Genomic DNA, 57,671 nt, shown 5'->3' on the forward strand with positions numbered 1-57,671 from the left:
AACGGCGCGTTCTTTTTCGTGCCGACGCGCGCCGGAGTTTACGAGAGCGGCAACGCGCTGACGCTCCAGGCGATTGGCCTGGGGTCGAGCGCCGGCGTGGCGCTGGCCATCATTCGCAAGCTGCGCGCTTTCGTCTGGATCGCCTACGGGCTTGGCGCAATCGCGGCGCTGACGTTCAAAGATCGCCGCGCCAAGACGTAAATGGCTTTCCAATCTAAAATCCAAAATCTAAAATCTAAAATCGGCTTATGGATAATCTGGTCATTTCAAATCTGCTCTACCGCAAGACGCGCACGGTGACGACGATGGCGGGTGTGGCGCTCGGCGTCGTGCTGGTGGTGCTGACGGTCGGCATCGCGCACGGCTTCCTCAACGAACAGGGCCGGCGCAATGCGGCGCTGACGGCAGAGATTCTCTTCGGCCCGCCGGGCACCGTCTTTGGCTTGAGCCTCAACCCGACGCTATCGATGAACGTGCAGATCGCTGATGAGCTGCGCGCCATCGAAGGCGTCTCAGACGCCGTGCCCATCGGCCAGAACCTGCAAGGGCGAATGATCGATGGCATCGATTTCGACCGCTTCGGGCACGTCTCGGATATTCGCGTCATCGAAGGCAGGCCCATCAGCGCCCCTGACGAAGTGATGATTGACCGCATTCAACAGCGGCAGAAGAAGGTCAAGCTCGGCGACCAGATGGAGCTGCTCGATGGCCGGTTCCGCGTCGTCGGCATCTACGAGCCGGAATCATTGGGCCGCATCAAGATTCCGCTGGCGACCATGCAGACCTATCTGAACCGCCCGAACCTCTGCTCGACGATTCTTGTGAAAGTCAGCGACCCGGCGCGTCAGGACGAAATCGCCGAGCGCATCAAAGCGCGCTTCCCCGACCACAGCATCACCATGACGCGCGACCTGCCGCTGATCTATTCGCAGGGCACGCCGGCGCTGCAAACCTTCTTGAAAGTCGTCATCGCGCTGTCGATCATCATCAGCTCGCTGGTCATCTTGCTGACGATGTACACGACGGTTGCCGAGCGCACGCGGCAGATCGGCGTCTTAAAGAGCCTGGGCGCGTCGCGCGCTTTCATCGCCGGCGAGATCGAAAAGGAAGCCCTGTTAATCAGCGCGCTCGGCGTGCTGGTCGGCTTCACGCTGTCGGCGCTCGGCAAGCTGATGATCACGCGGCTGACGACGATGAATGTCGAGCTTGAGCCGATGTGGCTGTTGTACGCGCTGGTCTTAGGGATGCTTGCCGGCCTGCTGGGTGCGCTCTACCCGGCGTTGCGCGCCGCCAATCAAGACCCGGTCAAGGCGCTGGCTTACGAGTAGCCGATAGCAGAGGGCGGGCCGCGTACGCTGATCGGAGGTGGTTTATGTACTGTCCAAATTGTAGTTTGCACAACTCGGACGATCTGAAATTCTGTACGCGCTGCGGCACCAACCTGGAGCTGGTCTCCGAGGCGCTAATGGGCAAGTTCGAGCCGGAGACAGGGATAGACGAACGTCTGGTCGAGCTTTTGAAAAACTATCATCGCGGTCGCCGCATGACGACTTTAGGGTTTATCTTAAGCGCCTTGATGATCTCGAAACTGACGCTGATGATGGTTATGGGTATGCCCGAAAAATTCATGCTGCTTGTTCCATTGTTGGGAATATTCCTGGCTTTCGGGATGGTGTGGTTCATCTGGGGCGCTACGAAGTGGAACAACTCTAGCAGCGAACTGAAGGCGCTGGGATACGACGACCCGCGCAACGCTTCGCCGAGGCGGAAGAGGCAGATCGACAGCTTGCCGGAAGGCTCGACCGTAATGACGGTAAAGCGGTACACCACCGATTCGTTGAATAAGGAAGTCTTGCCTCCCCCGCCGAGCGTGACGGAAAACACCACGAAATTTCTTGAGGACGAGAAACCGCCTGCGCCGTTGCCGCGCCAGGCTTCGCAGTAGAGAGGACAAAGGCAAGAGCTAGATGCCAAAACGAACCGACATCAAAAAGATTCTCATCCTGGGCTCAGGGCCGATTGTCATCGGTCAGGCCTGCGAGTTTGATTACAGCGGCACGCAAGCCTGCAAAGCGCTGCGCTCGGAAGGCTTCGAAGTCGTCTTGATCAACTCGAACCCGGCGACGATCATGACCGACCCGGAGTTGGCCGACCGCACCTACGTCGAGCCGCTCACTCCGGAAGCCGTGCGCAAGGTGATCGAGCGCGAGCGCCCCGACGCGCTGCTGCCGACCGTCGGCGGCCAGACGGCGCTCAATCTTGCCGTCACGCTTGCCGAAGACGGCACCCTCGACCACTTCAATGTCGAATTGATCGGCGCCAAGCTCGACGCCATCAAAGTCGCTGAAGACCGCTTGCTGTTCAAGCGCGCGATGGAAGAGATCGGCTTGAACATGCCGCGCTCCGGTTTCGCCAAGACGATGGAGGAAGCTCGCGGGCTGGTTCAGATGGTCGGCTTCCCCGCGATCATCCGCCCGTCGTTTACGCTCGGCGGCACCGGCGGCGGCATCGCTTACAATGCCGAAGAGTACGAAGAGATCGTCGCCCGCGCGCTCTCGGCGTCGCCGATTCATGAAACCATGATCGAACAATCGATCATCGGTTGGAAGGAGTACGAGCTTGAGGTGATGCGCGACATGGCCGACAACGTCGTCATCATCTGCTCGATTGAAAACTTCGATGCGATGGGCGTTCACACAGGCGATTCGATCACGGTCGCGCCGGCGCAGACCTTGAGCGACCGCGAGTATCAGGTCATGCGCGACGCGGCGATTCAGGTGATCCGCAAAGTCGGCGTCGAAACCGGCGGCTCGAACATTCAATTCGCCTTGAGCCCAACGAACGGCGACCTCATCGTTATTGAGATGAACCCGCGCGTCTCGCGGTCGTCGGCGCTGGCTTCAAAGGCGACAGGCTTCCCCATTGCCAAGATCGCCGCCAAGCTCGCCGTCGGCTACACGCTCGACGAAATCCCCAACGACATCACGCGCAAGACGCCGGCAAGCTTCGAGCCGACGATTGATTACTGCGTCGTGAAGATTCCCAAGTGGGCCTTCGAAAAGTTCCCGGCCTCTGACCCGACGCTCGGCACGCAGATGAAATCCGTCGGCGAAGCGATGGCTATTGGGCGCACCTTCAAGGAAGCCTTTCAGAAGGGACTGCGCTCGCTCGAAGTGCGCAGCTCGTTTCGCGTGCCGGAAAACATCGATGAGGTCGAGCTGCGCCGGCGGCTGGTGGTGCCGTCTGCGGAGCGCGTCTATTTTGTGATGCACGCGCTGGCGCACGGCTATATGGTCGAAGAGCTGCACGAGCTGACGAAGATTGATCGCTGGTTCCTCGACAACCTGCAACAGATCAGCGAGCGCGAAGCCGAGTTGCGGCAGAAGTCGCTTAAGCAAGTCACGCGCGACGAATGGCGCGAAGCCAAGCGCATGGGCTTTTCCGATCAGCGACTCGCGGCGCTCTTAAACGCCAGCGAAGACGATGTTCGCCGGGCGCGGCGCAGGATGAACGTGGCGCCGGTCTTCAAGCGCGTAGACACTTGCGGCGCGGAGTTCGAATCGTTCACGCCTTATCTCTACTCGACCTACGAAGACGAAGACGAAGCGGCGACGACCGACCGGCGGAAAGTCATGATCTTAGGCTCCGGGCCGAATCGCATCGGCCAGGGCATCGAATTTGATTACTGCTGCTGCCACGCGGCCTTCGCGCTCAAAGAAGAAGGCTATGAATCGATCATGGTCAACTGCAACCCGGAGACGGTTTCGACTGACTATGACACCGCTGACCGGCTGTACTTCGAGCCGATCACCTTTGAAGACGTGATGGAAGTCGTCGAGCGCGAGCGGCCCGTCGGCGTCATCGTGCAGTTCGGCGGGCAGACGCCTTTGAACCTGGCGATGCGCTTGTTCAAAGCCGGCGTGCCCATCGTCGGCACCTCGCCCGAAGCGATTGACCTTGCCGAAGACCGCAAGCGATTCGGCAAGCTGCTGGCCGACCTGGCGATCCCGCAGCCGCCCAACGGCACCGCCACGTCTCTGGAAGAGGCGCGCGAAGTCGCCGCGCGCATCGGCTACCCGGTGCTGGTGCGCCCCAGTTATGTGCTGGGCGGGCGGGCGATGCAGATCGTCTATGACGAGACCAGCCTCGACAACTATATGACGCACGCCGTTGAAGCTTCGCCCGAGCATCCCGTGTTGATCGATTCTTTCTTAGAGAGCGCCGGCGAGATTGACGTCGATGCGCTGGCCGACGGCGAGTCGGTGGTTATCGCCGGCATCCAACAGCACATCGAGGAGGCCGGCATCCATTCGGGCGATTCGTCGTGCGTGCTGCCGCCTTATGAAGTGAAGGCCGAGCACCTGGAAGCGATGCGCCGCTACACCAGAGAGCTGGCGCGGGCCTTAACGGTCGTCGGCTTGATGAACATTCAATTCGCCATCGCGAATGATACGGTCTATGTGCTGGAAGTGAACCCGCGCGCTTCGCGCACCGTGCCGTTCGTGTCGAAAGCCACGGGCGTGCCGCTGGCGAAGATCGCCGCCAAACTGATGATTGGCCGCAAGCTGGCGGAGTTTCATTTACCGGATGAGCTGGCGGTAGATCGCTTCTACATCAAGACGCCGGTCTTCCCGTTCGTGAAGTTTCCCGGCGTTGACCCGATACTCGGCCCCGAGATGCGCTCGACCGGCGAAGTGATGGGCGTGGCGGAAAATTTCGGCGGCGCGTTCTTGAAGGCGCAGCAGGGCGCGGGCCTGCGCCTGCCGCGTGAAGGCGCGGTCTTCGTCAGCGTCAACGATCAGGACAAGGGCGAAGTCATCGGGCTGGCGCGGCAGCTTCACGAGATGGGCTTCCGTCTGGTGGCGACGCGCGGCACGCAGCGCCGCCTGACGAGCGCCGGGCTGCCGTGTGATGTAGTTTACAAAGTCAACGAAGGCCGCCCGAACATTGCCGACCTGGTGAAAAGCAAGCAGATCAATCTGATCATCAACACGCCGCTCGGGCGCGTGTCGTTTTACGACGAGCGCGCCATTCGCCGCGCCGCCATGCAGTACGCCGTGCCCTGCATCACGACGCTGACGGGCGCAAAGGCAACGGTCGCTGCCATTCGCGCCCTGCGCGACGACGAGCTTCAGGTGCGCTCGCTTCAGGATTACCACGCGCAGGCCGCCACCAAGTAAGCCGGTTGAGCGAGCCGCATATCTCATTGTCTTAAGCTTCGCTCGTCGTGCTAGAAAGTCTCCTTATGCGCGCAGTCGTTCAACGAGTCACGTCAGCAAAAGTCGAGGTAGATGACCGGACGGTTGGCGAGATCGGCGCCGGCTTGCTGGTGCTGCTCGGCGTGGCGCGCGACGACGGCGAAGCCGACGCCGATTATCTGGCGGACAAGATCATCGGCTTGCGCATCTTTCGCGACGACGAAGGCAAGATGAATCGCTCGCTTACGGACACCAGCGGCGCGATGCTGGTCGTCTCACAATTCACGCTCTACGGCGACACGCGCAAAGGTCGCCGGCCTTCTTACATTGACGCCGCCGAGCCGGAACGCGCTAACGCGCTGTACGAATACTTCGTCAGCCGGGCGCGCGCCCAGGACATTAAAGTCGAAACCGGCGTCTTCCAGGCGATGATGCAAGTCAGCCTCGTCAACGACGGCCCGGTGACGATCCTGCTCGACAGCCGCAAGCTCTTTTGAGTGACAAGTGACAAGAAGGGACGAGTGAGGGGCGGGAACTTGCGCCCGGCACCTGTAAAGAAATAAGGCCGGAGTAGATGTTCTACTCCGGCCTTTCGTCACTATTCACTGGTCACGAGCTTACGCGCGGGCGTCACCCGGAACCGGCAGGATCGGGTTCAGCACCGACGGGCGCGGCTCGCTCTTCGGCTTGTCGGTGCGCGTCGGCGTCGGCTCGTCGTCGTCGAGCGGCAAGCCTGCCACCAGCCGGCGAATCTGCACCGAATCCAACGACTCACGTTCGAGCAGCGCTTCAGCCAGACGGATCATCGCCTCTTTGTTTTCGACAATGATCTGCCGCGCGCGGTTGTACTGCTCGGTGACGATGCGGTTGACCTCCTGGTCAATCTTGATCGCCGTGTCTTCGCTGTAATCCTGATGCTGAGCGATCTCGCGGCCCAGGAAGATCTGCTCTTCCTTCTTGCCATAGGTGATCGGCCCGAGCGTTGACATGCCGAACTCGCAAACCATCTTGCGCGACAGCTCGGTGGCGCGCTCGATGTCATTCGACGCGCCGGTCGTCATGTGATTCAAGAAGGTCTCTTCGGCGATGCGCCCGCCCATCAGGATGGCCACCTGGCCTTCGAGATAATCTTTGGTGTGCGAGTAACGGTCGGCTTCCGGCAACTGCATGGTCACGCCCAGAGCCATGCCGCGCGGGATGATCGAGACTTTGTGAATCGGGTCGGCGTTCGGCACCTTGATGCCGACCAGCGTGTGACCCGCTTCGTGATAAGCCGTGTTGCGCTTCTCTTCGTTCGACATGACGATGGAGCGGCGCTCGGTGCCCATCAGCACTTTGTCCTTCGCCCACTCGAAGTCGAGCATGGCGACTGTCTTGCGATTGTAGCGCGCCGCGTTGAGCGCCGCTTCGTTCACCAGGTTCGCCAGATCGGCGCCCGTAAAGCCCGGCGTGCCGCGCGCGATCACATTGATGTCGACGTCATCGCCGAGCGGAATCTTGCGCGTATGAACGGCGAGGATGCCTTCGCGGCCTTTGACGTCGGGGCGATTGACCACGACGCGGCGGTCGAAGCGGCCCGGTCTGAGCAGCGCCGGGTCGAGCACGTCCGGGCGGTTGGTCGAGGCCATCAGGATGACGCCGTCGTTCGATTCAAAGCCGTCCATCTCGACAAGCAACTGGTTGAGCGTCTGCTCGCGCTCGTCGTGGCCGCCGCCAAGGCCGGCCCCACGATGCCGCCCGACCGCGTCAATCTCATCAATGAAGATGATGCACGGCGCGTTCTTCTTGCCCTGCTCGAAGAGGTCGCGGACGCGCGAAGCGCCGACACCGACGAACATTTCAACGAAATCAGAGCCCGAAATCGAGAAGAACGGCACATTGGCTTCGCCGGCGACGGCGCGCGCCAGCAAGGTCTTGCCGGTGCCCGGAGGCCCCATCATCAGCACGCCCTTCGGGATGCGCCCGCCGAGCTTCTGGAACTTCTGCGGCTCTTTCAGAAATTCGATAATCTCTTGTAATTCTTCCTTGGCTTCGTCAACACCGGCGACATCTTTGAAAGTGACACGCTTCTGCTGGTTGCTGAGCAGCTTGGCGCGCGACTTGCCGAACGACAGCGCCTTGTTGCCGCCCGATTGCATCTGCCGCATCATGAAAATCCACAAGCCGATAAAGACCAGCAGCGGCGCGTAGCTCAACAGGCCGATGAGCCACTGGCTCGACGACGAGCTCTTGAAGGAAAAGTCCACGCCATTCTCGTTGAACTTCTTGGCAAGCTCGGCTTGAATGAACTCGTTGGTCAGATCGATATTGAACGTCTGGCCGTCGGTGAGTTCGCCGCGCACCCCGCGCCCTTCTTCGATGGTCGCTTTGCGGATCTGTTTGTCCTGCGCTTTCTGGAGCAGTTGCGGATAATTGAGCTGCGCATCCTTCGTCGTTGTTTTGCCATTAAAGACCTGATAAAGCAGGAATGCGCCACCAATAATCAGCACCCAAAAAATGATCTGTCTAACAGTTGAGTTCACCTGATACCTCCACGAAAACTGCGCCTTGCGCGCGTAATCCCATTCTAACTGACTCCATTTTGATGCGCAATAACCTGCCCCCGCAGCCTTTATTGTAGATTTCTTGCGAAATCTACAATTGCCGGCTCTCCGCTGTCAGTTCTCAGTAAGCAGGACGTGCGCCCGCCAGCGGGCGCTCTCCAACGGGCAACTAGTAACGGACAACCGGCAACGGCTTACTTCGTCACTGCCAAATACGGTAGCTGGCGGAATTGGTTCTGTAATCCCAGGCCGTAGCCGAAGACGAAGCCGCCGTCGCTTTCAAAAGCCGCAAAGTCGGGTCGAATGTCAACGCGCCGCTCGCCCGGCTTGTCGACCAGCATGCAGGTACGCAGTGATTTGATGCCGCGGTCGGCCAGATGTTTGGTCACATAATCGAGCGTCACGCCGGTGGCGACGACGCCGCCGACCAGCAGGATGTCGCGCCCGCGCGGGTCGAATTCGCTGGTGAACATCACTTCCGTCTGGCCGCCGTGACGATGGCGGCTGACTTTCATGAAGCAACAACTGAGCGGCAGGTCGAGGGCGCGAATTAGGTCGGCCAGGAAGACGAAGGCGTCGTCGAGCAGTCCGACGACTGTAAGCTCGCGCACCGCGACCTGATTGCGGATTTCGGCGGCAAGCTCTTGAATGCGGTTTTGAATCTCCTGCTCGCTACGGACGATTTGAAGGTTGTTATCCATCGGTGCTCCTGCAAAGGTTTAGAGGTTCCGAGGCGCGCACGATGGCAAGGGAGCGGGTGGCGTCGTGCGCCGCGAAGTCAACGGCTGGGGGCAGTCCCGGCGACCATACATAGCGTTGATCGGTCGTCATCACAACCGGCCATGTGGCCCTGCGGCTGACCGGGATTGTATGGGCAATCATCAGCTTTTTCAACTTAATTGTTTTTTGGTGCCCCGCCAGCCGGGCGCGCGCGCCTTGCGGGCGCGGGCAAACCACTAAGCTCGCGGGCAGCACTTCGTCATCGAGAATGGCCATCAACCAGTCGCGGCGGCGCTCGGTTTTCAAGCGCGCGGCCTGCTCGATGAGCCCCGGCATCTGACTGGCCGGCAAGCCGCGCTCGATGATGAGCCGCAGACCGCCGGCTTCAACCGCAGGCTGCGCGGCACTTAATTCAAAGGCATAGTTGTCGTCTGCCGCTTCGCTGGCGCGCTTAAAGACGAGCGCCTCGAATTCGCGCCAGACTTCCAGGCCGCAGGGGAGCTGAACGCGTTTGCCGCGCATCTTTTCATCAAGCAATGATTGAAGCGCGGCGACATGCTTTGCGGTGATCTCTTCGCCGACGACGCGCGCGCGACGCGCCGCTTCAAGCAACATTCGACGCCGCAGGCCGGCGGGCGGCGCGCTGAGCGCGGCGACGCGATAGGCGGCAATCGCCCTATCGCTCGATTCGTGGGAAGGCTCGACGCGCGCCGCATCAAGAAAACCTTGCGCCAGCTCATCAAGCGCCGCTTCATCGGCGGCGAGTTGCTCTGCCGCGCGCGCGATGGCTTCGACCGCCCGCGGGTTGATGGCTTGCACCGCCGGCAGCACGTCGCGGCGTACACGGTTGCGCGTGTACTCGCCGCCCAGGTTCGTCGCATCCAGCCGATAACTCAAGCCGCGCGCGTCGCAGTAGGCTTCTACTTCACTGCGCGTGATGCAGAGCAGCGGGCGGATGAGCGACACTGTCCCCGCGTCGCACGCTGGCACGGCGCTCATCGGGCGCATCGCCACAAGGCCGCGCGTGCCTGCGCCGCGCGCCAGGCGCATCAGGAAGGTTTCGGCTTGATCGCTCATAGTGTGGCCCGTGGCGATATGGTCGGCACCGGTCGCGCGCGCGACGCGCCGCAAGAAGTCGTAGCGAATCGCGCGCGCCGTTTCTTCGATGCCGCGCCGCGCACGCTCAGCCGCCGCGCGCACGTCAGCGCATTCTACTGTCACAGGCAAGCCGAGCCGCTCGGCCAGTCGCCGCACAAACTCGGCGTCTTCGTCTGAATCTCTGCCGCGCAGTTGATGATTGAGGTGGGCGATGTGAATAGACGCCTGCAAACGCGCGAGCATATCGAGCAGCGCGACGGAATCCGGCCCGCCCGATACCGCTACCACGACGCCGCGCGCGCCTTCAAGCAGCGCGTGTTGTTTGACGTAGCGCCGGACTTTGGCGAATGGTTCCATCGTTTCGCGCAACGGCCAGAAGCATCGCTCCTTCGGAAGTAAAAAGTAAAAAGGCAAAAGGTAAAAGTCGAAGGAACGCGTGATTCGCTCCGCCGCTCTTACCTTTTGCCTTTTTACTTTTTACTTTCCAACGTACTCCCAATGCCACGGCTCGTAGAAGTAGGGGCGGAAGCCGAAGCGTCCGGCATTCTTCACCAGCCAGCGATAGGCTTTGGTCTGCGTCTGAATGGCGCGGTTGTCGTCTTTGGTGCTGACCGGCTCGCCGCCGACATACAGATCAAGCGCGCGCCCGGTAAAGTGCGGGCTGTTGACCGCAAGCCCGGCGCGTCCGCTGTTGGGCGACTGCGCCCGCAACTGCGCTTGATATTCAGGCGTGCGCAGCGCCGAGACGACTTTGAAATATTTCTCGCTGTCGGCGAGCTGACCGTCGCCGGTCACCTGCAAGCCGAGCGAAGGGTCCGAGGCCGCCGCCGCAATCATCTGCTTGTACGCGGCGTAGGTGCGGCGCTCGGCCTGGCGCAAGGCTTCGGGCCGCGACGGGTCGTAGCACTCCGTCGTCGGGATCGTCACCACTTCTTCTGCCGTCGGGCGGCTGTGATCTTTCAGGCGATTCGCCTGCCAGTTGGAGACCATCTGCGACCAGGTGTTGTTATCAAGGATGCCGTTTGCCGACGCGCCGTGCTGCTGCTGCCAGCGCGATAACTGCGCCGCGAAATCACCGCTCGTCTGCGCGCTGTCGGCGCCGATCAGGCCGCCGACCAGCGGCGCGTAGAGCCGCCAGCCGCGCTGCGATTTGCCGCCGAAGGCCCACGTCAGGCTGTCCTGCAAATCGGCATTGCGCGAAGCCGCCGAGGCAAACAGCCCCGCCGCCGCCGAAGCGGTTTCTGCCGCCGGCTTTGCCGCCGCCGATAAGCGCTCGACGCCAACCGCCGAGGCCGGCGCGCTGCTTTCATTGTTTGCCGCTTGCGCTGTCTGGATGCGCGCCGATTGCCCGACCGCTTTCCACTGGAAGCCAAAAATCGCGGCCACGGTGGCCAGTACAATCGCTACCCCGATCACCAACCCCTTGCTTGATTTCATCCGTTGAATCCCCCTGAAGAAAGCTACTGATATAATCTTACAGGAGTCGGCATGGCGGGTTCAATACTCTTGTCCGGACGCAATAAAAACGAAACATTTCACGCTTTTGCGCGCCGCCGGTCAAATCTTGTGAAACTTGTCAAAACGATGTAAAAAGCAAGTGGCGCGCGCTCTGCGCCGGCCCTGGCTGCTGTATATTAAACCACGCGGAAGGGAACCGTTGAGATGGAGAGGCTGAAGACGTTCCTAAAAAAACGCGCTCTCTTAATGGGCACACTCGCGGTGGCCGTTCCGCTCGTCTTCATCGTTTATTGGCAATACCGCTCGCTGAGGTCGCTGGAAAAGACGCTGCCCATCTACCGCAAAGAGGTCATGCGCGATTACCTGCGCTCGGTCGTCAAAGAGGTTCACACCTTCTATTACGACAACGCCGTTGACGCCTTGAGCGTGCCGGCGGAAGCCATCACCAATCGCGCCGGCGGCGCGATTCAAGCCAAAGACGACGCCGCGCTGATCGCCGCTTTGCAGCCCGTCGCCGCGCACTTCTCACAAAAGAACATTCCCGGCGCGGGGCGCTTCTTCGTCGTCGTTGACACGACGCGCAACGGCGTCAATCAAGGGGCGGTGCTGTTCTACGACCCGGCGACGCGCCGCATGCAACCGGAGCCTGCGGCGGCAGAGCTACAGGCCATCAACGTCGCCTGCGCCGCTTACCTGATCTACATTCGCGGCGGCACACAGGTCATCTCCATGCCGATGGGCAGTGATCGCAATCCGTGGTATCCGCTGGTCGTCAAGCCTGTGGTGGATGCCGATGAAAGGATCATCGCCGTCAGCGGCATGGTGATCGATCAAAAATACTTCCTCGAAGAAGTGCTGCCGGCCGCCATTGAGCGACCGCTGCGCGAGACCTTCCCGACCGACTACCAGGACGTCATGGTCGCGATCAACGACGAGCAGGGCGATCCGATCTACGGCGCAGAGCGCATTGCGTCGGAAGACGAAGAAGCTTATATGCGCTTCTCTTTCATCTTCACGCGCTGGTTCCTGGCGACGCGCATGCGCGGCATGACCGAGGCGCAGTGGGCGCGGCGCAACTTCGTGATGAACCTGTCGCTCGGCGTGGCCATGACGCTGTTTCTGATCGGCGGCATCGCCCTGACCTTGCGCACGGCGGCGCGCGCCATGCGGCTGTCGCAGATGAAGTCGGATTTTGTCAGCAACGTCTCGCACGAGCTGCGCACGCCGCTGGCTTCGATCCGCGTCTTCGGCGAGTTCCTGAAACTGGGGCGCGTCAAAGACACCGCCAAGATGCGCGAGTATGGCGAGTACATCGAAACCGAGAGCCGGCGGCTGACGCAGTTGATCAACAACATTCTCGACTTCTCGCGCATCGAGTCAGGACAGAAGAGCTATCACTTCTATCCGACTGCGCTCGGCGAGCTGGTTGCCGATACGCTGAAAGTCTTCGAGGTGCGCTTGAAGCAGGACGAGTTCACGATTCACTTCGAGGCGGCGGCCAACCTGCCGCGCGTCGCCCTTGACGCCGACGCCATGACGCAGGCGCTCGTCAACCTGCTCGACAACGCGGTGAAGTATTCCGACGTGGCGCGCGACATTTATCTCAAGCTCGACCGTCAAGACGAGTGGGTGACACTCGCCGTCAGCGACAGTGGCGTCGGCATCCCCGAAGAAGATCAAGAGAAGGTCTTCGAGCGCTTCCACCGCGTCAGCACGGGGTTGGTGCATGACGTGAAGGGGAGCGGTCTGGGATTGGCCATCGTCAAGCACATCGTCGAGGCGCACGGCGGCAAGGTGACGCTCGACAGCCGCCCCGGTCGCGGCAGCACCTTTACCATCTACCTGCCGGCGCTGGCCGACGCCGGCATCGAACGCGACGCCAGCGCGCCGGGAGTGGCAACCGGCGGCCAATCACTGGCGCGCAGTTGAATGAGGAGAAGATTCCCGTGGCAATGGCAAAAGTCTTAGTGGTCGAAGACGACAACGCGATGGCGGTGGCGCTCAACGATGGCTTCCAATACGAAGGCCACGAGGTGACGCTGGCCAGAGACGGCGCGCAAGGCTTGGCGCTGGCCGCCGACGGTCAGTTCGACATCATGATCCTGGACGTGATGCTGCCGAAGTTGAGCGGCCTGGATGTCTGCCGCCAGTTGCGCAGCAAGGGCAATCGGATTCCTATCATCATGCTGACGGCGCGCGGTCAGGAGATCGATAAGGTGCTCGGATTGAAGATCGGCGCCGACGATTACGTCACCAAGCCGTTCAGCTTCATGGAACTGGCGGCGCGCGTCGAAGCGGTGCTGCGCCGCGCCGCCAGCAATAAAGAGTTGATTGACGTGCTGCGCTTCGGCGACGTTGTCGTGGACTTCAAGAAGAACATCGCGACGAAAAGCCAGGCGCCGCTTGAGCTGTCGCCGCGTGAGTTCCGCATCCTGAAATACTTTGCCGAGCATCCCGGCGAGGTCGTCACCCGCGATCAACTGCTCGATCACGTCTGGGGCTACGACAGCTTCCCGCTGACGCGCACCGTGGATACGCACATCGCCAAGCTGCGGCAGAAGATCGAAGTGAACCCCGGCGACCCACATCACATCGTCACCGTGCATCGCGCCGGCTATAAGTTCGTCGGCTGAAATTAACCGCTAAGATGCCAAGATAGGGACAGGGCGGTTCGGGTTCTCTGATAAGGACAGGGCGGTTCGGGTTCTCTCGCGTCATTGGTGGCTTGTTCCGATAAGCCGCCCGTTTGGCATTCGCTGCCACAGCCAGCCTTCGAGCCTTTGCCGCCGGTCGAAGAGGTCGAGCAGAGCAGCAACAACAGCAACAGTGAAGTGGGTTGGAGCGGCCCGGCTGCGTTGGCCGAGCGTAAGCGGAATGGCAGCCAGCGGGAGGGTACAGTGCATCCTTAGAATCCCTCCCACTGGTAGTCGAGAAACTCTTTGAACTTGCTCTGTGTTTCAGCAAGGATTCTACGGCGCAGGGATGTAAATGTGTTGACGCCGGTGTAAAAAGCTGTAAAAGCTGTCAGCGGATTGCAAAATCACGCTGATGGCAAGGCGGCCAGCTCCGAGGTGCAAAACGGGCAGCGCTTCGCCGCAAGCGGAATCTCGGTCGCGCACATCGGGCAAGGCTTCTTGGTCGCCGGCGGCTCCTCTTTGACGCCGCGAATGCGATTAACGGCGCGGATGAGCATGAAGATCACAAAGGCGATGATCAGAAAATTGATGATGTCGTTAATGAACTGGCCATAGGCGAAGACCGGAATGCCTTTCGCCTTGGCGTCGGCCAGCGACGCCGGCTCGCCTTTGGCGTGGTCGAGCACGACGAACATGCCGGCGAAATCGACCTTGCCTAGCAGCACGCCGATGGGCGGCATGATGATGCCTTCGACCAGCGAGGTGACGATCTTGCCGAAGGCCGCGCCGATGATGACGCCGATGGCCAGGTCAATGACGTTGCCGCGCGCGATGAACCGCTTGAATTCTTGCCACATCCTTCACGCTCCTTTGCGGAAAACGCCAGGAAAACTTGCCGTGGCTTTCCCTGATTGTTGATTTGCGAGCCGCTATCTTATGCGCGCGGCGCGCGGGCGGTCAAGGGAAGGAAAAAGGCAAAAGGCAAAAGGCAAAAATGGTGGACCTGGATTAATAGTTAGCCTCAAGCTATCTATTGACTCCTCTGCCGACCTTTTGCCTTTTGCCTTTTTCCTTTTTCCTTCCCGCCTGTGGCGGGCTTATCCGGCCATCGCCTGCGGCGTGCCGCCCAGGTGGCGCTCAATGCATTTAAGCAGGTTGGCGACCTCGAAGGGTTTGGTTAACAGCTCATCGGCGCCATAGCGGTCGCGCGCCTCGAAGCGGTAGTTCAGTTTCGTATAGACAGCGGTGAGCATGATGACTTTCGGTGCGGGCTTCATCTCTTTCAGCGCCTTGCAGACCAGAAAGCCGTGCATCTTCGGCATCAGGCCGTCGGTGATGACGAGATCGGGCTTGATCTCGGCGGCTTTCTCGACTGCCGCTTTGCCGTCTTCGACAAGGATGACGTCGTAGCCGGCGGAGGTAAGAATCTTGCCGAGCACGCGGCGCAGCGGCGGGTCATCGTCAGCGACCAGGATGCGGCCACGGGGCGGCGGCGCCGGCGCTTTTTGCGCCACCGCCAGGGCTTCGACTTCAGGCCGCATCACGGCGCGCTCCGTCAGTTCATTATTATCGATCAAGCGCAGGCAGAGGCGCTCCAGCCCGTCATCCTTGAGAAAGCGGTTGCAGACGACGGCATAGCTTTCCATGCCGCGCTCAGGGTAGCTGACGCGGACGAACTCGAACTCGGGAGGCGCGCCCTTCACGGCGATGCGCAGCCCGCCTTCGCTAACGTCTTCGGTGCGCCCGGCCTCTTGCCGCAGACATTGCAGGTCTTCGGTGAAATACTCGACCCAGATCATCTGACCGCCGGGCTTGCGCGGCGAGCGGCGGCGCTCGACACCGGTCCAGGGTTTAGTCTGAAAAGTCGCCCAGGGCTTATCGAGGTAGCCGACTGGCGGGTGCTCGCCGACGAATTCCAGAGCGGTAACGCGCATGCCGTCTTTGACCGGGTGAACGCGCCGCACCAGCGCATAGACGCGGTAATTCGGCTCCTTCAGGTCATGGCTGCGCAGCTGCTCCGGCAGCGGCAAAGTGACGTAAAGAATAGTGCCGTGGCGGACACGGTGACGCAGGCGCAAGGTAACCCCTGTGCAACTGGCGTCTACGGTTTCGACATCTTCGGTCCACTTGCCTGCCTTGCGGTGATAGCCGATGACGGTCGCGGTCACCGAAAGCGGGAAGCGCTGGCTGCGGCGGCGGTTCTCATCGGCGGCGGCAGTCGGATCGGCTTCGGCGCTCACATCTGCGAGCATCAAGCGCGCGGCTTCCGCTGCGCTACTGGTGTCCGACGGATTGGCCTTCTGCGGCTTGGCGGCAGGCAGCGCCGCCGCGTCAGTGGCCGGCGACCCGGGCGCTCTGACAATGACGAAGCGGTCGTATTCGACGCGCTTGTTGGGATTCGACAGCACCGAATAGGCATGCGCCAGGCGGCTGGTGGCCAGCTCGACGCGAGCGAGTGCTTCACCGGCGGCTTCGCCTCTGGCTTCCAGGGCGTTGCGCCACGGCTGCAATACGGCGGCGGCGCGTTGATAAGCGGCGATAATCTGCGCGTCGGAAGCCGAGCGCTCAAGACTCAAGGCTTCGTAATGCGAGGTCGAGCGTTCGACCTGCTGCAACAGATGTTCGAGCCCCGTCGATTCCGGGCTCGTGTGTTCGCCAGTGGATTGCTTCATCATTGCCTCACCTTCTGTTCGAAGCAGAAATGCTGGCTGGCTCATTCGGCTGACTTGCGCTTGAAGGCGATTTCGCGCCTGGTCAAGTCGAGCCGGTGATTGCTCCATGCGTTTGCGAAAAGACCTTTTGGATGGGGGCATCACTCAGTCTGTAATAAGATGCCAGGGACTTTACAGGTCTCCGGGGAAAGCATAAGTGCAAGCGCGGTGCCAGCGCCCCGGCAGCGCCCGCCGCCGGCAGGCTGCTTATTTGGTAGGTAGTTAGCTATTTACCGCCGTGATTCGGTCAACCCACTCCTTCAGTATGAATGAATACGTTGACGGCTTTCGGGCAAGATAACAGCAGGGGCTAGGGACTAGGGAACAGGAGGCAGTAAGCAGGAGGCAGGAGGCAGGAAGCAGTCCCAGAGCATACGCAACTGTTTTAAAGATCAGCAACCAGCAGCAACTAAGAACCGCTGCCTCCTGCTTCCTGCTTACTGCCTCCTGCCTCCTGTTCCCTGGCCCCTAGTCCCTAGCCCCTTTCCTGTGCTAGTTTTCTGCCGATGACGATTACCGAAGCCATCAAGCAGACGGTCGAAGGCCGCAGCCTGAGCAGTGAGCAGGCCGAAGCGGTGCTGGAACAGATCATGAGCGGCCAGTGTAGCGATGCGCAGATCGCCGCGCTGCTGACGGCACTGCGCATGAAAGGCGAGACCGTCGACGAGATTATCGGCTTTGCGCGCGTCATGCGCCGCCGCGCCGCGCCCGTCCGTCCGCAGAGCCTCGTCGGCTCGGAGATCGCCGGCACCGAGCGCGAAGCCTTGATTGATACTTGCGGCACGGGTGGCGATGTCAGCGGCAGCTTCAATGTCTCGACGGCGACCGCGCTGGTCGTCGCCGGCTGCGGCGTCCGCGTCGCCAAGCATGGCAACCGCTCGGTGTCGAGCCAGTGCGGCAGCGCTGATGTCGTCGAAGCGCTCGGCGTCCGCATCGAGCTTGCGCCACCGTTGATCGCCGCTTGCATTGACGAAGTCGGCATCGGCTTCCTGCACGCGCCGCTGCTGCACGAGGCGATGAAGCATGTCGGCCCGGCGCGCCGGCAGATGGGCATCCGCACGATCTTTAATATGCTGGGGCCGCTGACGAACCCTGCGGGCGCCGACACGCAGGTGATCGGCGTCTATGCCGCGCCGCTGACCGAGATGCTCGCCGCCGCCTTGCGGGCGCTGGGCAGCCGGCGCGCGCTGGTCGTTCACGGCAGCGACGGGCTGGATGAGATTAGCATCAGCGCTGAGAGTAAGGTGACCGAGCTAGCCGAGGGTGAGCTGCGCACCTACACGGTCATGCCCGAAGATTTCGGGCTGCGGCGGGCATCGCTTGAAGCAATCCGCGGCGGCGATGCGCGGCAAAACAGCGCCATCATCCTGGAAGTCTTGCGCGGCGAGCCCGGCCCGCGCCGCGACATTGTCTTGCTGAACGCGGCGGCGGCGCTGGTCGCAAGTCGCCGCGCCAGCGACTTCACGGAAGGCGTGCGCTTGGCCGCCGAAGCGATTGACAGCGGCAAGGCGATGATGAAGCTTGAACGGCTGATCGAATTCACCAACGCCCGGTGAAGACAGCCCACGCGCCGCTTAAATACAGGCTGCCCGCCGCGCCGTAGACCGGCGATAGGCCGGTTTCCTCAAATCAATCGAGTGGCTCCAACGTGCCATGCATCCGGCTCGCGGCGATTCCCGGTCAAGACGACAGGCCGACGCGGCGAACCAGATCATCAAAGCGCGGGTCGCCGTGCAGGCTGTCTAAGCGGTAATCGGCTTGCAGCCACCCTATCCATTCAGATTGATCGTCGTACGCCTTGTTCAACCAGGCGAACGCCTGATCCTTGTCACCCAACGTCGCATAGATGATGGCGCGGTCGTAAGGCGAGACGTATTGCCTTTGCGCTAGCCGGTCCATCTCGGCGAGCACACGCCGCGCCTCGTCCGGCTTGCCGACGAGCACATAATCGCGGCCCAGCGTCCCGAGTTGCTGCGGGTTGATGACCAGTTGCCGCAGCTTCTCGGCTTCACTGATCGCCGCGGCGTAGTCCCCTTCGGCGTCATAGGCTTCAGCCAGCAGCCCGCGCGCGAACGCATCGTTCGGGTCGAGCGCCACGGTCTTCCGCGCCTCTGTGAGCGCCCCATCAGGCTGCCGCGCCAGGGCATAACTGGCCGTGATGAAACTGCCGATGACCGGCGACAACGGGTCGAGGCGCTGAGCCTGATGCAAAATGGCCAGCCCTTTCGTCAAATCCTTCGCCATGAAATATTCGCCATACCAGAGCATCGCCGCCACCGAATTCGGGTTGAGCTGCAAGGCCCGCTGCAACTCGCTTTCGGCGTCAGGCTCCGACCGATGCAGCTTGACGTGACCGAGCGCGGCATGAGCTTCGGCCAGCGTGTCGTCTAGCGCGAGGGCTTTTTGCGCGGCGGCGCGCGCTTTGCCGAGCGCCTCGCGCGGCGGCAGCAGCCAGTCTGAAGCCGCCGTGTAGGCGTCGGCCAGCCCTGCGTAGGCGAGCGCATAAGTCGGGTCGAGGCGGATGGCATTGTTCAGATGCACAATTGCATTCTTGAACCCGTCGGGCGTGTATTGCAGGGTGTGGAAGCGGCCCTTGAGATATTCCTGATAGGCCGCGGCGTTGCCTGTGTAATTCTTCATCAGCCGCTGCCGCTCGTCGCCCGTCAACTGCAAGGCCAGCGCTTCGGTCACCTGATTGGAGATCGCGTCCTGAAGGGCGAAGAGGTCGGCGCATTTCTCGTCACACTGCATGGCCATCAGCGCCTGGCCGTCGCTGACGCGCAGCAAGCGCACGGTGACGCGCATGCGGTCACCCTGCCTTTGAATGCTGCCGTCTAGCACCAAATCGACCTTCAACAACTGCCCAGCTTCGACGGCGTCCTGCCCACTAAAGGCCAGCACCGAACTGGTCGGGCGGACGACCAACTGGCTGAGGTTGCTCAATCGCGTGATCATCACATCGGCAATGCCGACGCCGATGTAATCTTCGCCCGGCTTCGGGGTCAACGATCTGAACGGCAAGACGGCAAGCGATTTGATCGTCGGGAGCGCGGGCGTCGGCTCAACCGGCTGTGGCCGCGGCTTCAACCAGTAAATTACGCCGCCGACCAGCGCCACGACGCCCATCGCCAACGCGCCGAAGCGGATCAGGCGGCGCGGCTTGGTTCGAGGAATCCGGGTCAACTCGTCTTTCGCCGGCGTCACCGCTTCGGCATCAGCCTCGGTGGCCAACGGCATAGCTGCCGGGGATTGCACTTCGGCGACGAAGCGGTAGCCGCGCCCCGGAATCGTAACGATGTAGCGGTTATCGTTGGGGCGTTCGCCGAGGGCTTTGCGCAGCGCCGTCATGTGTACGGTCAGGTTGTTCTCTTCGACCACCGTGTCCGGCCACAGCAGAGTCATCAGCCGCTCTTTGTCCAGGGCTTCGCCGTGATGCTCCAACAAGACCTTTAACAGATCACAGGCTTTTGCCTTGAGCCGGATGGGCTCGCCATCGCGCGTCAGCGTCTGCTTCCTCGCATCAAAACAAAAAGGCCCAAACTCGTAGCAATCTTTGGTCATAGCCTTCGGTTAGCAACGATTAGCAACGATTAGTCGCGCGGTTAAGGACATTCGGCGCGCTTGCTTCTTACAATCTGCCGCGAGTCAGAGAGGCACGGATCGGAAGCCTCAATCTACCATCTGATGTCGGATTAAACCAGCGGCGTGCGCGCCGCAAATGAGGAGAGAAAATGAACCGCAAAACTATTATCGCAATGTTGCTCATTGCCGGTCTGGCGCTGGCCATCGGCTCACAGGCACAGACTCCCGTCGGCAAGGGCGCGAAGAAACAGATTGATCTCACCGGCACCTGGCTGGTGAACATCAACTTCAACCTCGGAGATGCCGCCGCCAATCCGGCGGCAAGCAAATTTCTGCGAATGGCCAGAACACACACGCCGTCCAGCCAGGCGGAAGCCGTTGCCGTTCCCCTCGATGCGCCGCCGACACAAGCGCCGTTCAACACCCTCTTTACCTTCCACTCGGAAGGCACGTTCGCCGAAAACTCGCAGATTGACTTTGTTGCGCCGCCCGGCACGCCCGGACGCGGTCTCTGGGAGAAGCTCGGCGATGGCGAGTTTTCGGTGACCGGCTACGGCGTCCTGATCGATGGCTTTGATACAGCGGGCTTCGCCGGCACCTATCGAGAACGGGCGCGGCTGAAGGTCAATAGCTCGGCTAACCAATTCACCGGCACGGCGTTCGTCGAAATCTTCGATGCCGCCGGCAATTTCGTCTTCTCTTTCGATGGCACCTACGAGGGCCGACGGGCGACGCTCTTGCCTGCGCCGTAGTTTTAACTGCCGACAAGGCCGTGCGGCAAAAACGCGAAGGCACCGAAGTCTGCTTTTTGATTTCGGTGCCTTCGCCTTGAATCTTCCCATTGATCACCCGCCGAAGACCTGCCACCACTTTTTCTTCTTCGGCAAGACGGGCACGGGGCGCACGGGGATGGGGCGGCCTTCGACGACCGCCAGCGGGTTGTCCGCAGCGTAAGCCTCGCCGTAGCCTTCGCCGATCAGGTCGCCGACCAGCCTGACCGCTTCGCTCATGCCGGGCAGGCGATTGCGCGTGTTGTGGCAGTCGCTGGCGATGAAATGAATCAAGCCGTGCTCTACCATCACGCGCGCCGCCTGCTGAACGCGCTTGCCGAACTGGCCGGTGATCGAGCCGGTGTCCAACTGGCCGAGCACCCCCAGTTCGACTAATTCATAAAACCGCTCAGGCTCGGTCATCAGCATCAGGTTGCGCTCAGGGTGAGCGATGATCGGGCGTATCTGGTGGCTCAAGAGATCGAACAGGGCATGCTCAGAGCCGAGCGGCACAACCTGGTGCGGGAACTCGATCAGCGCGTATGGCCCGTCGTTGATCGTCGGCGCGCTTTTGGCGTTGCAGAGGTGATTAACCACGTCATGCGTGAAGCGCAGCTCGCACCCCAAAACGATGCGCGGGCGGCCTTCGAGCTGCCCATTCAGCTCGTCCACTTTTTCGCGCAGCAAGGCCGGCGCGTGCGTCGTGTGAACATGGTCGTGCGCGTGCGGCGTGGCGACCATGACCGTTACGCCGTCGTCCGCCGAGCGGCGGCACATCTCCAGCGACTCGTCGAGGCTGTGCGCGCCGTCGTCGGTCTGCGGCAGGATATGACTGTGAATATCAACCATCGGCATCATCGCGGCGGCTTGAAACGTCGGTTTGATACTACGCCAGAAGACGGCGGGCGACAAAGGCAATTGCGATTGTTGTGATTGTGATACGGCATGAAGGAAGTCTTGACACTGTAAAATTGCGCCAGCTATCATCGATTTGCGCTATCCTGACTGCAACCCGTGGCATCAATCGGCGTTCTATCAAGTGTAGAGGACGCATTCTAAAGGTGATCTGTTGGGCAAGTGGTAACTTCTATGAGACGTATCTTCGCCGCGCTATGCTTTATCGCCATCCTCACCATGGTGGCGCTGGCTTCTGACCCCGACGCCAAACTCATGCCAGTCAGCGACGTGAAGCCGGGCATGAAAGGCTATGGCATGTCCGTCTTTCAGGGCACCAAGCCCGAACGCTTCGAGGTCGAGATTCTCGGCACCCTCGAAGGTTTTCAAAACCCGCGGCAGAGCATCATCATCGCGCGGTTGAGCGGGCCGCTGGTCGAGCGCACCAGCGTCTTCGCCGGCATGAGCGGCAGCCCCGTCTACATTGACGGCAAGCTGGTCGGCGCGGTCGCTTACGCCTTCCCGTTCGAGAAAGAGCCCATCGCCGGCATCCAGCCCATCGGCAACATGATTCAGGTCATCGAAGAAGGCCGCAAAGAGGAGCCGCGTTCGTCGTCAAGCCCGCTCAGCTTCAACACGCTGGTGAGCGCGGCGGCGCGCTTGAATATGCCCGGCGGCATGAGCGAATTATCCGGCGCGCAGGTCGGCCCGCGCGCCGCAAGCAGCAGCCCGCAGCTTGCGCCTTTCGTCGGCCACACCATCGTTCCCATTGCGACGCCTGTGACCTTTTCGGGCTTTTCGCAGGCGGCGCTCGACGCCTTTGGCGAAGACCTCAAGCGGCTCGGCATCCAGCCCATCGCGGGCGTCGGCGGCTCGTCGAGCATCACGCCGATGATGCCGGCTAACGCCGACACGCTCGCGCCCGGTACTTCGGTCAGCGTCCAACTGGTGCGCGGCGATTTCACGATTGACGCGTCGGGCACGGTGACCTATCGCGACGGCGAGAAGATTTACGCCTTCGGGCACCCGTGGCTCAGCTCGGGCCGCACCTCATGGCCGATGGCCGAATCTTCGGTCGTCACGGTGGTGCCGAACCTCAACAACTCGTTCAAGCTGGCGGCGGGCGGCAACCTGGTCGGCTCGATCAATCAAGACCGCTCTACGGGCGTCTTCGGTCAGTTGGGCGACGCGCCGCGCATGATTCCTGTGAAGCTCACCGTGCACACGAGCCGCAACAAGACCGAGACGTATAATTTCGAGATGGTCTCCGACTCGCTGCTGACGCCGGTGCTGGCGCGCATCGCGTTCTATTCGGCCATCAACGCGACCGAGCGGCAGATCGGCAACCAGACGATCCTGCTCAAGGGGCGCATCGCGCTCAAAGGCCAGCCCGACATTCTCATCGACAACAGCTTCTCGTCGGCCAACGGCACGGCGCTGTTTGCGGTCAACGACATCGCGCGCCCGCTGGCGATGCTCTACAACAGCGGCTTTGACGCGCTCGACGTGAGCGGCATCGAAGCCGAAGTGACTTCGACCGACAACCGCTCGAACGGCGCGCTCACCCGTCTGTGGATCGATAAGAACGAAGTGCAGCGCGGCGAGAGCGTCGAGATTCAATTGTTCGCGCGCCACGACAACGGCAGCGAATTCGTCGAGCGCATCCCGCTCCAGATTCCCGCCGACGCGCCGGTCGGGCCGCTGGTGATTATGGTCGGCGATGGCGCTTCGATGAACCAGACCGAAGCGCGCCAGCCGGCGGGCGATTTCACGCCGAAAGATCTGAGCCAGCTGGTGCGCTCGATGAACAAGATGAAGCGCAACAACCGGCTCTACGTGAAAATACTGCGCGCCGGCTCTGGCGCCATCGTCAACAACGAAGAGATGCCGACGCTGCCGCCTTCGATGCTGGCCACGCTCGGGTCGCAGCGCACCTCTGGGGGCTACACGCCGCTATCGGTAGCGACGCTCGCCGAGCAAGAGCTGCCGGCGGCGCGCTTCTTGATTAGCGGCCAGCAGACCATCGTCGTCAACGTTGTCCGTTGAGCGTGATTCAATTTGTCTTTACGCGCGCAGGATTCGCAATAAGCTCAGCACTGCCAAAAGGCCCGCGCCGGTTGCGGGCTTTTTGCTTGAGGCGGGCATTGGCGTCAGCCTGAGATTCTGGATGTGAAAGGATTCTTTGTAATGGATATTCCCCCTGTTCTACGAAAGCTACTGCCCGCCACGCTTGCCCTGCTCGTGATGGGCGGGCTGGCGCTCGCCAGCGGGCCGGTCTTCTGGGAAACCTCCAAGCAAGACGACGTGCTCAAGGGCGACGCGCGCGGCGTGTCGATCTCGGAACACGGCGCGGTGACCCTGGCGCCCGCCTACTCGCTGGTCTACGACACCAAAGAGGCGTACATCTGGTCGAGCACGACCGACGCCGCCGGCAACATCTATCTCGGCACCGGCCACGACGGCAAGATTTTCAAAGTGACCGCCGCGGGCGTCGGCCAGATGATTTACGACGCGCCCGAGCTCGACGTGACGGCGCTTGCGACCGACGCGCAGCAGAACCTTTACGCCGCCACCTCGCCCGAGGGCAAGATTTATAAGATCACGCCGGCGGGCCAGCAGTCGGTCTTCTATGATCCGCCCGACAAGTACATCTGGTCGCTCGCCTATGACGCGAGCAGCGCGACGCTCTACGCCGGCACAGGCGACAAGGGCATCATCTACAAGATCGATCAAACGGGCAAAGCCGCGGTGCTGGCCGATACGACGGAAACAAATATTGTGGCGCTCGCCCTGGACAAACAGGGCAACCTGATTGCCGGCACAGACCCCGGCGGACTGGTGTTGCGCGTATCGCCCGCCGGCAAAGTCTTCGCCCTGTTCGATTCGCCGACGCAAGAGATTCACAAGCTGACGGTTGCCGATGACGGCTCGATCTACGCGCTCGGCATCAACCAGTCAAGCGCTACCGCGACCAAGGCCGCCAGCATCGGCACCTCGTCAACGACGGCGGTTTCGAGTGAAGGCGTCATCACGATCTCGGCCAGTGACGACGGCGACGCGCCGGTGGTCTTGCAAGCGACCGATGTGTCTTCGGCGCTCGCCACGTCATCCAAGAGCAAAGCCGATGGCTCGCGCAGCGCCGTCTTTCGCATCCTCGCCGATGGCGGCAGCGAAGTGCTCTGGCGCTCGAATGACACGGTCGGCTTCGGCCTGCGCCCGCTCGCCGACGGGCGCGTGCTGGTCGGCACCGGCAGCAAAGGGCGCATTTATCAGGTCGCTCACGACCGCTCGTACACCTTGCTGATTCAATCGCCCGAAGATCAAACCTCGACCATCTTCGCGCTCGGCGATCAGTTGTACGCCACGTCGAGCAACCTCGGACGCCTCTACCGGATCGGGCGCGAAACGGTCAGCGAAGGGATGTACACGTCGCCTGTGCGCGATACCAAGTTCGCCGGTCAGTGGGGCGTCGTCACCTGGCGCGGCGCCGGCAACATTGAGTTGCAGACCCGCAGCGGCAACACCGAAAGGCCGGACGCGACCTGGAGCGAGTGGTCCGCGCCGTATCGCGTTTCGACCGGCGACCCGATCAATAGCCCGCGCGCCCGCTTCATCCAGTGGCGAGCGGTGCTGCGCAGCAACACGGCCAGTGGCAGCGCATCGGCGAAATTACAATCGGTCGTCATCGCCTATTTGCCGCGCAATCAGGCGCCCGACATCACTTCGGCGACCGTGCTGCCGCAGGGCATTGCGCTGGCCGAGCAGCCGCTGGCGATTGATCCGGCGATTACCACATCGGGGCTCGACCCACAGCTTTTCGGCCTGGCATCGTCGGTGCCGCCGCGCCGCTACTTTCAGAAGGGCGCGCGCACGCTGACCTGGCAGGCGACAGACCCGAACGACGACACGCTGAGTTACAAGGTGATGTACCGCACCATCGGCGATAACGAATGGCACCTGCTCGCCGACAGCCAGCCGCAAACCTATTACACGATTGACGGCAACCGCTTGCCCGATGGCACCTACCTCTTCAAAGTGATCGCCACGGACGCGCCCGGTAACCCCGCGGAAGCGGCGCTCAGCAGCGAAGAGACGACCGACCCCATCGAGATAGACAACACGCCGCCGATGATTAAAGTCACAGGCCCTGTGGTGAGCAATCAGATGGCCGAAGTCACCTTTGACACCAGCGACGCGACCAGCCGCATCGTGCGCGCCGAGTACAGCGTTGACGGCGGCCAGTGGCAACTCATTTATCCGGCGGACGGGGTGGCCGATTCGGCGCAGGAAACCTATAAAGTGCGCGTCACCTTTGATAAACCGGGTGAGCATCTGATCGCCTTCCGCTGTGCCGACTCGTCGTCCAACGTCGGCACCAGCAAGGTCACCGCCACCGTTCGTTGAACGGTGGCAAAGGCAAAAGGCAAAAGGCAAAAGGCAAAAGGTCGGCAGGGGATTAAATAGATAGGATTGGACATTTCGCCAGTCGCCCCTTCCTGCCTATAATCCGGCTCCGCCACTTTTGCCTTTTGCCTTTTGCCTTTTGCCTTGCGGACGGTTTTCGTCCGCCGGCTGAACGGCACCAAGACAACCCGCCACCGTATTCCGCATCTCATAGGCCGACAAAATGCTGGCGTTCAAGTTGCTAGACTGAGAGAGGGCAGCTTCTGCCAGCGACTAAGGAGGCGTATGAGATTACTTGCTTTGAAACACACCGCGCGATTCATCACCGTCGCGCTGATGCTGGGCGTCATCGCGGCAGCCGCCAATGCCCAGGCCAACCACACCAAATCAACCGCCAGCAGCAAGGCGATCAAGGCCGCGGGCCTTGCCAAGCCTGAGATTCTCGAAGCCGAGCAGTTGCTCGCCGACCTCGGTTACTGGACGGGGCCGGTTGACGGCACGTTCGACACCGCATCGCGTTACGCGCTGGTCGCTTTTCAGAAGGTCGAAGGTCGCGAGCGCACCGGGCGCTTGACCGCCGCCGAGCTTGAGGCGCTGCGCAACGCCAGCCGCCCGACGCCGATGGAAGCCGGCTACGCGCACGTCGAAGCTGACCTTGATCGGCAGGTCTTGTTCGTCATTGATGGCAGCGGCACGGTGTCGCGGGTGCTGCCGATCTCGTCGGGTAATGGTGAAGAGTTTACCTCGGAAGGCTGGACGCGGCGCGCGGTGACGCCGACGGGCCGCTTCAAGGTTTATCGCAAGGTCGAAGGCTGGCGCAAAGCGCCGCTCGGCTCAATCTATTATCCAAACTACTTTTTGAGCGGCGTGGCGATTCACGGCAGCGCCTCGGTGCCTGCCAAGGCCGCCAGTCACGGCTGCATTCGCATCCCGGTTTATGCGGCGAAGGAGTTCAGTGAGCTGACGCCGACCGGCACCGTGGTCATCGTTCACGGCGGCGAGGCGCTGGCGCAAACCAAGCATAGCGCGACGAAAGTTCAGTGAGCGGGAGATATTCAAGGCGTAGCGAACAGACAAAAAAATAGCCGGTCACGGAAGGCGCGAAGTCTTTGCAAGGCTTCGCGCCTTCCGTCATGTAGCGCAATCTGTTAGATTGCGCACTGTCTCGCGCAATCTAACAGATTGCGCTACATCCAGATAAAAACCGCTCCCATCTTTCAATTGCTTGGCATGCTGGCGCGCGGCAGCTCGCCTAAGAGGCGCGAGGGTTTTGAAGCGGGGCGCAGGCCGAACTTTTTGATGGCGTGCTCCTGAATGTGCGTCATCGCTTCATCAATCGAATCGGTCACCTTGACGAGGTTCAAATCTTCGGCGCTGATCGTCGCCGCATCAACCATGCGCTTCAACAAATCGAGCAGCGGTTGCCAGTACTCGACGCCCATCAGCACGACGGGAAACTCTAATATCTTGCGCGTCTGGATCAAGGTCAGCGCCTCGAACATCTCGTCCATCGTGCCGACGCCGCCCGGCATGACGACGAAGGCATAGGAATACTTGAGCAGCATGACTTTGCGGACGAAGAAGTAGCGGAAGCTGACGACGTAATCGAGATAAGGGTTGGCCGCTTGCTCTCTGGGCAAGATAATGTTGCAGCCGACGGAGATGCCGCCGGCTTCTTTGGCGCCGCGATTCGCCGCCTCCATAATCCCCGGCCCGCCGCCAGTCATGACGGTGAAACCGATGTCAGTCAACTTACTGCCGACTTCACGCGCCATCGTGTAGAACGGGTGATCCTCTTTGAATCGCGCCGAGCCGAAGACGGTCACGCACGGGCCGACGAAATGCAGCGTGCGAAAGCCGCGAATGAATTCCCAGGTGATGCGCAGCAACGTCCACAATTCCCACTTGCGCGGCTGCGGGCCTTCAAGAAAAACACGCTCATTGTGGTGTGACGCCGGCGCGGCGGGAATGACGGGCGCATCTTTGGTCATAGTCTAATGCTACAACAAAACTCTGCCGCCATCAGTGGCGCGGCGGCGCGTCACAGGACGCACAGGATGAGACATTTGAGGTAATAAGTTTCCGGCATCGCGACCAGCACCGGATGGTCACGCGATTGCCCGCGCTTTTCGATGATCTGCACGGTGCGGCCCGCGTCCGCCGCGGCGTCGGCCAAGACGTTCAGGAAAGCGTCTTCGCTCAGGTGAAACGAGCAGGTCGAAGTGATCAGCGTGCCGCCTCGATTGAGCAGCTTCATCGCCCGCAGGTTGATCTCTTTGTAACCGCGCATCGCCGCGTCAACTGCGCCGCGATTCTTGGCAAAAGCCGGCGGGTCGAGATTGATCACGTCGAAGCGCTCGCCGCCCGTTTCGCGCTCGCGCAGGTAATCAAACACATTCGCCTCGACGCATTCGACATTCGCCGCGTCGTTGAGCGTCGCGTTGCGCCGCGCTTGCTCAATCGCCGCGCCGGAAATATCAACCGCCGTCACGCGCTCGGCGCCGCGCGCCAGGTGCAAGGCAAAGCCGCCTTGAAAGGTGAAGCAATCGAGCGCCTGCCCGCGCGCATAGCTTTCGGCGGCGATGCGGTTTTCGCGCTGGTCGAGAAAGGCGCCGGTCTTCTGGCCTTCGAGCAGGTTGACGGTAAAACGCACGCCGCTTTCTTCAATCGTCAGCTCGCCGGGGTCTGCGCCGTACAGCACACCGGCAGTGCGCGGCAAGCCTTCAAGGTCACGCACCTTTGCTTCGTTGCGTTCAATGATGGCGCGCGGGCTGTAGCGCTCGGTCAGTAACTCTAGCCACATCGGCTTGAGCGCGTCCATGCCTTGCGACAGCGTCTGCACGACGAAGCAATCGTTGAAGCGGTCAACGACGAGCGACGGCAGCAGGTCGCTCTCGCCATAGACGAGCCGGTAAGCGGTCGCGTCGCGCACCACTTGTTGGCGCAGGGCTTCAGCCGCTTCAAGCCGCGCCTGCCAGAAGGCGCGGTCGGTCTCGACGTCGTCGAAGGCGACCATGCGCAGGGCGATCAGCGAGCGCGAGCTGTAGAGCGCGCGGCCCAGCACGCGCCCGCGCGTATCGGTGACCCGCACCACTTCACCGCCCTGCGCTTTGGTGGCGTCGCTTACGTCGCTGCGATAAATCCACAGGTGGCGGGCGCGCACTCGCTCCGCTCCGCGTTTGCTGATTGTGACCGTTGTTGCCATAGCAATAGAAGAACTATGATAACTGTCGCAATGACTTCACGCGAAGCCCACCGCAGTGACTTGCCGGCGAATGATCAAAGCACCGTGCGCGCCGCAACGATTTATCTGGCGCTCGGCACAAACCTCGGCGACCGCGAAGCGAACCTCGGCGAAGCCCTTGAGCGCATCGCGGCGCTTGGCCTGACGATTACGCGGCGCTCGTCAATCTACGAGACCGAGCCGGTTGGTTATGCTGAGCAGGGCTGGTTCTTGAATCAGGTGATCGAGGCGCGCATGCCACGCGGGCTGGCGTTTGCGTTGAACAGCCAGGAGGCCGGCCGCCTCGCCAGGCTGTTTGGCAGCGACGTGAAACTGGCTCTGGCAGCCCAATGCGCCTTGCTGCTCGGCGAGTTGCTCAAGATCGAAAGCGACATGGGCCGCCGCCGTCTGGTTGCCGACGGCCCGCGGCTCATTGATATAGATATGCTGTTGTGCGATCACCTCGCCGGCGTGTTCTGCGCGACACGTCCTGACGCGGCGGGTTCGCTATGGCAGGAGTACGGGCTTCCTGAGTTGATCTTGCCGCACCCGTGCATGCACCTGCGCCGCTTCGTGCTCGCACCGCTCGCCGAGATCGCGCCCGATGTGATCCATCCTACATTGCTGCGAAGTTGCGCCGACCTGCTCGCGGCGCTCGATGATCCGGCTATGGTTCGGCTTTATCAAGGCACCGCTTAAGCCGCCAATGCGGGCCGCTGCTCTGGGACTAGCTCTTTCGTCGGATCAACCTTTAGCCACAGCGCCGCGCCAATCAGCAGGATGACCGCCATTGGAATTAATGGCAGATCATAACTGCCTGAGGCCGTCACAAAATAGCCGAACAACACCGACGACAGGAAAGAACCGACCTGCACGATGGTGTTCATCGAGCCGGTGACCGCTCCCGCGTGGCGGGGGGCAACGTCGAGGCAGACAACCGCGAGGACCGGCTGGATGCGGTCGCCCATGTAGCCTGAGGGGATCTCGAACGCGCCGTAGGCGATCACAAAGACGCCAACGACCCACCCCCAGGCTTCGGGAGTGAGGTGCAGGTCTTCTTGAATGCGCGGGCCGGCGACGGCAATGCAGATGCGATCCAGGTAGGTGATGATCGCCAGGAGAAACAACAGCGCCAGTACACGGTAACGATATTTCATAGCGGCGTCGCCTGCTTCGCCCGCCTGGTCTGCCGGCGAGGCAGGGACGCGGAAAATAACAGAGCGGCACTGATCAATCAAGCGCCGGCGGATTCGGGCATGGGATTGTCGGAGCCAAAATCAAAATTGTCTCAGTCGTCGGCGACCGATTCGCTCAGCATGCGCTTGGCGTCTTGATAGAACTGCAACTGGTAGAGCCGCCAGTAGAGGCCGCGCTCGGCGAGCAAGTCTTGATGCCGCCCGACCTCGCGAATCTCGCCTTTGTGCATGACGATGATCTTGTCGACCGATTGAATGGTTGACAGCCGGTGGGCGATGACCAGCGACGTGCGCCCTTCCATCAAGCGCTCGACGGCGTCGCGGATGAGGATTTCGGTTTCGGTGTCAATCGAGCTGGTGGCTTCGTCCAAAATCAAGACACGCGGGTCGAAGGCCAGGGCGCGGGCAAAACTGATGAGTTGCTTCTGCCCGACCGATAACCCGGCGCCGCGCTCGCGCAGCTCCGTGTGATAGCCTTCCGGCAGCCGCTCGATAAAATCCGCCGCGTGGACTTCGCGCGCCGCGTGGCGCAACTGCTCGTCGCTGACGTTCGGGTTGCCGAGGCGAATGTTCGAGGCGATGTCGCCGGAAAATAAGAACACGTCCTGCAACACGATGCTGAAGTTGGCGCGCAGCTCTTTCAGATCCATGTCGCGGATGTCTACATCATCAAGCAGAATCGTGCCGCGCTGGATGTCATAAAAGCGCAAGAGCAGGTTGGTGATCGTCGTCTTCCCTGCCCCCGTGTGACCGACGAAGGCGACGCGCTCGCCCGGCTCGGCGACAAACGACACGTCTTTCAGAATCCAGTCCTCGCCTTTATAAGCAAACCAGACATTGCGGAATTCGATGCGCCCGCGCGCCCGCCCTAGCTTCACCGGCTGATCGGGCGATTGGATCGTCACCGGCTCGTCGAGCAGCTTGAAGATGCGCTCGGACGAAGCCATCGCCGATTGTAAGATATTATACTTTTCGCTGATGTCCGAGATCGGCTCGTAAAAGCTGCGCGCCAGTTGGATGAAGGCGACCAGTGTGCCGATGGTGGCGACGCCGCGCACCACCTGGCCGCCGCCGTACCAGATGATCAGGGCGACGCCGAGCGCGCCGGTGATCTCGACCGCAGGGTAGAAGACGGCGTAATAAAAGATCGTATCGATGTTGGCCTGGCGGTGCGCGTTGTTGATCTCGTCGAACTGGCGCATCTCTTTCTGCTCGCGGTTGAACAACTGCACGACTGGCATGCCGGTGATGTGTTCTTGCAGGAAGGCGTTGATGCGGGCAATTCGCACGCGCACCTGGCGGAACGACAAGCGCGCCCCTAGGCGAAACCATGTCGTCAGCGCCGCCAGCAGCGGCAGGATCGAAAACGATACCAGCGCCAGTTGCCAGTTGACCTGGAACATGAAGATGATGATGTAAAAGATCATCGCCACATCGCCAAAGATCGTGATGACGCCGGCAGTGAACATCTCGTTGAGCGCGTCAACGTCCGTCGTCAGCCGCGTCATCAGCCGGCCTACGGGGTTATGATCGTAATACTGCACGGGCAGCCGTTGCATGTGCGCGAAGACCTCTTTGCGCAGGTCGTACATGATGTACTGCCCCATAGCTTGCATGATGATGGCCTGCGCGTACTGCACGGCAAAGGCGGCGAGGTTGGCCAGCAGATAGACGATGGCAATAAAGGCGATGCCTTGATACGGGCTGTCGCCGAGGCCGACGCGGTCAGCCGTGTGCTTGAGAAAAGCCGTAAAGCCGCCAATCTTCGCCGGGTCGCGATTCGGGTCCATGAAGAGATCGATGGCGGCTTTGATCAGCGGCGGCCCGGCCAGCACCAGCGGCGCGCTCAAGACCGTCAGCAGCAGCGCCGCCAGCGCCCGGCCCTTGTACGGCCACAGGTATCTCAGCAAGCGCCGCATCAGGCGCGTGTCATAGGCTTTGCCCAGTACTTCTTCTTCGTGATGCGAATCTGCCATAAGATCAGGGATCAGGGACTAGAGGCTTGGGACGGGCGACTGGAGTTTTTCTCCAGCCCCTAATCCCTAGTCCTTAGTCCCTAGCTCGCCGCCAGCTCCTCTTCAAGCAACTGCTTGGCGTACAACTCGGCATACAAACCACTGAGCGCGATCAATTCATCGTGCGTGCCGCGCTCACGGATGCGCCCGTCGTCGAGGACAACGATCAAGTCGGCGTCCTTCACGGTCGAAACGCGGTGTGAAACGATCAGGCTGGTGCGCCCGCGCATGATGCGCCGCAGGTGCGCCAGTATCTTCTCTTCCGTGTACGTATCGACCGCCGACAAGGCGTCGTCGAGAATCAGTATCTTCGGGCGGCGAATCAAGGCGCGGGCAATCGCCGTGCGCTGCTTCTGGCCGCCCGATAGCGTGATGCCGCGCTCGCCGACCAGCGTGTCAAAGCCCTTGGGAAACTCGCGGATGTCGTCGGCGATGCCGGCTTCCAGCGCCGCCTGCTCGATCTCTTCGCGAGTGGCGCGCTCGACGCCGAAAGCGATGTTTTCGGCGAGCGTTTCGCTGAACAGAAAAGTCTCCTGCGGCACATAGCCGATTGAGCCGCGCAAAACACTTAGAGGTATCTCGCGAATGGGCTGGCCATCGATCAACACCATCCCCGGCTCGGCGTCGAGCAGTCGCGTCACCAGATTCATCAGCGTTGATTTGCCGGAGCCGACCGCGCCGACAAATGCCACAGTCATCCCGGGAGCGATGCGCAGGTCAACGCCTTCGAGCGACGGGCGGGCCGCGCCGTCATAGGTGAACGTCAAATGGCGGAACTCGATTTCGCCATCGATGGTGCGAATGTCGCGCGTCGCGTCGCTGTCGGCGATCAGCGGCTCGGTCGTCAACACCTCGTTCATTCGGCCCATCGAAGCCATACCGCGCTGAAAGATATTAATCACCCACCCCAATGCAATCATCGGCCAGATCAGATAGCCGAGATAAAGCGTGAACTGCACGAACTGGCCAATGGAAATGCCCGTGCCGGGCGCGGCGTTTTCGCGAATGACCAGCCCGCCGCCGTACCACAGCACGGCGATGAAGCCGAGGCCGATGAAGAATTGCAAGATCGGGTGGAAGATGCCCGACAGCTTGATCAAGCTCAGGTTGCGGTTGACGAATTTATAGTTGACTTCGCGAAAACGCTCGACCTCGGCATCTTCCTGCGTGTAAGCGCGAATGACGCGCACACCGGCGAGCGATTCCTGGGCGCGGTTCGAGACATGGCCGAAATAATCCTGCACCTGCTCGAAGCGGTCGTGGATGCGTTGCGAAAAATAGTGCGTCGCCGTCGCCACCAGCGGCATAGACAGGAAGGCCAGCAGCGTCAGCCGCCAGCTGATCGTCGCCATTAGCGGCACCAGCAAGGCCATCGCGAAGACGGTGTTCAGCGAATACATCAAGGCCGGGCCGACGATCATGCGCACGGCGCTGAGATCGTTGGTGGCCCGCGCCATCAGGTCGCCGGTGCGGTGCGTTTGATAAAACTCGAACGGCAGGCGTTGCAGATGGTGATAGAAATCGTTGCGCAGATCGTACTCGATGTGGCGCGACATATTGATGAGCAAGCGCCGCTGTGTGAAGAGAAAGACGCCTTGCGTCACGGTGGCCAGGACGATCAGCGCGCCGTATTTCAACAGGCTGACGTTTGTCCCATGTGCGCTGAGCGCGTCGGTCGCGCGGCGCACGAAGTCCGGGGTCACGAGCTTGAAGACGTTGGTCATAAAGACACAAGCCGTGCCGAAGATGATCGTGCGCTTATAGGGCTTGAAATAGCTGACGAGCCTGCGAAACGGAGTCATAAACATTCAACCCATCTGCTTGCTGCTTCCGCCACACTGAGATTCTAGCGACTGGCGACAGACCGCGAAAGGAAGACGCAGCGACACGGCGACGCGGCGAAAGATGAAGCGTTTGTCCAGGTCTCTCGTTCTCGCCGTGTCACTGCGTCGCCGCGTCGCCCCCTTTGCTGCCGCGCTCATTCAAGCGGATGTAAGTCAGCAAGCCTTTGGCAGCCAGCCGACCTTTGTCGTCGAAGACATCACAGTCGGCAACGATGATGCGGCGACCGTCGCGCACCAGCCGCGCTTCGGCGCGGACGCGGCCTTCGCGGATGGCCGACAGGTAATTGACCTTCATCTCGACCGTCGTGAAGCGGTCTTGCGGCTCGGACGCGCCGATGATAGCAAAGGCGACTGCCGTGTCGATCAACGAAGCGATGGCGCCGCCATGCATCACGCCCTGCAACTGCTTCAGCTCGGTGCGCACCTCAAGGCTGAGGACGGCGCGGCCCGGCTCGATGCTGTCAATCTCGATGCCGAGCAGGCGCGGGAAGTGGTTCGTCTCGAACTTTTCGCGAATCATCTGTTCGCGCTCCGGTGACACATTCATCTCTTTTTTCCTGTTTTCGACCGGGGTTTGGCGGCGGTCTGGCGCGACGGGTTCAGTGACTGGCCGCCGGCTTTGCGCCGCGCCGGCGACCATTGATAAACGCTCAGGTCGCAGTGGCCGCGCCCATCGAAGACGACGCCTTCGGCTTCGAGCAAGTAGCGTTGCAGTTGCGGCTCCTGAATGATGACGCGGCCCGTCGAGATGCCGCCTTTCGAATTGATGACCCGATGCCAGGGAATATTGCGCGCGTCCCGCGGCACCGCATGCATCGCCCAGCCGACCAGCCGCGGGCTGTAGCGGTCGTCCATCAGGCGGGCGATCTGCCCATAGGTCATCACTCGCCCGCGCGGAATCTTCAGGACGATGCGATAGATCTGCTCGAACGCCTGCTCGAACTTCTCGGCGCGGGCGGGCTCGCTGTCGGCGACGCGACGAGCAGGTTTCGGCGACGCTTTTTTTCGGCTCATCGGTTACCCTCGGCGACGCGTCGTTGCCAGTTGGCAGCTTCAAGCATAAAGCGGCGGCGGCTCGATGCCGGCCAGCCGGTAATAGGTGTAGAGCTGGCCGCGATGATGAATCTCGTGCTCGGTCATGCCCCAGAGCAGGACGACGCGGTGCATCTTTCGGCCAAAGGCTTCGATGTCTTCGTTCAACTGCTCAAGCGTCAGCTTGGCGACTTCCGCCGCCAGCCGCTCGTGACTCTCTTTGTAAGCGCGGACGATCTCTTCGACGCTGGCCGACGACAGGTCCAGGTCGCCTTTCTGCATGGTGCCGGCCAGCGCCGTGTGAACGATGGCCGATTCGGCTTCGGGGATATGGCGAACCAGCTCACGCAAGGTAAACATGCCTTCACGCGGTCGCCAGTCGAGCTGGTCTACGGGGGCGGCGGCCAGCGCCCGCGCCGTCTGCTTGTGAATGCGGTTCCAATTGCTAACGAAATGCTCGGTCTCTGGACAACTCATCGCTCGCTCCTTTGTCAGGTGAATATGGGGTACGCTGGCTATTATCCGTTGCCGGCAGCCGCACCGCAACCGCAACCGTCGTCAGTGCTGACAAACTGTCAGTCGGGTGTGGCAAATTCTGTCCGCAAGCAATATGTAACATTCATCACGTTAGAAAATTTTCGACCTCAGGCCCCGGCGCTCCCACTTTGGGGCAGGCGGCGGCGGGGCCGGTGACACAATTTGTGAATGCGAAGTGCCGAATTTTGTTAGCTTTTTGCCCTCTTGAACTGACGAGAGTGAAAGTAGTTCTTTAAGCGAGAAGGGATAAGCTGACAAGTGAAAAGCCACTGTTGATTTCGCTCAAGAATCGCTTGAGCGTTGGCACAAGCATTGCTCAAGGTAAACGCGGTTCTAGCAGATTCGACAGTTTGAAAGAAACCTCTTCTGCTCAGAGTAACTGTAGGATGCTGAACTAAATGCGGCGGATGGAAGGGAGGATGGGGGCCCTGCCTTCCATTCAAAGCACTCTCACGAGCGGTGAGCAGACACTCGGAGCAAAGCAGTAATACTAAGAGAAGCGACAGACTGAAAAACGTTCAGGGCATAGAGGCACAAGGGGGCGTGGCTCTAAGTCATGAATGACGAGCCGCCGGTGGCAAATGTCATCGGCGGCTTATATTTTTTGCGCTCACCTATTTCACATTCTCCACTAGATAGACCTGCGACAGCACGCGAAAATACGTGTAGCCATAGGCACGGCCGTTGGGCGTGATTGCCGAGACGCTGGTGTAGAGCAGTCCCGCGGGGTCCGGGTGCATGATCTCTTTCCATAGCTCGCGCTTGCCGGTCGTCAGGTTGATCTTGAAGACCTTGACCGGCAGGCCGCGCTGCGCCGCAAAAATCGCCTGATTATCCGCCGCCCAACTGAGCGGAATATCCGTGTCCGCAAGCGCCGTGAAGGGGCGCGCGTCGCCGCCGTCGAGCGCCCGCACCTCGGACTTCTGATTGCCACTGCCGGTCTCGCCCACAAGCATGTGCTTGCCGTCGGGCGCAAGCAGCATGACGACCGTGCCCTCGGCGGTCAGCGGGCGCAGCTCGTTGCGCTCAAGGTCGTAGACGTAGCTGCGCCGCTCGTGGCCCGGCGCTTTGCCCATCAGCACGACGCGCCGCGAATCGGGAAACCACATGCCGTTCTCGCGCCATTCGATGTCGCCCGAATCAATCACTTTCATCTCGCCGGCGCCGGTCGGCAGCAGCACGAAGCGCGGCGGCGAGGTGTAACGCTGGCTCGCGAGCGCCCAGCGGCCATCCGGCGACAGCGACATGGCATTGCCGTCGCCGAGCTTGACTGCCGGCGAGCCGTCCGTCCGGCGCATGTAAACCGTCGGCGTTTTGTCGCTGGCGGTGTTCTCTTCGTCAAACAGCAGCGTGCGGCCATCGGGCGAGAGGTCGCGCAGCCACGAGCCGTCGAGCCACGACAGGTCGCGCTCGGCAGTTTCGCCCGGCGCCAGCGTCATCATGCCGATGCGGGCGTCGTCGCGAGTCATCAGCAGCCGCCCGTCACGGCTAACATCCTGTAGATTCAAGCGGCCCGGCGCCCGCGCCAGCAATCGCTCGCTGCCCTTCAAGCTGACGGCCCGCAGAGCATGGTTAGCGGTGTCTTCGTCGGCGGTGAACCAGATTTCATCGCCGGCGGGCGACCACGCCAGCCCGCGCGCGCTCAGGTAGGCCCGCGACAGCTTGCGACTGTTGCCCTTGAGATCAACCACCATCACCACGCCATAATCGTCGAAGCGCGCGACCGGGTGATCGATGAAGGCAATGCGGTCGCCCGCGGGCGAGACGCGAATATCGCTCAGCCAGCCGGACGTGTCGTGCTCGTAAAGCAGATTGCCAATCGGATATTCCAGGCGGCACTTGCCCTTTTCGTAATGAATCACCGCCAGCTCTTTGCCGTCCGGCGACCAGTCGGCTTCCGAAACGCCCGGCAGCACTTCGCGCGGCGCGCCGCCGGTCAATGGCATGCGCGCCAGCATGCCTTGATTGATGAAATGAATGCGCGGCTTGAGCAGCACCGCCATCTCGCCGGTTGATGAAATGGCCAGCAGGCTCATCTCTTTCAGATCGAGAGCGCGCGATTCGGGCGTGCTGGGCAGCGTCGTGAACAGCTCGCTCGGCTTGCCCTCCCAGAGCGCCGCGTAAACGATCAAGCGGCTATCGGGCGCAAAGCGCGCGCCGGCCACCGTGCCGTTGCGAAACGTCAGTTGCTGGAACAGCGGCGGCGCGTTGTAGCCGGCGCGCTTGCCGACCGCAAAGCTCGCGACCATCGCCGCGGCGACCAGCGCCACGGCGACGGCGATGAGCAGACGGCGGCGCGGGCGCGGCGCGGTCACAGGCGCGGCAAGCTGCGGCGCGAGCTTTTCTTCACCCACCGGCTCCGGCATCAATGATTGCGGCAGCGCGCCGGCGGTCGCCGCCGGCAACAAGGCGCGGTCAGCTTCTAGCCCTGCCGGCGCGTTTGCGGCGCTCGCCATAACCGGCGCGACCGTATCGCCCAGCGCGTCGCCCTCTTCTTCATGCTCGAAGGTGACGCTGGCGCGCTCGCGCACGATCAGCGTGCCGTCTGACAGCTCTTTCACCTTGGCGACGAAGCGGTAGCCGCGGCGCGGGATGGTTTCGATGTATGGCCGGCCCTCGTCGCCATCGCCGAGCACGCGCCGCAGGGTCGAGATGTTGCGCGCCAGATTGCCTTCCTCGACAAAGGTGTCGGGCCAGACCTCTTGCATCAGCTCGTCCTTGTCGAGCACACGCCCGCTGCGCTCGACGAAGGCGAGCAGAATATCAAAGACTTTCGGCGGCAGCGGCACGACCTGACCGCGCTTCAACAGCAGGCGGTCGGCGGCATCCACGCGGTACGGGCCGAATTCAAATAAGCGCTTTGCCGGCTTCATCATAGGCGTCATCCAGGTTCATTCCGAGTTCGTTCCAAACTCATTCCAAACGCTTTTCCGAACTTTTTCTGTGTTTACGCAAGATTTCGCTGCGGGGATTCGCGTACCCTGCGCTGTGTCGTGAGCAGCGTGAGCGAATCGAGCGGACGCGGCGCGCGGCTCATTCTAGCAGCCGTCGGCGGCTCGTACCACCGACCAGCGAGAACGAAACAGGAGGCAGCGTGACGAAACGCACGACCCGCATCACCTTTGAGAGCGAACGGCTGCTGGTCATCCGCCAACCGACGAGCCGCGCCCGCCGCTGGTGCGCCGCCTGTGACGAGGAAGTGCAAGTCGTCACCGCCGCCGACGCGGCCATTGTCGCCGACCGCGAGCTAGGGGCCATCTACGACGCCATTGAAGCGACGCACCTGCACGCCGTCGAAGCCGGCGACGGGCTGCGGCTCGTTTGTCTTAACTCATTACTCAAGCTGAAGTGAATGCTGTACAGGCATCCTCATTCAACGATTGACGAAAGGAGAAATCTTCATGAACACGAAACGAATCTTTGCAGTCTGCCTGTTTACCGCGCTGCTGGCCGTCGCGGCCTCGGCGCAGACCAATGACCGCGGAATGCTGTGGAAAAAATATTTCGAGCGCAATACCGTGGTCGTGCCAATGCAATCACCGCCCGCCGAGATGGAGATGCAGAGCGACGGCTTGCAACCCGAGCGCGCTAAAGGCGACGTCGCCGCCAGCGCCAGCACCCAGCTCGAAGGCACCTGGCTGGCGACCGTGACCTTCGAGGATGGCACGGTGATAAAAGTGCTGTTCACTTTCATGCCGGGCCGGGATGACACACAGGGCACGCTCATCGACACCAACCAGTTCCTGCTGACACCCGACCCAATCGGCACGCCCGATCAGGGCGTGTGGCAGCGCATTGGCCTCGGCAAATTCATTGCCACGCACCTGGCATTTCTATTCAACTCAAAAGACGGCTCCCCGTTCGGCACCGCCAAGGTGCGCGACACGATCACCCTCAGCGGCGCCGGTGATAAATTCACGGGCACGCAGTTCGTTGAGGTCTTCGACACCAACGGCACAGAGGTCTTCTCTATCCATGCCACGATGACGGCCGTGCGTCTGAAGGCCGAGGCGCCGCCGACGAATTGACGAAGCGGGTCTCGCCACACTTCATCCATCGACAAGGCGCTGGCCAGCCTGTCATCGCGGCCAGCGCCTTTGCTTTTCTGTCGCAACGAGCGCTTTATCGCTGAGCCGGCTACTTTGTGCCACCGAGCATGATGGCATTGAACAGCAGCTTGAAGGTGCCCCAGGTCTGGGCGCGGTGCTGTGTGCGAAAGCCGAAAAGCACGACGCGGCCTTTGCCCAGCGTGACATCAACCAGTGCTGATTTGCCGGCGATGAACTGCGGGCCGAGCAGCCACCCGGAGCGCAGCGGGTTGCCGTCAACGTAACGCGCAACGGAGCGCGCACGCTCGGCGTCGGTAATCTCGAAGGCAAAGGCGCTGACGAGATTGCTGGCGCCGTCAGCCATCGCCGGCGGGCGCCGGGCTTCGGTCGGGGCCGCCTCAGGGCGCGCGGTACCGGGGCGCGGCGCTTCCGTATCAGTGCCGCGCTCGCGTCGCGCGCCGCTGACGAAATAGAGGTCGGCTTCCGCCGGCATCCCGTAAGCAATCGGGCTTGTGGTATCAATGGCGGCGCGGAAGATCGAGCCGGGCGCGTAGAACTGGTCGCGGCGCACGCCATCGAGCGCATTCTTCACCGGCAGCTCAAAACGTTTTAACGCCAGCTCCGTCGCCGAGTCGAGACAGACCAGCACGCCGCCGGCTTCGACGAAACGGCGCAGCGCCGCGACTCCCTCTTCGCCGATGCCGCCGGTGTATTCTTCGGGATACGAGCCGGCGCGGTTGCCGCTGACGATCTGTTGCATGGATTGGTCGGGCAGGATGACGACATCAAACTTCTCTTTGAGATTGCCGGCGCGCACGTCTGCGTCATAGACGTTCTTGTAATCGAAGCCGAACTGCTCAAGCACCCATCGCGTCCAGCCTTCATCCATCGAAGCCACCCAGCTACGATAGAGCGCCAGTCGCGGCTTGATGACGGGCTTGGCAACAGCAGGCAGATTGCTGGGGGAGTCTTTATCGGGTACACGCTCCAGCCTGACGTTTCGCGTCACAGCAATGGATGAAATACTGTTCGTGAAAGCCCGAATCTTTGATTCCGTCCGCGCAGGTCTAGTTGGTTTACTTTGAACGCCTGTTGATTCGCCGCTCACAACGAAGGTTCCCGCCGGGTACTCTCTTCCACCAGCACTCACTGCCTGCGCAAGCCTCGAAACCCAGACTTTATACGGCGAGCTGAAGAGCGCATTGACGAAATCAAAAGTTTTATTGGCATCGGCTGAGACAAAGAACCGCATCGCCGGACCTGTCATCCACGAGACGCTGCGGAGGTTGGCAAATTCGTGGTTGAGCTTTTCTAAGTCCGCATCGAACGGCTTGCCCGCTTCGGCGTAATCAACACCCATCGTCATCGGCAGTGTCCAGCCGGCCACGTCGTAAGGCTGCTCGGCAGGGCCGCCCGGATAGATGCGGCGGTCGGGATAATGCTGCGCTTCGAACAAGCATTTCACGTTCGCGCGGTAAGGTTGTGCGAGCAGGATCACATAACTTCCCGCCGCGTACTTCTTGCCATCAATCGTGAAGTCAGATTTCGCGCGGTGTGCTTCGACGCCCTGCTGAATCAGGATGTCGATCATCTTGTCGGCGGTCGGCTGATCGTGTTGCCCCGCAGGCACGACGTAAGCATACGGCGCGTCATGCTTGCCGGCTTCGATGGCGCGCTCGGCGACCGCCACGAAATTACGAACATACTCATCGTGATGCAGCGCCGCTTCTTCGAGCGCCGTGCGCGTCGTCACCAGTTCCATGTTCAGTATGTCGCGCATCGTCCACGCGCCGCCCTGCCACGGGTCTGGATAATTGGTCGCCGCCACCAGCGGATCAGCGAGGCCGCGCGTCGGCGAGCGCAACTGCTCGCGCTTGATCTCCATCGGCGTGGCGATGTTCACCGACGCGGCTTCGGTCAATATGCCGACGGCATTGTGATAGTAAGGCGCGGTACGCAAGCCGCCGTGCCACCACGTGTCATAAGTTGAATTCGTGACGATGCCTTTGAACCCGGCGGCTTGAAGATTCAGCGCCATCTGCGAGCCGAGCGCGCCGACCGTGCGCAAGATCGTCGGATCGATGTTCGGGTTCGACGGGTCGAAGAACGGCGGCACGCACATGCGCGAGCCGAACTGCCCCTGCTGATGCACGTCGTAGACGACTTCGGGAAACCACTCGCGCCAGAAGAGCGCCGAGACGATCTGCGTTTCGACCTGCGTCAGCATGAACCAGTCGCGGTTGTCGTCGTGGCCGGTGTAGTGATGATAGAGCACAGGCGGGCTGCTGCCTTCGTATTTCGTGCCGAGCGTCTTGCGATACCAGTTGGTGACGATATCTATGCCGTCCGGATTGACCGAAGGCACCAGCACCAGCACCGTGCGGCGCAGCATCTCTCTGGTCGCCGGCGCGTCGTCGCTCGCCAGCCTGTAAGCCAGCTCCATTGACATCTGCGAAGCGACGATTTCGGTCGAATGAATCGAGCAGGTGATGGCGACGACCGCAGGCGTCGCGCGGATCAGCCGCTCGCGCTCTTCGCGGCTACTGATCAAGCGCGGGTCGGCGAGCCGGCGCTGGGCTTCGCGGATGCGCGGCAAGTCGCGAATGTTTTCTTCCGACGAGATGATGGCGACGATGAACGGGCGGCGCTCGGTCGTCAGTCCCGGCTGATGCACCGAGACGCGCGCCGACGTTTCGCCGAGCCGCTTGAAGTAAGCGACGATTTGCGACCAGTCGGCGAGCTTGCGGTCGTCGCCCGGCGCAAAGCCGAGCACCTCGCGCGGCGACGGCACGGCGGCGGCTTCTGTAGCCGAAGCCAGGTGCGCCGCTTTAAGGTCGGCCGTTTGTCGGGCCGGCACGGTCGCCGCCGTCAGGCCAAGCAGCAGCGCGGCCAGCGGCAGTGTGTAAAGGTGGCGAGAGCGTGGCATCATCGGCGTTGATGCTCCTCAAGGTTGAATTGCGCGGGCGGCGCCCGGCGCTCAAGATGGAAAGAGCCTAGCACATCTGTTAGGCTTGCGCTAATTGGCGCGACCGCGGCTGAAGGCTGGCGCGGTGGCCGGCGCCAGGGTTGAATTCATCCCAAAGAGGAAACGCTTTGACGATGGCGCGCTGGCGCGGAATTTTTTTACTGGCCTTCTGGTTCACGGCCATCGGCCTGCTGGCGCCGTTCCTGATCGCCCTGCGGCTGCTGACCGGCAACGAGAACATGATCTACGCGCCGGTGCGCGTCTTCGTGCGGCTCGGTCTCCGGCTAGTCGGCGTCAAGGTCGAAGTCACGGGCCGCGACCATCTCGACCCGGCGCAGGCGTACATCTTCACGCCGAATCATCAGAGCCTGATCGAAGTGCCGCTGTTCGTCACCTACCTCGGGCGCAATCCGGGCTACCTGGCCAAGAAAGAGGTCTTCAAATACCCGATCTTCGGTTACGGCATCGGCCTGATGGGCGTCGTCCCGGTTGATCGCAGCAACAGCCCGTCGGCGGTCGAAAGCGCCAAGGTGGCGACCGAGATGCTGCGCCGCGGCAAGTCCTACGTGGTCTATCCCGAAGGCACGCGCTCGCCCGATGGCCGCCTGCTGCCGTTTAAGAAGGGCGCCTTCATGATGGCCATCGAGGCGGGCGTTCCCATCGTCCCGGTGACGGTCGCCGGCGCCACGCGCATCATGCCGAAGGCCAAAATCGAAGTACACCCTTCGACCGTGCGACTGACCATCCACGACCCCATCCCGACCACCGGCTATGCGCGCGACAACGTCGCCGAGCTGGTCAGCCGCACCCGCCAGCAAGTCCTCTCGGCCCTCGACGACTAGCCTCCGTCTTTCCCCTTGACAATCTACAGGAGGCGGTCTACACTCGCTTCCTGTAGAAAGTCTAGGGGGGATTCATGGCCAAGCAAAACTCCGACCTGGCGAAGCAGAAGTCCGACTTGCTGCAAGGCACGCTCGACATGCTGATCCTGAAGACGCTGGCCCTTGAGCCGGAGCATGGCTGGGGCATCGCGCAGCGCATCCAGCAGATTTCGGACGGCGTGCTTAATGTCAATCAGGGCTCGCTTTATCCGGCGCTCTACCGGCTTGAAGAGAAAGGCTGGGTGGCGACCGAGTGGGGCAGCTCTGATAACAACCGCCAGGCGAAGTATTATTCGCTCACTCGCGCCGGGCGCAAACAACTTGCCGAAGAAGAGGAAAACTGGAGGCGGCTCTCGACAGCGATCACGCAAGTGCTCCAAGCAACTTAGCCGGAGGTTGGTTAGATGTTCAGAAAACTTTCGCGCATCACGCAGGCCGTCTTGCGCCGCAACCAGAGAGAGAGTGAGATGGACGCCGAGCTGCGCTTTCACCTCGAAATGGAAACCCGTAAAAACCGCGCCCGCGGCTTGAGCGAGTCGGCGGCCCGTCAGGCGGCGCTGCGCAGCTTTGGCGGCGTCGAGCTGACCAAGGAACAGTGCCGCGATGCGCGCGGCGGGCGCTTGATCGAAACCTCGCTGCAAGACCTGCGCTATGGGGCGCGGGTTCTCAGGCGCAATCCCGGTTTCACGCTCGTGGCGCTGCTGACGTTGGCCTTAGGGATTGGCGCCAACACCGCTATCTTCAGCGTCATCTACGGCGTGCTGATGCGCCCGCTGCCTTATGCGGACGGCAACCGGCTGGTCATCCTGCATCAGCAAGCGCCGCTCGCCCGCGTCGAAGACATGGGCTTTTCGGTTAAAGAGATCAACGACTATCGCGAGCAGGCGCAGACCCTCGATCAGGTGGTCGAGCATCACTCCATGTCGTTTATCTTACTCGGCGGCGAAGAGGCGCAGCGCGTGCAGACGGCAGTGGTCTCGGCGAACTTCTTCGACATGCTCGGCATCCAGGCGCTCTACGGGCGCACCTTCCTGCCGAGCGACGACGAGAAAGGCGCCGACGCCGTGCTGGTCCTCAGCTACAACTACTGGAAGCAGCAATACAAGGGCGACCCGAACATCGTCGGCCGCGTCTTTCGCATGAATGACAAGCCGCACACGGTCATCGGCGTACTGCCGCCGATCCCGCAGTACCCGAGCGAAAGCGATGTCTATATGCCGACCGTGGCTTGCCCGACGCGCTCGTCGGATCGCTTCATCGCCAACCGCACGTTTCGCATGATGAACGTCTTCGGCAAGCTGAAACCGGGGGCGACCGTCGAGCAGGCGCGCGCCGAGCTATCGGGCATCGCCGGCAATTTGCAGAAGGCTTACCCGGACGCCTATCCCGAAAATCGCGGCTATGCGGCGACCCTGGCGCCCTTGCAGGAAGAACTGACGCGGCGGGCGAAGCCGACGTTTTTGATCCTGCTCGGCACCGCCGGCCTGGTGCTGCTGATCGCCTGCGCCAATGTGGCGAACCTTACACTGGCGCGGCTGATGCGGCGCGAGCGCGAGATGGCCATACGCGCCGCGATGGGCGCGGGGCGCGGGCGGCTGGTCCGCCAGATGCTCACCGAAAGCACGCTACTGGCGATGGCCGGCGGCGCCGTCGGCTTGCTGGTCGCCGCCTGGGGCTTGCAGTTGCTCGTCAACTTTGCGGAGCGCTTTACGCCGCGCGCTCACGAGATCAGCATTGACGGTTTTGTATTATTGTTCACGCTCGTAGTTTCGCTCGGCACAGGCATCATCTTTGGCTTGCTGCCGGCGCTCGGCTCGGACAGAAACCTTGCCGGGGCGCTCAAGGAAAACAGCCGCACGACGGCGGGCGCCATGCGTCACCGCGCCCGCAGCTTGCTAGTGGTGGCGCAGGTCGCCTTGTCGTTTATGCTACTGATCGGCGCGGGGCTGATGCTGCGTAGCCTGGTCAAGCTGCAAGCGGTCAACCCCGGCTTCAACCCTGAGAGTGTCTTGACCATGCGCGTCAGCTCGAACTGGTCGCGCCATGCGACGACCGAGCAGTATCGCGACTTCATGCTGCGGCTGCTCGACCGCGTCAAGGCGCAGCCCGGCGTGCTGTCGGCGGCGCTCGGCTCGACCTATCCGCTGAACGCCAACAGCATCCGCTTCGGGCCTTTCTCGCAGACTTTCGAGATCGAAAGCCGACCGCAGGAGAGCGGCGCGCCGCCTTTGACTGCCGACACGCGGACGGTGACGCCCGATTACTTCGAGACGATCCGCCTGCCGCTGGTCAAAGGCCGGGCGTTTGTCGAAAACGATAACGACAAAGCGCCGCGCGTCGCCATCATCAACCAGACGCTGGCGCGGCAGTACTGGGGCGACGAAGACCCGATTGATCGGCGCGTCACCTTTGACCGCGGCGAACACTGGCTGAAGATTGTCGGCGTCGTCGGAGATGTCAAGCAGTACGGCCTCGACCACGAGCCGACCGCCGAGCTTTACACGCCGCACGCGCAGAATCCCGGCGTCGGCCAATTGCTGGTGCGCACGGCGACCGCGCCGATGGCCATGGCGCAAATGCTGCGGCAGACGGTCTATGACGTAGACCCCGAAACCGCCGTTGATAATGTGCAGACGCTTGAGCGGGTGCGCGATGAATCCTTAGCCTCGCCGCGCGTGACGGCGCTGCTGCTCGGATTGTTTGCGGCGCTGGCGATGGTCATCACGGCGGCGGGAATTGCCGGCGTGATGGCGCTGACGGTCACCCAGCGAACGCACGAGATCGGCGTGAGAATGGCTCTGGGAGCCACTTCCAGAAATGTCATTCTCATGGTCGTGCGGCAAGGGATGACGCTGGTTGGCCTCGGGCTGGCTGCCGGCGCGGTGGGCGCGTTTTTGCTTGCGCGGATGATGTCGTCGCTGTTGTTCGCGGTCAAGCCGGGCGACCCGCTGACCTTCATTGCGGTCGCCGCGGTGCTGGTCGCGGTGGCGATGCTGGCGTGCCTGCTGCCGGCCCGCCGGGTGACGGCGATTGACCCGATGCTGGCGCTCAGGGCCGAATAACCGGCACGACAGGGAGGGGCGATTCATAGTCGCCTCTCCCTCTTGCTTTGCTGGTTGCGGAGGGCTGTATGTTCAAGCGATTACTTTTCTCACTGGCAATTCTGGGGCTGATCGCCATGATCGGCTTTACATCTTTCCTGATGGTGGGGGCGCTCGATTCGCCGACCGCCGACGCCTCTTCTTCGCGGACGGCGGCACCGTCGGGCGAGGCGGCAACAATGAAAGCCAAACGCAAGGTAGCGATTCTGATTCACGAAGGCGTCGAGCTGCTCGATTTCTCCGGGCCGGGCGAAGTCTTCGCCGCCGCCGATCACCGCCAGGCGTTCGACGTTTACACGGTCGCGGCCTCGGCAGGCGAGGTCACTAGCCAGGGCTTCCTGACCATCAAGCCGCAATATACCTTTGCCAATTGCCCGCCGCCGGATGTGGTCATCCTGCCGGGCGGCAGAACCGATGTTCCGCTCGGCGACCCGGCAGTGATCAACTGGATCAAGCAATCGTCGCAAAAGGCCGAAGTGGTGATGTCGGTCTGCACCGGCGCGTTCCTGCTGGCGAAAGCCGGCCTGCTCGATGGGCGCGAAGCGACGACGCACTGGAGCGCCATCGCTTCTCTGCGGCAGGAAGCGCCAAAGACGACGGTGCTGGAAAATCGCCGCTTCGTTGACAATGGCAAAATCATCACCGCTGCCGGCGTCTCGGCGGGGATTGACGCATCGCTGCACGTCGTTGACAAGCTGCTGGGGCGCGAAGCCGCCGCGCAGACCGCGCATTACATGGAATACAAGTGGCAGCCTGAGAGTGATTCTGAGAAGTCCCGCTAGGGACGTCATGTTTATAGAGCGTGTCAGAAAAGTCAGCTCCGTTAGGAGCGTGATATTTATCGTCACCGGGTCGGTTTATTCATCAAGCTCCGTAGGGGCGCAATAGCGACATTGCGCTCCTACGGAGCTGTCGTTTCAGAAGGCGGTCAGCTTCAATCTATTGATTGCCGGCGCTCCGCGAAATCGCTCAACTGGTAGACGCCTTCAGCCAGGCGTTCGGCGTACCCTTCTTTGACGAGCGCCTGGTTGCCAAGGCCGGCGTCCGGGCGCGACAGCCCGCTCAAGCGCGCCAGCTCGCCGCGCACCGTCATGCCTGCACCGTTCAGGAAAGCCCGCGCCACTTCTTTGAGCGCCACCTCGCGCCTCACTTTCACGGCCAGCTCGTCGGCGAATCGGCCCTCGGCCAGCATCCAGATGTAGGTGAACCAGGGCTCGTACAAGACTTCGGCGGGGATGACTTTGAAAGTGCGTTGCAGCTCGTCCATTGCGCGAGTAAAGCGGGCGCGGTCGGTGATGCCCGATTCCATGCGCAGGTCGCAAGTGGCCATCTCCCATTCGCGGCGCAGCACTTTCAAGATGGCGCGGGCGTCGTCGGAAAACGCCTCGCCTTCGCGCCGCCGCGGCACCCCCCAGAGCGCATTGAAGTGTGGCACCAGGCGACGCGCCACAAAGGTCGCGCGCCCTTTGGCGAGCTTCGCGTAATAGACCATGCCGCGCCGCATCACCTCGTCTTTGAGCACCCAGGAGAGACTGCTTTCAGGGTCTTTCTGGACGTTGCGCGGCATGAAGGCGTCGCGCCGTCCGCAGACCGCGACGTAAAGTGACGGGCCGCCGCGCCGCGCGTCAGTCATCGCCGCACAGAAACCCGCGGCTTCAATCAAGCGCTCGGCATCCACAGCCGTTTCGACGCGCAGGTCGGCAGCGCGCCGCCACGTCTGGTCGCGGTAGGCTTCAATCGCTTCGGGTATCACAGGCGCTTTCAAAGCCCGATGATTTTACACTGATAGCTTACGAAGGCAATAGGGGAGTGGTCGCTACCTGGCGGGTTGTAATGTAGAACCCAGTCTTCGAGCCTGAGTGAAATCAGGCTCGAAGACTGGAGCTTGCGCTCAGTAATCAGAAGGTGATTCCCATTTGCGCCTGGAAGGCGCGCGGCGGGACGAAGTGTGTGCCGCTGAAGGTCGAGAGGAAATTGTACAGCGCCACTTTGTTCGTCAGGTTGGCCGCCGTCAGCCGCAGCGTCACTTTCGTGCGCTCGGTGCGGAACAGGTTATCTGTGCCGACGCTCAGGTCGAACAGGTGACGCGGCGCGATGCGTGGCGGGTTGTGGTCGTCGTCTTCAGTGCCATCGGCGGGGATGCGTACTCGCGTCGCTCCTCGATTTGCGTCGGTGCAGTCGGTCAGCCCCGCGGTCGGCGTCGCAAAGACGCTGCCGCAAAACAAACCGATCTGCGCTTGCTGATCCGGCGTCAATGTCAGCGCCGTGGCGAAGTCGGGCACCGAGCCGGCGACCAATCCGCTATCATAGCGCCATGAGAATGCGACATACGGCATCAGCCGCTTAAACTGGTGAAACTGATACTGCACCTGCGTGGTCTGTTGAAACGCCTGGTCGTGATCGATGCGGAAGACGCCCGCCGGCAAGTCGGAGTTGAAGAACAGGCCGCCGGTTTCGGGCGGGAAGTAGCGCGCCCGCGTGTGCCCGGCAGTGAAATAGGCCGACAAGCCTTTGTAGTTGGCCAGCGTCAGGCGCACCGCTACCCCATCGATCTTTGATTTGTCCCAGGAGATCGGAAAGGTAATCGGTGTATTCAAGATTACATTGAAGTCGTAAGCGTTGCGCGTGTACTTCCAGAAGTAATCTCCATCAATAACGAAGTAGCGCCCGAGGCTCTGCTGGATGCCGACGTTGAACTGATTGCGGCGGCCAGGCTTCAACGGCTCGGAAATCGCTTCGCCGAGGATACCATTGGCGAGACCGTTGGCGCCGGTCGCGCTCGACAGCACCAGGTTCTCGTTGTAAGGCGTCTCGAAATGGCGCGTGTACGAGCCGCGCAAGACAGTGTTCGTCGCCTTGATGTTATACGAGACGCCGAGGCGCGGCTGCAACAGGTTGCCGTGACTAATGCCGTCATAGTTGTCGTAACGTAAGCCGAGATTGAGCGCCAGGTTGCGTAGGGTGATCAGGTCTTGCGCGTAGACGGCTTCCTGCTTGATGTCTGCATGGCCATGGAAGGTGAACAGGTTGCCGCCGCGTGTCAGGTCGAATGGCAGCAGGTCCGGGATGAAGTCCGGACTCGTGGGATCATTGAAGCCAGGGTCGGTGATGCCGAACTGAAAGCCTTCGGTCAACAAAGTGTGCTGAATCTGCACGCCGACCTTGGCATTGTGAATACCGTGGTTGTAAGCGACATCAGCTTTAACGCCGATGTTGTTCAAACGGCGCGACTGGGCAATCGTTTGCGTCTCGTCAGAGAACGGGTCGGCGCTCGGAAAGTACTTGACCGTATCGAGCCGGTAAAAGGGATTGATCGTCAACAGGGTTGACTGATTGAACGTATGCACGTAGCCGGGGGCGATGTTGATCGAATGCACCAACTGGCGCTGGTTCTGTCCGAGCGCTTCTTGATCGAAGGTGTTCGGCACCTGGAAGAAGTTGCGCACAAAATAGAGATTCAGGTGCAGCGCATCGCTGGCCGTGGGATTGTAATCGAGCCGATCAAAGATGCCGAAGGTTTTGCCCTCGTCATGCAAGGGGGTGGGCTCCGGTGGGTCGAGGAAACGACCGGAGCGCTCAAAGTTGAAGGCCGCGAAATTGCCCGCCTTGGCGCCGCCGAAACCGAAGGTCGCCTCTTCTTGCGTCGAGCCGAATGAGCCGTAGAGCGCCGACAGGCTGCCGGTCGGCTTGTTCAGTCCGAGGCCTGACCGGGTGATGGCATTGATGACCAGGCTGGCTTTGTCGCCGAATTCCGCGGGCACCGAGCCGGTGACGACCTCCAGCGATTGAATAGCATTAACTGGAATCTGCGTCGAGAAGGCCTTGCTCTGCTGATCGGTGATCGGCTGGTTGTCGAGCGAGATCGAGGATTCTGCGTGATCGCCGAGCGGGTGAAAGAAGCCATTGGAGTCGGCGGCGACACCCGGCGCGGACTGGGTGACGACATCGCTCAAGCCATTGCCGGGTGTCCGGATGGGCATCTTCTCAATCCGCGATTGGTCAACGTCAACGTGCGACGAGGGGACATTTTCAATGAGCGCCTCGCCGGCGTTGATCTCAACCGAGGCGCTCGTGCCGCTGACGGCGAGAGCAATCTTTCCCAGGTTCATCGGCACGGATGAGCGCACATCGATGATCTGCTGCGCCGGGCTGAAGCCGTTCGCCGAGACGCTCAAGCTATAGCGATTCGGCGGCACGTTGTCGAAGCGGAAGGCGCCCGTCTGGTCGGTCGTCACCGTGCGCGTGTAGCCCGTGGTACGGTTTTCGAGCGTCACCGTAGCGCTAGAGATGACCGCGCCGCTGGGGTCTGTGATGGTTCCCGCTACGGTGCCTGCCGTTCCCAGCGATTGCCCCAGGGCTGGGAGAACGCCGCTCGTCGAGCTTGCGGCAAAGATGAAGAGTACGGCCAAGGCTCCCAGCCTTCGAGAAAAAAAGCGGCAGGCCAGAGCGCCTGTCAATCCCACGGTTCCGGCCATGAAGGTACGTATTGCTTGCATAAGCATCTCTCCTTATTAATCAGCAGAAGGTCTATTTCAAAGCCGCTTCGCCAGTCCTGCGACCGGAAAGCGTCAACGGCGCGCTAAAGAATTTGCGCCGCTGCTGAACAGCCCGCGCGCCGCTCCACTGCAAGCCGGTGCGCAAGGTAAGGTTTTCGAGGCCGCCGCGCCCGTTTTGCGCGCATCCTCGAAAGCCGAGAGACATGGTTCGGAATTAATCGAGCGGTGGGGCACGACCGAAGCGCGAGGCGGCCCACTGCTGTGTGTGCGGCTCGGCCAGCAGCGTCTGGTAGAGCAGCGCTTCGGCTAGGGGTTCTGGGGCGAAGGCCGCCGTGTGTGGGTCGGCGACGAAGGTGCGTTGCAGGCGGCAAGACAGACAGCCGGCGTCGCTGCCGGTGTCTTTCGCCGAAGGCGAGTTGCTGTCGCTTGAGGCGATGACCGTAGCCTGCCCGAGCGGCGGCGCGTCGTGGTGGTGCGTCAGGCAGACGAACAGCGCATGCAGCATCAGGCAGAGACAGACGAGCGCCGAGACCCGCGCTCGCTTGCTATTTCCGATTGTGAGGTTACGGTGCTGCTTCAAAGGCCACTCTCGTCTTGCCACTAAAAACTCAAACATCCATTTAACAATAGGGCGACTGGCGGTGTCAATAAAATGCGCTGCCGGAATTTGGCGCGGGGCGAGCCCGTGGCTTCAGAGATCACGAACGGTGAGCGCGGCAAGGGCTGAAGGCGGCGGCCAGGCATATCCATTTTTTCGTAAGGGTTTCCAGATTAATGGAGAGTTTTTCGACGGCTTGCCGCCGCCGCCGAGCTAACTCCTATCAAATAAAGCGCCGGGAATGAGCTTGACAACTGGCACGTCTTTTGCCGAATATTCGGTTCCTGTAGTCTGTTTTTTTCGGTTTCCTCAATCCTTTAAGCACATATATCTACGACGAGCGGTTGTTGGCTAGAAGCTGATGCAGCCAATGTGTCAATCACTTCTTTTCACTTAGGAGGAAAACCATGAGACGACTTCGCAGAACGAAAAAGCTGGCCTCAGCAGCTATCTTCCTGACGGCCTTCGCGCTCCTGTTCCCCATTACGGTGCCCGTCGCGATGGCGCAAGCGACGACGGGCTCACTCAGGGGAGTGGTGACGGATTCGACCGGCGCGGTCATCCCCGATGCCGATGTGACGGCGACGGAGGCCGCCACGGGCTCGGATACCAAGACCAAATCCAATAGCGATGGCCTCTACAACTTCCCCCGCCTCAAACCCGGCGTCTATACGCTGGTCGTTCAGAAGCAGGGCTACAAGAAGCAAGAGTTCCAGCAGGTCACGATCAGCCTCGGCCAGGATACCTCAATTGATGCAGCGTTGCAGGCCGGCCAGCTCACCGAAACCGTGACCGTGACGGCAAGCGGCGAAGAGCTGATCCAGAAAGAACAGGTGCAGGTATCGAGCACCTTCGAGGCGCGCAAAGTCGCCGAGCTGCCGTCGAACATCGCCGGCGCCGGCATCGATACGCTCGCGTTGCTATCGCCCGGCGTCATCCCTGGCGTCGGCAACGTCAACGGCAACGGCACGACCTTTTCGGTCAACGGCAATCGCGCCCGCTCGAATAACTTCACGATTGACGGCGGCGACAATAACGACCTGTCGCTCGGCGGCCCGAACTACTTCGTTGATAATCAAGACATCGTCGCCGAATTCCAGGTCATCACCAATAACTTCTCTGCCGAATATGGGCGCAACCAGGGTGCCGTCGTCAACATCGTCACCAAGTCAGGCACCAACGCCTTCCACGGCACTGCCTTTGAATATCATCGCAATCGCAACTTCTTGGACACGCTCGACAACATCGAGAAACGCAGTGGTCGCAGCGGCCCGCCGCCGCGCATCTATAACGTCTTCGGCGGCACCATCGGCGGCCCGATCATCAAGGACCGTCTCTTCTTCTTCGGCAGCTTCCAGGAGATCAAGGACCGGATCAGCGCGTTTACCCAGGGCGCCAACCCGACCATCGCGCCCGAAGACCTGCCGAAGCTTGAGACCCTGCCCGGCTACAGCAGCAACCCGGCCTTGCAGGCGCTACGCAACCTCTCGGCCTTCGCCGTCCCGAACGCCGGCGGCGGCACGGTGACGTTCCGCAAGGACAAGCCGACCAACGAGTTTGTGACGATCAACGGCGTCCCCTTCCACGTGCTCTACCCGGAGCGCACCTTCCCGCAGCAGCTCAACGCGCCGGAGTTCAGCGCCCGCGGCGACTGGCGGATCAACAACAACAACTCGGTCTGGTATCGCCAGCTTTATCAGAAGGCCGACAACGTCAACGTCAACACCAGCACCGCATCGGCGGGCAACATGAGCAACCTGCCGACCAACAGCAAGATCAGCAGCGCCAGCTGGACCAGCCAGATCAGCAACACGGCGGTCAACGAGTTCAAGTTCATCTATAACCGCCTGAGCGTCATCTTCGGCGGCGGCTGCGAAGGCAAGTTCGCTACCTGCATTCCTGACCCCGTCACCAACCTGGGCCAGACCCTGCCGAACATCGCCTTCACAGGCATTCGCAGCAGCGTGACCAACACCTCGCTGCAAACCATTGGCCCGGCGACCAACCTGCCGCAAGGCCGCGTCGTCACCGTCTACCAGTTCCAGGACAACTTCTCGAAGACCCTGGGCCGCCACCAGCTCAAGATGGGCGCCGACATTCGCAAGCTGACCAACTCGGTGCCGTTCCTGCCGAACGTCAATGGCGCGTTCACCTTCAACGCCATCGGCTCGACGACGGCAGCCCAGGGGCTGATCCAGAATCGCCCGCAGCGCGCCATCGTTGCCGCCGGCCAGGTGACCATCGATTATGGCGAGACCGACCAGTTCTACTACCTGCAAGACGACTGGCGCATCAAGGACAACCTGACGTTGAACCTCGGCATGCGCTACGAGTACACGGGGCAACCTATCAACACGCTGAACAAGCTCAGCGTGGCGCGCGAGTCCGATCCGGCGCAGGCGCTCTGGAAGCAGAGCCTGCCGCTCGAAGCGCGCACCGAGCCGCAGTTGCCGGCGGACAAGAACAACTTCGCGCCGCGCTTAGGCTTCGCCTGGCGCCCGCGCTTTGGCAGCGGCGGCCTCGGCAAGATGCTGTTCGGCGAGCAGGACAAGACGGTGATTTCGGGCGGTTATTCAATCGCTTATGACCCCGTCTTCTACAACATCATGCTCAACATCTCGACCTCGTCGCCGATGGTCTTCAACAGCACGACGCTCAACGCCGGGACCGGCACGGTGGCCTTCCCGCTGCCCGGCCTGAACGGCCAGTCGGTGCAGGACTTTGCCACCGCCAGCGGCATCGTCGCGCGCAACACCTACAATCCGAAGTTCTTCAACGAGACGCTGGTAACGCCGAATTTCCACTCGCCCTACTCCGAGCAGTGGTCGCTGAGAATTCAGCGCGAGATCGCCCGCAACAATGTCGTCGAAGTGCGCTACGTCGGCACGCATGGCGTTTCGCTGTTCGCGACCCACAACGGCAACCCGCGCATCGACCGCCTGAAGAACGGCTTCACGGTGGGCGGGGTGACCTTCCCGGGTTTCCCGAACCTGGTGCCCGCGGGGCTGACGCCGCAGGTGGCCGGCCAGGGTGGTTGCGTCGATGACCCGGCCACACCGGCAGGCATCCTCAACGAGGCCAATACCTGCGTCGGGCGCGTGCTGCCGCAGGCGCTGCTGCGCATTCGCGACAACACGGCGCAATCGATCTACCACGCGCTGCAAACGCGCTATGACGCGCGCATCGCCAACCAGCTCAACTTCGGCCTCGCCTATACCTGGTCGAAGGCGCTCGACAACGCCAGCGAAGTCTTCGCCTTCAACGATGCCATCGGCTCAGAGAATCCGTTCGACACCAACGGCAACGAGCGCGGCTACTCGCAGTTTGACCGCCGCCACGCGTTTGCGGCGAACTTCATCTGGGACATCCCGCTGTTGAAGAACAACCACAGCCTGCTCGGTAAGCTTGCCGGCGGCTGGCAGCTCAACGGCACCTACCTGCTGGCGCAGGGCCAGCGCTTCACGCCGTTCTCGGCCTGGGGGCCGTCGTTCCTGGGCACGGGCTACACCGATGTCACCTGGGACTCGACCTTCATCGGCAGTGTCGAGACCAACCGCCCGTTCTACGGCAACCCGAAGGCGCCGCGCGAGACGGTCGGCATCAGCCAGGTTGACGCCAAGATCGTCTTCGGTGCTCCGATTGCCGATCCGAAGGGCTTCTATGACTTCGCACAGATCAACCTCGGCAAGGTCGTTGCCGTGACCAAGGATCAGGTGCGCTACATCGTCAACGGGCCGGGTGCCGCACAGCTGTTCAACACCCCGTACGGCACCGTCGGTCGCAACAACGAAGCCGGGCCGATCCTCAACAACATCAACCTCGGCATCTACAAAAACTTCAAGATCAGGGAGAAGATGACCTTCCGCCTGAGCATGGATGCCTTCAACGCCTTCAACCACCCGAACCCGTCGGTCGGCCTGATCGCCGGCGGCGCGGTGCCCGGCACCATCGTCGAGAATGCCGGCATCAACTTCAACCTCTACGGCGAAAGCGAGTACGCGCGGCGTGCGATCCAGATCGGCGCGAAGTTCATCTTCTAGCCGACCGCGCCTTCGAGGCATAAAAAAGGGAGGGACTCTCGGAGTCCCTCCCTTTTTGTTTCGCTCAACGCCTGTAGCGCAATGCGGTTAGATTGCGCTGCGACTCGCGCAATCTAACCGCATTGCGCTACACGGCAAACGCAATCGAAAGGCGCTCTAATTCACGACCACAAAGTCCATGCTGCGGGTGACGGTCTGCGCCTTCTTATCGGCGAGCTGGTCGGTGACCACAATGGTCATCGTGTAGCGCCCCGGCTTGACACCCGATAATCCCAACTGCCCCCACTTAACCAGCGCCGCATCTTTGCCCGCGGGCGTCACCGCTTCTTCGGGCTGTTTGAAGAGCGTCTGGCCGTTCTGGCTGATCGTCATCTGCGTCTGCACCTGCGGCTTGCCGTCTTTTAATTTGGCGTTGTAGATAATCACCGCGTAGCGCAGGTCTTGCTTGCGCGACATCTGGCGGTTGGCGGTGATCGGCGTCGGCGCTTCGGCCTTGGTCTCGCCGACGGGCACCGAGGCAAGCAGCAGGCTGCTGGCGGTCAGCCGACCTTTGGAGAGGTCCGGGACTTCGAGGTAGCGCGACAGCGTGCCGATGCTTTCGGTCTTGTTGTCGCGCACCGCGATGCGAATCTGATAGGCACCCGGCGGCAACGTCGTCTGCGCCGCATAGGGCAGCCCATCTTTGGTCACCCGGCCATAGTCGGCGGGCGTCAGGTCGGGCCGCAATGTCTCGCTGAAGCCGCCGCGCAATTTCCCGAACTGGTCAAAGACAAATCCGGCGACGTCAAGGTCGGCCTGTTGCTTGTCGCCTACCTGCTCGAAGCGCAGCTTCTTCGGATCGATGACCAGGTGGATATCGATGCCGCCCTGATTCTGCCCCACCGGCTTGTACAGCACCATCGCGTCGAGGCTGACATCGCGGCGCGCCAGCGGCGACTTGATGGCCGCCAGCATCTGTTCCTGCTTGGTCGTCGGCGCCGCAACGGGCGCATCGGCGCGCGCCAGATAACCGCGCCGGCTGTAGATCTTCAAGCCGTCGCCTTTGGCCTTCACCTCGATCTTGCGAAAGTCGCCGTTGAATTTGCCGTCTGTCGGCGTGTAGGCCAACAGGTAATAGCCCTCGCTGGTCTGAATGATCTTGCGCAGGCCGTCGTCAAAATCATTCTTTCCCAGAACCGCAATGCCGCCGGTCGTCGAAGCCAGCACACGCAATCCCATATGTGCGTCTAACTGGTCAAAGGGATTCTTATAGCCGAACTGCGAGTCATCAGGGACGCGGCCAAAGCCGCTGCTGTTCCGGTTGCTCGAACCCGCGATGGGGTCAGACACCGTGCTGCTGCCGCCCATGGCGCTGCGTGCCGGCGTGTCTTCAAAGCCGGCGACGCCGCTGTAGGCTTGCAGGCCGCGAATGTCCATGGTGTTGATGGCGACGCCGGCCCGCGTCGCTTTGTCCGTAAGCACGTTAAGGAAGCCGGCCACTGCGCCGGCCTCGGTGCCCGGGTTGGTGCTGAAGATGGGCAGGCCGCCGGAGATTAACACCAGCGACTTGCGTCCCGGCAACTGCTTCATGCTGTCGATGACGAAGCCCGCCGTGCTGAGACTCATGTAGGAGCGCAGCATGCGGTTGGTGTCGTCGAGCGGGCTATCGGTGTCGGGAATGTCATCGCCCTGGTCGGTGGG

General features: G+C 61.6%; 42 protein-coding genes (2 of these 42 running past the window's edge). 20 read left to right on the forward strand and 22 right to left on the reverse strand.

Features of this window, described 5'->3' with window-relative positions; translation table 11 throughout:
* The 5 genes from VJ464_01025 to dtd form a co-directional block, all read left to right on the forward strand.
* On the forward strand, nucleotides 1-201 hold the 3' end of the coding sequence (locus tag VJ464_01025; protein ID HKQ03683.1) for a lysylphosphatidylglycerol synthase transmembrane domain-containing protein. 903 nt of this gene lie to the left of the window's left edge; 201 of the gene's 1,104 nt are visible here — the last part of the coding sequence; its start codon lies off the left edge, out of view; it ends in the stop codon at nucleotides 199-201.
* A 47-nt stretch (nucleotides 202-248) separates the two neighbouring features.
* Nucleotides 249-1,328, forward strand: a complete 1,080-nt coding sequence (locus VJ464_01030) for an FtsX-like permease family protein (protein HKQ03684.1) — start codon at nucleotides 249-251, stop codon at nucleotides 1,326-1,328.
* A gap of 44 nt (nucleotides 1,329-1,372) precedes the next feature.
* Entirely contained in the window at nucleotides 1,373-1,945 is a 573-nt protein-coding gene (locus VJ464_01035; protein HKQ03685.1) for a zinc ribbon domain-containing protein, read from the forward strand.
* 22 nt (nucleotides 1,946-1,967) lie between these two features.
* Nucleotides 1,968-5,180, forward strand: a complete 3,213-nt coding sequence (gene carB, locus VJ464_01040; GenBank protein ID HKQ03686.1) for a carbamoyl-phosphate synthase large subunit — start codon at nucleotides 1,968-1,970, stop codon at nucleotides 5,178-5,180.
* A gap of 65 nt (nucleotides 5,181-5,245) precedes the next feature.
* The gene (gene dtd, locus VJ464_01045) at nucleotides 5,246-5,695 is read left to right on the forward strand and encodes a D-aminoacyl-tRNA deacylase (protein HKQ03687.1); all 450 of its coding nucleotides are present in this window, start codon (nucleotides 5,246-5,248) and stop codon (nucleotides 5,693-5,695) included.
* A 120-nt stretch (nucleotides 5,696-5,815) separates the two neighbouring features.
* Here the strand turns inward: dtd and ftsH are convergent, their stop codons facing one another.
* From ftsH to VJ464_01065, 4 genes are all read right to left on the reverse strand, one after another.
* Nucleotides 5,816-7,720 (reverse strand): ATP-dependent zinc metalloprotease FtsH, encoded by a 1,905-nt coding sequence (gene ftsH, locus VJ464_01050; GenBank protein ID HKQ03688.1) that lies wholly within the window; start codon nucleotides 7,718-7,720, stop codon nucleotides 5,816-5,818.
* Nucleotides 7,721-7,935: 215 nt separating this feature from the next.
* Nucleotides 7,936-8,442 carry a phosphoribosyltransferase family protein gene (locus tag VJ464_01055; protein HKQ03689.1) on the reverse strand — a complete coding sequence of 169 codons (507 nt, stop codon included), beginning with the start codon at nucleotides 8,440-8,442 and terminating at the stop codon, nucleotides 7,936-7,938.
* The gene (gene tilS / locus VJ464_01060; protein HKQ03690.1) at nucleotides 8,435-9,916 is read right to left on the reverse strand and encodes a tRNA lysidine(34) synthetase TilS; all 1,482 of its coding nucleotides are present in this window, start codon (nucleotides 9,914-9,916) and stop codon (nucleotides 8,435-8,437) included. The genes VJ464_01055 and tilS overlap by 8 nt, the downstream gene beginning before the upstream one ends.
* 120 nt (nucleotides 9,917-10,036) lie before the next feature.
* Entirely contained in the window at nucleotides 10,037-10,996 is a 960-nt protein-coding gene (locus VJ464_01065) for a D-alanyl-D-alanine carboxypeptidase family protein (protein HKQ03691.1), read from the reverse strand.
* A 267-nt stretch (nucleotides 10,997-11,263) separates the two neighbouring features.
* Here VJ464_01065 and VJ464_01070 point away from each other — a divergent pair, with 267 nt between their 5' ends.
* Nucleotides 11,264-12,946, forward strand: a complete 1,683-nt coding sequence (locus VJ464_01070) for a HAMP domain-containing sensor histidine kinase (protein ID HKQ03692.1) — start codon at nucleotides 11,264-11,266, stop codon at nucleotides 12,944-12,946.
* Nucleotides 12,947-12,969: 23 nt separating this feature from the next.
* A complete protein-coding gene (locus tag VJ464_01075) occupies nucleotides 12,970-13,650 on the forward strand; it encodes a response regulator transcription factor (GenBank protein ID HKQ03693.1) in 681 nt (226 codons plus the stop codon).
* Nucleotides 13,651-14,057: 407 nt separating this feature from the next.
* Here VJ464_01075 and mscL read toward each other — a convergent pair whose 3' ends face one another.
* Nucleotides 14,058-14,510 carry a large conductance mechanosensitive channel protein MscL gene (gene mscL, locus VJ464_01080; protein ID HKQ03694.1) on the reverse strand — a complete coding sequence of 151 codons (453 nt, stop codon included), beginning with the start codon at nucleotides 14,508-14,510 and terminating at the stop codon, nucleotides 14,058-14,060.
* A gap of 240 nt (nucleotides 14,511-14,750) precedes the next feature.
* Complete coding sequence (locus VJ464_01085) at nucleotides 14,751-16,328, reverse strand: response regulator (GenBank protein ID HKQ03695.1); 1,578 nt, start codon at nucleotides 16,326-16,328, stop codon at nucleotides 14,751-14,753.
* Nucleotides 16,329-16,870: 542 nt separating this feature from the next.
* Between VJ464_01085 and trpD the strand changes: the two genes are divergently transcribed.
* Nucleotides 16,871-17,920 carry an anthranilate phosphoribosyltransferase gene (gene trpD / locus VJ464_01090; protein HKQ03696.1) on the forward strand — a complete coding sequence of 350 codons (1,050 nt, stop codon included), beginning with the start codon at nucleotides 16,871-16,873 and terminating at the stop codon, nucleotides 17,918-17,920.
* Nucleotides 17,921-18,044: 124 nt separating this feature from the next.
* Here the strand turns inward: trpD and VJ464_01095 are convergent, their stop codons facing one another.
* On the reverse strand, nucleotides 18,045-19,925 hold the full coding sequence (locus tag VJ464_01095) for a winged helix-turn-helix domain-containing protein (protein HKQ03697.1): 1,881 nt from the start codon (nucleotides 19,923-19,925) through the stop codon (nucleotides 18,045-18,047).
* Nucleotides 19,926-20,095: 170 nt separating this feature from the next.
* Here VJ464_01095 and VJ464_01100 point away from each other — a divergent pair, with 170 nt between their 5' ends.
* Nucleotides 20,096-20,698, forward strand: a complete 603-nt coding sequence (locus tag VJ464_01100) for a hypothetical protein (protein HKQ03698.1) — start codon at nucleotides 20,096-20,098, stop codon at nucleotides 20,696-20,698.
* Between the two features lie 93 nt (nucleotides 20,699-20,791).
* Here the strand turns inward: VJ464_01100 and VJ464_01105 are convergent, their stop codons facing one another.
* The gene (locus tag VJ464_01105; protein HKQ03699.1) at nucleotides 20,792-21,565 is read right to left on the reverse strand and encodes a CpsB/CapC family capsule biosynthesis tyrosine phosphatase; all 774 of its coding nucleotides are present in this window, start codon (nucleotides 21,563-21,565) and stop codon (nucleotides 20,792-20,794) included.
* 240 nt (nucleotides 21,566-21,805) lie between these two features.
* Here VJ464_01105 and VJ464_01110 point away from each other — a divergent pair, with 240 nt between their 5' ends.
* The 3 genes from VJ464_01110 (at nucleotide 21,806) to VJ464_01120 (ending at nucleotide 27,058) form a co-directional block, all read left to right on the forward strand.
* Nucleotides 21,806-23,656 carry a SpoIVB peptidase S55 domain-containing protein gene (locus tag VJ464_01110; GenBank protein ID HKQ03700.1) on the forward strand — a complete coding sequence of 617 codons (1,851 nt, stop codon included), beginning with the start codon at nucleotides 21,806-21,808 and terminating at the stop codon, nucleotides 23,654-23,656.
* Nucleotides 23,657-23,797: 141 nt separating this feature from the next.
* Nucleotides 23,798-26,014 carry a hypothetical protein gene (locus VJ464_01115; GenBank protein HKQ03701.1) on the forward strand — a complete coding sequence of 739 codons (2,217 nt, stop codon included), beginning with the start codon at nucleotides 23,798-23,800 and terminating at the stop codon, nucleotides 26,012-26,014.
* Nucleotides 26,015-26,299: 285 nt separating this feature from the next.
* Nucleotides 26,300-27,058: a L,D-transpeptidase family protein gene (locus tag VJ464_01120; GenBank protein HKQ03702.1), complete on the forward strand. Its 759-nt coding sequence runs from the start codon at nucleotides 26,300-26,302 to the stop codon at nucleotides 27,056-27,058.
* Between the two features lie 173 nt (nucleotides 27,059-27,231).
* Here VJ464_01120 and VJ464_01125 read toward each other — a convergent pair whose 3' ends face one another.
* Nucleotides 27,232-28,005, reverse strand: a complete 774-nt coding sequence (locus VJ464_01125; protein HKQ03703.1) for a TIGR00730 family Rossman fold protein — start codon at nucleotides 28,003-28,005, stop codon at nucleotides 27,232-27,234.
* 50 nt (nucleotides 28,006-28,055) lie between these two features.
* Entirely contained in the window at nucleotides 28,056-29,219 is a 1,164-nt protein-coding gene (locus tag VJ464_01130) for a class I SAM-dependent rRNA methyltransferase (protein HKQ03704.1), read from the reverse strand.
* 30 nt (nucleotides 29,220-29,249) lie between these two features.
* Here VJ464_01130 and VJ464_01135 point away from each other — a divergent pair, with 30 nt between their 5' ends.
* Entirely contained in the window at nucleotides 29,250-29,936 is a 687-nt protein-coding gene (locus VJ464_01135) for a 2-amino-4-hydroxy-6-hydroxymethyldihydropteridine diphosphokinase (GenBank protein ID HKQ03705.1), read from the forward strand.
* Here VJ464_01135 and VJ464_01140 read toward each other — a convergent pair.
* The 7 genes from VJ464_01140 to VJ464_01170 all read right to left on the reverse strand — a co-directional run bounded on the left by VJ464_01140 (nucleotide 29,933) and on the right by VJ464_01170 (nucleotide 38,737).
* Nucleotides 29,933-30,394 carry an MFS transporter gene (locus VJ464_01140; GenBank protein ID HKQ03706.1) on the reverse strand — a complete coding sequence of 154 codons (462 nt, stop codon included), beginning with the start codon at nucleotides 30,392-30,394 and terminating at the stop codon, nucleotides 29,933-29,935. The two genes, VJ464_01135 and VJ464_01140, sit on opposite strands and share 4 nt — an antisense overlap.
* 131 nt (nucleotides 30,395-30,525) lie before the next feature.
* On the reverse strand, nucleotides 30,526-32,409 hold the full coding sequence (locus VJ464_01145; GenBank protein ID HKQ03707.1) for an ABC transporter ATP-binding protein: 1,884 nt from the start codon (nucleotides 32,407-32,409) through the stop codon (nucleotides 30,526-30,528).
* Between the two features lie 80 nt (nucleotides 32,410-32,489).
* On the reverse strand, nucleotides 32,490-34,256 hold the full coding sequence (locus VJ464_01150; protein ID HKQ03708.1) for an ABC transporter ATP-binding protein: 1,767 nt from the start codon (nucleotides 34,254-34,256) through the stop codon (nucleotides 32,490-32,492).
* Nucleotides 34,257-34,389: 133 nt separating this feature from the next.
* Entirely contained in the window at nucleotides 34,390-34,839 is a 450-nt protein-coding gene (locus tag VJ464_01155) for a PaaI family thioesterase (GenBank protein ID HKQ03709.1), read from the reverse strand.
* Nucleotides 34,836-35,306, reverse strand: a complete 471-nt coding sequence (locus VJ464_01160) for an MGMT family protein (GenBank protein HKQ03710.1) — start codon at nucleotides 35,304-35,306, stop codon at nucleotides 34,836-34,838. Before VJ464_01160 ends, VJ464_01155 begins: the two co-directional genes overlap by 4 nt.
* 39 nt (nucleotides 35,307-35,345) lie before the next feature.
* Nucleotides 35,346-35,801: a DinB family protein gene (locus VJ464_01165; protein ID HKQ03711.1), complete on the reverse strand. Its 456-nt coding sequence runs from the start codon at nucleotides 35,799-35,801 to the stop codon at nucleotides 35,346-35,348.
* Between the two features lie 674 nt (nucleotides 35,802-36,475).
* Entirely contained in the window at nucleotides 36,476-38,737 is a 2,262-nt protein-coding gene (locus VJ464_01170; GenBank protein HKQ03712.1) for a winged helix-turn-helix domain-containing protein, read from the reverse strand.
* Nucleotides 38,738-38,955: 218 nt separating this feature from the next.
* Between VJ464_01170 and VJ464_01175 the strand changes: the two genes are divergently transcribed.
* Both VJ464_01175 and VJ464_01180 read left to right on the forward strand, forming a co-directional pair.
* Nucleotides 38,956-39,213, forward strand: coding sequence for a hypothetical protein (locus VJ464_01175; protein ID HKQ03713.1), 258 nt, complete (start codon nucleotides 38,956-38,958; stop codon nucleotides 39,211-39,213).
* Between the two features lie 49 nt (nucleotides 39,214-39,262).
* Complete coding sequence (locus tag VJ464_01180; GenBank protein ID HKQ03714.1) at nucleotides 39,263-39,889, forward strand: hypothetical protein; 627 nt, start codon at nucleotides 39,263-39,265, stop codon at nucleotides 39,887-39,889.
* Nucleotides 39,890-39,998: 109 nt separating this feature from the next.
* Here VJ464_01180 and VJ464_01185 read toward each other — a convergent pair whose 3' ends face one another.
* Complete coding sequence (locus VJ464_01185) at nucleotides 39,999-42,839, reverse strand: M14 family metallopeptidase (GenBank protein HKQ03715.1); 2,841 nt, start codon at nucleotides 42,837-42,839, stop codon at nucleotides 39,999-40,001.
* Nucleotides 42,840-43,009: 170 nt separating this feature from the next.
* Between VJ464_01185 and VJ464_01190 the strand changes: the two genes are divergently transcribed.
* From VJ464_01190 to VJ464_01205, 4 genes are all read left to right on the forward strand, one after another.
* Nucleotides 43,010-43,717 (forward strand): lysophospholipid acyltransferase family protein, encoded by a 708-nt coding sequence (locus tag VJ464_01190; GenBank protein HKQ03716.1) that lies wholly within the window; start codon nucleotides 43,010-43,012, stop codon nucleotides 43,715-43,717.
* 74 nt (nucleotides 43,718-43,791) lie between these two features.
* Nucleotides 43,792-44,145, forward strand: a complete 354-nt coding sequence (locus VJ464_01195) for a PadR family transcriptional regulator (protein ID HKQ03717.1) — start codon at nucleotides 43,792-43,794, stop codon at nucleotides 44,143-44,145.
* Between the two features lie 15 nt (nucleotides 44,146-44,160).
* On the forward strand, nucleotides 44,161-46,818 hold the full coding sequence (locus VJ464_01200; GenBank protein HKQ03718.1) for an ABC transporter permease: 2,658 nt from the start codon (nucleotides 44,161-44,163) through the stop codon (nucleotides 46,816-46,818).
* 68 nt (nucleotides 46,819-46,886) lie between these two features.
* Nucleotides 46,887-47,639, forward strand: a complete 753-nt coding sequence (locus VJ464_01205) for a DJ-1/PfpI family protein (GenBank protein HKQ03719.1) — start codon at nucleotides 46,887-46,889, stop codon at nucleotides 47,637-47,639.
* A gap of 152 nt (nucleotides 47,640-47,791) precedes the next feature.
* Here the strand turns inward: VJ464_01205 and VJ464_01210 are convergent, their stop codons facing one another.
* The 3 genes from VJ464_01210 to VJ464_01220 form a co-directional block, all read right to left on the reverse strand.
* Entirely contained in the window at nucleotides 47,792-48,610 is an 819-nt protein-coding gene (locus VJ464_01210; protein HKQ03720.1) for a hypothetical protein, read from the reverse strand.
* Between the two features lie 145 nt (nucleotides 48,611-48,755).
* Nucleotides 48,756-51,353 (reverse strand): TonB-dependent receptor, encoded by a 2,598-nt coding sequence (locus tag VJ464_01215; GenBank protein ID HKQ03721.1) that lies wholly within the window; start codon nucleotides 51,351-51,353, stop codon nucleotides 48,756-48,758.
* A gap of 214 nt (nucleotides 51,354-51,567) precedes the next feature.
* Nucleotides 51,568-51,933, reverse strand: a complete 366-nt coding sequence (locus tag VJ464_01220; GenBank protein HKQ03722.1) for a hypothetical protein — start codon at nucleotides 51,931-51,933, stop codon at nucleotides 51,568-51,570.
* A 425-nt stretch (nucleotides 51,934-52,358) separates the two neighbouring features.
* Here VJ464_01220 and VJ464_01225 point away from each other — a divergent pair, with 425 nt between their 5' ends.
* Nucleotides 52,359-55,991: a TonB-dependent receptor gene (locus VJ464_01225; GenBank protein ID HKQ03723.1), complete on the forward strand. Its 3,633-nt coding sequence runs from the start codon at nucleotides 52,359-52,361 to the stop codon at nucleotides 55,989-55,991.
* 156 nt (nucleotides 55,992-56,147) lie between these two features.
* Here the strand turns inward: VJ464_01225 and VJ464_01230 are convergent, their stop codons facing one another.
* Nucleotides 56,148-57,671 carry the 3' portion of a VWA domain-containing protein gene (locus tag VJ464_01230; GenBank protein HKQ03724.1) on the reverse strand. 621 nt of this gene lie beyond the right edge of the window, so 1,524 of the gene's 2,145 nt are visible here — the last part of the coding sequence; the start codon falls outside the window, past its right edge; the stop codon is at nucleotides 56,148-56,150.

The sequence above is a fragment of the Blastocatellia bacterium genome (assembly GCA_035275065.1).
In the GTDB taxonomy this organism is placed as follows: Bacteria; Acidobacteriota; Blastocatellia; order UBA7656; family UBA7656; genus DATENM01.

Excerpts from the sequence above, each read along its gene's own strand:
- VJ464_01095 (HKQ03697.1), bottom strand. The coding sequence starts at position 19,925 with ATGACCAAAGATTGCTACGAGTTTGGGCCTTTTTGTTTTGATGCGAGG.
- VJ464_01170 (HKQ03712.1), bottom strand. The coding sequence starts at position 38,737 with ATGATGAAGCCGGCAAAGCGCTTATTTGAATTCGGCCCGTACCGCGTG.
- VJ464_01140 (HKQ03706.1), bottom strand. The coding sequence starts at position 30,394 with ATGAAATATCGTTACCGTGTACTGGCGCTGTTGTTTCTCCTGGCGATC.
- VJ464_01185 (HKQ03715.1), bottom strand. The coding sequence starts at position 42,839 with ATGATGCCACGCTCTCGCCACCTTTACACACTGCCGCTGGCCGCGCTG.
- VJ464_01110 (HKQ03700.1), top strand. The coding sequence starts at position 21,806 with ATGAGACGTATCTTCGCCGCGCTATGCTTTATCGCCATCCTCACCATG.
- VJ464_01150 (HKQ03708.1), bottom strand. The coding sequence starts at position 34,256 with ATGTTTATGACTCCGTTTCGCAGGCTCGTCAGCTATTTCAAGCCCTAT.
- VJ464_01160 (HKQ03710.1), bottom strand. The coding sequence starts at position 35,306 with ATGAGCCGAAAAAAAGCGTCGCCGAAACCTGCTCGTCGCGTCGCCGAC.
- VJ464_01055 (HKQ03689.1), bottom strand. The coding sequence starts at position 8,442 with ATGGATAACAACCTTCAAATCGTCCGTAGCGAGCAGGAGATTCAAAAC.
- VJ464_01165 (HKQ03711.1), bottom strand. The coding sequence starts at position 35,801 with ATGAGTTGTCCAGAGACCGAGCATTTCGTTAGCAATTGGAACCGCATT.
- VJ464_01180 (HKQ03714.1), top strand. The coding sequence starts at position 39,263 with ATGAACACGAAACGAATCTTTGCAGTCTGCCTGTTTACCGCGCTGCTG.
- VJ464_01115 (HKQ03701.1), top strand. The coding sequence starts at position 23,798 with ATGGATATTCCCCCTGTTCTACGAAAGCTACTGCCCGCCACGCTTGCC.
- VJ464_01120 (HKQ03702.1), top strand. The coding sequence starts at position 26,300 with ATGAGATTACTTGCTTTGAAACACACCGCGCGATTCATCACCGTCGCG.
- tilS (HKQ03690.1), bottom strand. The coding sequence starts at position 9,916 with ATGGAACCATTCGCCAAAGTCCGGCGCTACGTCAAACAACACGCGCTG.
- VJ464_01130 (HKQ03704.1), bottom strand. The coding sequence starts at position 29,219 with ATGGCAACAACGGTCACAATCAGCAAACGCGGAGCGGAGCGAGTGCGC.
- VJ464_01190 (HKQ03716.1), top strand. The coding sequence starts at position 43,010 with ATGGCGCGCTGGCGCGGAATTTTTTTACTGGCCTTCTGGTTCACGGCC.
- VJ464_01035 (HKQ03685.1), top strand. The coding sequence starts at position 1,373 with ATGTACTGTCCAAATTGTAGTTTGCACAACTCGGACGATCTGAAATTC.
- VJ464_01075 (HKQ03693.1), top strand. The coding sequence starts at position 12,970 with ATGGCAAAAGTCTTAGTGGTCGAAGACGACAACGCGATGGCGGTGGCG.
- VJ464_01205 (HKQ03719.1), top strand. The coding sequence starts at position 46,887 with ATGTTCAAGCGATTACTTTTCTCACTGGCAATTCTGGGGCTGATCGCC.
- VJ464_01135 (HKQ03705.1), top strand. The coding sequence starts at position 29,250 with ATGACTTCACGCGAAGCCCACCGCAGTGACTTGCCGGCGAATGATCAA.
- VJ464_01030 (HKQ03684.1), top strand. The coding sequence starts at position 249 with ATGGATAATCTGGTCATTTCAAATCTGCTCTACCGCAAGACGCGCACG.
- VJ464_01215 (HKQ03721.1), bottom strand. The coding sequence starts at position 51,353 with ATGCAAGCAATACGTACCTTCATGGCCGGAACCGTGGGATTGACAGGC.
- VJ464_01225 (HKQ03723.1), top strand. The coding sequence starts at position 52,359 with ATGAGACGACTTCGCAGAACGAAAAAGCTGGCCTCAGCAGCTATCTTC.
- VJ464_01100 (HKQ03698.1), top strand. The coding sequence starts at position 20,096 with ATGAACCGCAAAACTATTATCGCAATGTTGCTCATTGCCGGTCTGGCG.
- carB (HKQ03686.1), top strand. The coding sequence starts at position 1,968 with ATGCCAAAACGAACCGACATCAAAAAGATTCTCATCCTGGGCTCAGGG.
- dtd (HKQ03687.1), top strand. The coding sequence starts at position 5,246 with ATGCGCGCAGTCGTTCAACGAGTCACGTCAGCAAAAGTCGAGGTAGAT.
- VJ464_01085 (HKQ03695.1), bottom strand. The coding sequence starts at position 16,328 with ATGATGAAGCAATCCACTGGCGAACACACGAGCCCGGAATCGACGGGG.
- VJ464_01195 (HKQ03717.1), top strand. The coding sequence starts at position 43,792 with ATGGCCAAGCAAAACTCCGACCTGGCGAAGCAGAAGTCCGACTTGCTG.
- VJ464_01145 (HKQ03707.1), bottom strand. The coding sequence starts at position 32,409 with ATGGCAGATTCGCATCACGAAGAAGAAGTACTGGGCAAAGCCTATGAC.
- VJ464_01125 (HKQ03703.1), bottom strand. The coding sequence starts at position 28,005 with ATGACCAAAGATGCGCCCGTCATTCCCGCCGCGCCGGCGTCACACCAC.
- VJ464_01105 (HKQ03699.1), bottom strand. The coding sequence starts at position 21,565 with ATGGTTGATATTCACAGTCATATCCTGCCGCAGACCGACGACGGCGCG.
- VJ464_01070 (HKQ03692.1), top strand. The coding sequence starts at position 11,264 with ATGGGCACACTCGCGGTGGCCGTTCCGCTCGTCTTCATCGTTTATTGG.
- mscL (HKQ03694.1), bottom strand. The coding sequence starts at position 14,510 with ATGTGGCAAGAATTCAAGCGGTTCATCGCGCGCGGCAACGTCATTGAC.
- trpD (HKQ03696.1), top strand. The coding sequence starts at position 16,871 with ATGACGATTACCGAAGCCATCAAGCAGACGGTCGAAGGCCGCAGCCTG.
- VJ464_01200 (HKQ03718.1), top strand. The coding sequence starts at position 44,161 with ATGTTCAGAAAACTTTCGCGCATCACGCAGGCCGTCTTGCGCCGCAAC.
- VJ464_01155 (HKQ03709.1), bottom strand. The coding sequence starts at position 34,839 with ATGAATGTGTCACCGGAGCGCGAACAGATGATTCGCGAAAAGTTCGAG.
- VJ464_01065 (HKQ03691.1), bottom strand. The coding sequence starts at position 10,996 with ATGAAATCAAGCAAGGGGTTGGTGATCGGGGTAGCGATTGTACTGGCC.